Here is a 55,961-nt window from a genome sequence, read left to right as displayed (position 1 = left end):
CCTCGCGCCGCTCCATGCCGGCGAGCCGTCCGACCGCCAGCGGTACGTGCTGGTCGGAGCGTCGGTTCGCGCGGGGCATGAGGTCATTGTCGCAAACCGACCGACGCGGGAGGCCGCTGCCGGGCGCTGTCCCCGGCCCGCCTCACCGGCGGGGACCGGAGTAGTAGGCCTTGGTGGGGTCCATCCGGCCGAGCAGCTCGGGCACGGTGACCAGGACGTAGCCCTGGCGCTGCAGGGTCTTGACGATGCCCGGCAACGCCTGCGCGGTGCTCGGGTGGATGTCGTGCATCAGGACGATGGAGCCGCGGCGGGCGCCCGCGAGCGCGCGGCGGGTGGTCACCGCGGCGTTGCGGTTCTTCCAGTCCTCGGTGTCCACGTCCCACAGGACGAAGGGGAGGCCGGCGTGGGGGGTGCGCCGGTCGAAGGCGCCATAGGGCGGTCGGACCGCGACGGGGGCGGCCCCGGTCGCGGACCGGATGGCGTTCGTCGTGCGGGTGATCTCCTGGGTCACGGTCTGGGCGGGCAACCGGGTCAGCTGACGGTGGGTCCAGGTGTGGTTGCCGACGGCCATGCCGAGCTGACGCATGCGACGCATGGTCTGCGGCGCGGCCTTGACCGCGGGGCCCAAGGTGAAGAAGGTCGCCCGCGCCTTGTGGGCGGCCAGCGTGTCCAGGATCGCGGCGGTGTGCTTGCCCGGTCCGTCGTCGAAGGTGAGGGCGAGGCACCGGACCTTGCGGCAGTCGACCGGGGGCCTGGCTGCGGGGGCCTGCGCGGCCACGGGTCGGTCGGCGGCGGCGGATGCCGGGGTCGAGCGCACGACGGCGTCGCGGACCCGGTGACCGGCCGGTGACAGCAGGCGATCGCTCGTGGGCCGGTCGAGGGTGACGAGCACCTGTCGGGTCGTCCCGGTGCGACCCTGCGGCGCCGGGACGACGAGCTGCAGCCCGCCCTGGCGGGTGAAGCCGAGGTCGTCCAGGACCCGGTCCGTCCCACCGGTCCGCGCCGACGCGGTGCGGTGATCACGCCCCACCGCGTGGTGCACGGCAGCGGCCACCCGACTCCGAGCCTGGGGGGTAATCAGGTCGGGACCGCGCCATACCTCCCGCCCGTCCCGCGTGCCGTAGACCGTCGTGCTGTCGCGCTCGGTGTGGGTCCCGCTCGTCTGCTCGGTGCGCAGCCGGACGCCGAGGACGCCGCCGTGGTCCGCCACCACGGACCAGGTGGTGGTCAGCTCGGAGTCGGTCCGTTGCCTGGTGGGCGGGACCTGGGCGATCCGTCGCCGCACCTGGGTCTGCAGCTCCGTGTCGAGTGCCGTGGCGGCCGGGACGGACGGCCAGGCGGCGTGGATCCGCCGGGGTGCCCAGGAGGTCTCGGCGGCCACGTCGAGCGCAGGGATGGCCACGGCCCCCGGGTCCTCCTCCGGCCCGAGCGGCCGGGCGGAGGCGGCGACGGCGGGGGTCGCGGCGACGGGTGCCGGGTCCGGGGTGGGCGCGGCCCAGGAGGGGGCAGCGGGAAGCACACCGAGGGCGAGGGCGGGGAGGAGGGAACGGCGGATCTGGAGGGTCGTCGGGATCACGACCTCAGCCCAGCACGGTCCCCTCCACGCCTCCTGACCGGGTGGGTGGCGGACGGCCGGTCAGTAGGAGCGGAAGCCGCGCCTGGTCTTGCGACCGAGGTAGCCCGCCGTGACCATGTGCTCCAGCAGCGGCGCGGGGGCGAACCCGCGGTCGCGGAACTCGAGGTAGAGCTGCCTCTGGATGGCGTAGGACACGTCGAGCCCCACCACGTCGAGCAGCTCGAAGGGTCCCATGGGCAGCGCGCAGCCGTTCTTCATCGCGGTGTCGATGTCGTCGGCGGTGGCGTAGTGCGCCTCCAGCATCTTGACCGCGTCGTTGAGGTAGGGGAACAGCAGGGCGTTGACGATGAAGCCGGCCCGGTCGCCGCAGCGGACCGGCACCTTGCCGAGCCCGGCGCACAGGCGGACGACGGTCTCCTGGACGTCGGCCGCGGTGGAGACGGTGGAGACGACCTCGACGAGCCTCATGACCTGGGCGGGGTTGAAGAAGTGCATGCCGATCACGTCGGCGGGTCGCCGGGTGGCGGCCGCGACCTGGATCACCGGCAGGGAGCTGGTCGTGGTGGCCAGGACGGCGCCGTCCTTGCACACCTCGTCCAGGCGCCGGAACATGTCGGTCTTGACGTCGACGTCCTCGGCGATGGCCTCGACGACGAGGTCCGCGTCCGCGAGCGCCGAGACGTCGGTGGCACCGGTGACCAGGCCGAGCGCGGCGGCCTTGGCCTCCTCGGTGACCTTGCCCTTGCTGACGGCCCGGTCCAGGCTCGCGGTGATCGCAGCCGTGAGGCCGGTGATCTTGTCCTGGCCGCGACCCACGACGGTGACCGGGTAGCCCGCCTTGGCGAAGACCTCGACGATGCCGGAGGCCATGGTGCCGGTGCCGACGACGCCGACGGTCCGGACCTCGCGGGTCGGCGCCGTGCTCGCCTCGGGCGAGGGGGTCTGGGCGTCGGGGACGATCGTGCCGGAGCCGGGGGCCTGGTAGGTGTAGAAGCCGCGTCCGGTCTTGCGGCCGAGCAGGCCCGCGGTGACCATCTGCTTGAGGATCGGGCTGGGGGCGTGCAGCTTATCCCGGCCCTCGCGATACATGGTGTCCAGCACCTGGTATGCCGTGTCCAGACCGATCAGGTCGAGCAGCGCCAGCGGACCCATCGGGTAGCCGCAGCCGTGCTGCATCGCCGCGTCGAGGTCCTCCCGGGTCGCGTAGCGCGACTCGTACATGCTGATCGCGTGGTTGAGGTAGCCGAAGAGCAGGTAGTTGCCGATGAAGCCGGCCTTGTCCCCCACCACGACCGGGGTCTTGCCCAGACGCTCGGCGAGCTCGCGGGCCGCGGTGACGATGTCGGGGTCGGTGACGACCGTCGAGATGATCTCGACGAGCTTCTGGACGGGGGCGGGGTTGAAGAAGTGCAGGCCCACCACCCGCTCGGGGTGGCTGGTGGCCACGGAGAGCTCGGTGACGGACAGGCTGGAGGTGTTGGTCGCGAGGATGCACTCGGGGCGCACGACCTGGTCCAGGCGGCGGAAGAGCTCCCGCTTGATGTCCAGCACCTCCGGGACGGCCTCGACGACCAGGTCGCACCCGGCGACCGCCTCGAGCTCCGCCGCGAAGGTGATCCGCCCGAGCAGCGCCTGCTGCTCGTCGGCGGCCATCTTGCCGCGCTCCACCGCCCGACCGGTGGACCGCTCCACGTGACCCCGGCCGCGGGTGACGGCCGCCTCGTCCATGTCGACGGCGACGACCTGTAGCCCGTGCTTGGCACAGACCTCGACGATGCCGGCACCCATGGTGCCGAGCCCAACCACTCCGATGCTGTCCACGGTGCGCTCCATGCTGAGAGTCTTTGCGGTGTGCGGGAACGCCAGCAAGACTGTCGGACTGCGGGCTTGGTCACAAAACTACTGCTCGGTAGTGGTCTCCTGCGGGCGTGACCGTCGTGTGGTGACGATCACGCCGCCGGTCGCGGGCTAGGGTGCTCCGCGTGCGTCTCGTCATAGCCCGCTGCTCCGTCGACTACGAGGGCCGCCTCACCGCCCACCTCCCGCTCGCCACCCGCCTGCTCATGGTCAAGGGCGACGGCTCGGTGCTCATCCACTCCGACGGCGGGTCCTACAAGCCGCTCAACTGGATGTCTCCACCGTGCGTGCTGGCCGAGGTCGCTCCCGAGGAGGCGGAGACCGAGGAGGGGGCCGTGGCCGTCTGGGTCGTCCGCAACGCCAAGTCGGGCGACGCGCTCCGGATCGCGATCCACGAGATCCTCCACGACTCCGCCCACGACCTCGGGGTGGATCCGGGCCTGGTCAAGGACGGCGTCGAGGCCCACCTGCAGCGGCTGCTCGCCGAGCACATCCACACCCTCGGCGAGGGCTGGAGCATGGTGCGGCGGGAGTACATGACGGCGATCGGCCCCGTCGACATCCTGTGCCGCGACGAGACCGGCGCGCACGTGGCCGTCGAGATCAAGCGCCGGGGCGAGATCGACGGGGTCGAGCAGCTCACGCGCTATCTCGAGCTGCTCAACCGGGACCCGGCGCTGGCACCGGTCACGGGCATCTTCGCCGCCCAGCAGATCAAGCCGCAGGCCCGGACCCTCGCCACCGACCGCGGCATCCGCTGCGTCACCCTCGACTACGAGGAGCTCAAGGGCATCGACCGGTCGGAGTTCCTCCTCTTCTGAGGCGTATGCCGAGACCCGGGGGGTCACCCGCCCGTCGGCGCGCGACCCCGCCCTCGACGACGCGACCACCAGGACGCAGCGGGCCACCCTCCACGGTGTCGAGGGCGGCCCGCTGCGTCGCCTGACTAGGCGTCGAGAGGATCGAGCCCGCGGGCGGACCGGATCACCGCCACCACCTGGCCCATGATCTCGTCGAGGCCGAAGTCCTTGGGCGTGAACACCGCGGCCACCCCGAGCTCGGTGAGCCCGCGTGCGTCGGCCTCGGGGATGATGCCGCCCACCACGACCGGTACGTCCGTGACGCCCGCGGCGCGCAGCCCGTCCAGGACGTCGGGCACGAGCGCCATGTGCGAGCCGGACAGGATGGACAGCCCCACGACGTGGACGTCCTCGGCGACGGCGGCGGCCACGATCTGCTCGGGCGTGAGCCGGATGCCCTGGTAGACCACCTCGAAACCGGCGTCGCGCGCCCGGACGGCCACCTGCTCGGCGCCGTTGGAGTGCCCGTCGAGGCCGGGCTTGCCGACCAGGAAGCGCAGGTGGGTCCCGAGGTCCTCGCCGGTGCGGCGCACCGCGGCCCGCACCCGGTGGATCGGGGCGTCGCCGTCGGCGGCGGAGGGCAGGTCGAGCTCGCGGGGGGCCGACCCGCCGCTGGCCCCCGACACCCCGGTGTGGGCGCGGTACTCCCCGAAGACCTCGCGCAGCGCGTCCGTCCACTCCCCCGTCGTGACCCCGGCGCGGGCGCAGGCGAGGGAGGCGGGGACCAGGTTGGCCGTGCCGGCGGCGTCGGCGCGCAGCTGCGCCAGCGCGGCCTCGGCGGCCTCGCGGCGGGTCGCGTCGGCGTCCCGCTCCTCGCGCCAGCGGCGCACCGCGGCCACGGCCCGCTCCTCGACGTCGGGGTCGGCCACGTGGATCGCGGTGTCCAGGTCGGCGGTGAGCGGGCTGGGCTCGGTCGCCTGGAAGCAGTTGACCCCCACGACCTTGTCCACGCCCGCCTCGATCCGGCGCCGACGCGCCGCGTGGGCGTCCACGAGGGCCGACTTGAGATAGCCGGACTCCACGGCCTCCACCACCCCGCCCAGCTCCTCGACGCGGCGTATCTCGGCCTTGGCGTCCGCGACCAGCTGCTCGACCTTGGCCTCGATGACGGTCGAGCCCGAGAAGATGTCGTCGTACTCCAGCAGGTCGGACTCGAAGGCGAGGACCTGCTGGATGCGCAAGGACCACTGCTGGTCCCAGGGGCGCGGCAGGCCGAGGGCCTCGTTCCAGGCCGGCAGCTGGACGGCCCGGGCGCGGGCGTCCTTGGACAAGGTGACCGCCAGCATCTCCAGGACGATGCGCTGGACGTTGTTCTCCGGCTGCGCCTCGGTCAGGCCGAGCGAGTTGACCTGCACGCCGTAGCGGAAGCGACGCTGCTTGGCGTCCTGCACGCCATACCGCACGCGCGTGATCTCGTCCCACAGCTGGACGAAGGCGCGCATCTTGCACATCTCCTCGACGAAGCGCACCCCGGCGTTGACGAAGAAGGAGATCCGGCCGACGACCTCGCCGATCCGCTCGCGGGGCACCTGGCCCGCCTCGACCACGGCGTCGAGCACGGCCACGGCGGTGGAGAGGGAGTAGGCGAGCTCCTGCACCGGGGTCGCCCCGGCCTCCTGCAGGTGATAGCTGCAGATGTTGATGGGATTCCAGCGCGGGATCTCGGTGACGGTGTAGCTGATCATGTCGGTGATCAGGCGCAGCGAGGGACCGGGGCCGAAGACGTGGGTCCCGCGGCTGAGGTACTCCTTGATGATGTCGTTCTGCGTGGTCCCCGCGAGGCGGTGCCGGGCCTGGGCGACGTCCTCGCCGGCCGCCAGGGCCTGCTCCTCGGCCACGGTCTCGTAGAGCGCGAGCAGCCACATCGCCGTCGCGTTGATGGTCATCGAGGTGTTCATCTCCGCCAGCGGGATCTGGTCGAAGAGCGCCCGCATGTCGCCGACGTGGCTGACCGGCACGCCGACCTTGCCCACCTCGCCGCGCGAGAGCGCGTGGTCCGGGTCGTGCCCCGTCTGCGTCGGCAGGTCGAAGGCCACGGACAGCCCCGTCTGGCCCTTGGCGAGGTTGGTGCGGTAGAGCGCGTTGCTGGCCGCGGCGGAGCTGTGGCCGGCGTAGGTGCGCATCACCCAGGGACGGTCCTTGGGGCGCGGGGTCGTCAGGTCGGTCGGGTCAGCCGTCTGGTCAGCCATGATCGCAAACTACCGGCGGGTCCCTGGCCCCGCGACCGGTCCGTGGAAGTGACCACAGGTGACGCTCCACACACGCGGATCGGCGCTCAGGAGGAGGTCCGCCGCTGCAGCACCTTGCCCAGGCGCATCGCCGCGACGACCCGCTCGAACCGCGGCGAGGGGTCCACGACGACCAGGGTGCGCCCGGCCCGCTGGGCCCGGTGGTGCGCGCCGGCGATCAGGGCGAGCGCGGTGGCGTCGTAGAGCTCGGCCTGCGCGAGGTCGACGAGGAGCTCGCCCGTCCCCAGCACGATGGCGCGGTGGATCTCCTCGCGCAGCGCGTGGTCGGTGCTCGCGTCGAGCCGGCCCTGCACCCGCAGCTCCTGGCCGGGCGCGACGACCTCGACGGTGGTCGTCTGCTGGGTCCTCATCGAGCCTCCCGCCATGCTGCCGGGCTGCACCGCCACGGTCGTCGCTACTCGTGGGAACATTCGACCACGTCGGGTGAAGAATTTCCGGCATTGGGTCAGGTCTGCCCCGACTGGCTCCCCACGACGCGTGGGACCATGCGGACATGGTCAACCTCACGCGCATCTACACCCGCACCGGTGACGACGGCAGCACGCACCTGGGCGACTTCAGCAGGACGAGCAAGACCGACCCACGCCTGCAGGCCTATGCCGACACCAACGAGGCCAACGCCGCCCTCGGGGTCGCCGTCGCGGCCGGCGGCCTGCGCCAGGACGTCCGCGACACCCTCACCCGGGTGCAGAACGACCTCTTCGACGTCGGTGCCGACCTGTGCAACCCGCTGCGCGACCCCGCCGAGAAGCCGGACTTCCCCCCGCTGCGGGTCCAGGCCGCGTGGATCGACGAGCTCGAGGCCGACTGCGACCGCTACAACGAGGAGCTGGACAAGCTCCGCTCGTTCATCCTGCCGGGCGGGACGCCCGGCTCGGCCTACCTGCACCTGGCCTGCACCGTCGTGCGCCGTGCGGAGCGCAGCACCTGGGCAGCCATCCAGGTGTATGGCGACCAGCCGGCCGCCGGGGGCGCGGAGCGCGGCGAGGGGGGCATCAACGTCCTCACCGCGAAGTACCTCAACCGGCTCTCGGACCTGCTCTTCATCCTGGCCCGGGTGGCCAACGTGGACGCCGACGGGGACGTGCTGTGGCAGCCCGGCGGTGGGCGCGAGACCTCCGACTAGGCACCTGCCGGGGCCACGTCGCCGGACCGGTCAGCGGGAGGAGCGGGCCACGGAGACGCGGTGGACCCGGCGACACCCGTGGCCACGGTTCCGCGCGTGGGGGGCGCCACCAGCCCCTTCCGGACCGCCGACGCCGAGGCGCACCGCGCCGGCGAGGACGACCTCGTGCTGACGGGGGCCGGTCCACCACCGCGCACGGTGCGGGTCGCCGAGGAGGCCGGCTCCATCTGTCGGCGCGAGGCCACGTCCACCACGGACACCGACGCGACCGGGGGCTCCGGTCACCGTCCGCGCCACCGTGGTGGACCTGTGGCGCAGAACCCCGCCCTCGCGGCCGCGAGCCACGAGGACTGCTCGGCCTAGACCGCCCTCGGCGGCGGTCCCGGTGAGGTGGCCTCGTGCCAGGAGCGCATCGCCGTGGCGGTGGACAGGGGAACCACCAGCTCCACCTGCTGCCCGTCCGCGCACAGGTCGACCAGCACCGGCTCGTCCAGCGTGATGGACAGGTCGTCGAGTCCGTCGCGACGTGCCCCCTCCAACGACAGCGCCCGGCGCTGCAGTCGCAGCGCCGGGCGCAGGGTCGCTCCCGTGAGCGGGTAGACGAGGAGGGCATGGGTGTCGAACCGGCCGAGGCCGTAGCGCCACCGCCGCCGGCCCGTGCGGAACGCACAGACGAACATCGGCACTCCCCGGCGATCAGCTGCCGCCGCAGGACGTGCAGGCCCAGGCAGATCAGGACGAGGGCGACCAGGCTCCCGGCGACCACCTCGGTGATCGCCAGCCCGTCGTCCATCGCTCGCCTCGGCTCAGCGGCGGCTGTCGGTCGTGGGCTGGGAGACCTGCTCCGCGAGCAGGGTGACCTGGTCGTCCTGGACGGAGAGGAATCCGGAGTCCACCGTCCAGACCTGCCGACCCTCGCCGGAGGTGATGGCCACGGGACCGGCGACGACCACACCCAGCAGCGGCGCGTGCCCCGGAAGGATGCCGAGCTCCCCCTCGGTCGTGCGGGCGGTGACGGCCGATGCCTCGCCCTGCCAGACGGAGCGGTCCGCGGCGACGAGTTGGACCTGGAGTGGCACGGGTGGCTCCTCGGTGCTCGGGGGTGGTGCCTGCCATGCTACAAGCACGACTCGGCGCCGACGACCACCTGTGTCCCCCGCACCTCGCGTCGCAGGCGGGCTCCCCGAGGGAGAGCTTCGCCCCCTTCGTCCCCCTCCCCGACACACGCCCAGTCACCACCGATCACTCTCTGATGCGAGAGTCGGGGAATCGGGTGGGTTCTGCCATCGCTCAGCCCTCTGACCTGGGGCGCTCGGTAATCTTGACGTGGTTCGGACGACGGGTCGCGGGCGGTGGAGCAGGGTCGAGGAGCAGCGCGTCGACATACCGCCCGGGACGCACCGAGGCGGGGGCCTCGGGCCCGGACCGGCACCGCGTCGACAGCACGCGCCCCGATCTCCGACCGACGGAGCCGGGGGAGCATCGTTCGACCGACTCCTGGGGGGACACCGATGGCCACGACCGACCGCACCACCGCCGCACCGGAGCAGGACCACCGACCACCGCTCGTCTCGGTGGTGGTCCCGACCTTCCGCCGGCCCCACCTGCTCCGCGAGGCCCTGGCCTCCGCGACCGGGCAGACCCTGACCGACCTGGAGATCCTGGTCTGCGACAACGCCGCCGAGGACGCCACCCGCGAGGTGGTGGCGTCCTTCGCCGACGACCGCATCCACTACGTCCCGCGCCCCACCAACCTGGGGATGATCGGCAACGCCCTCGACGGCTTCCGGCGGGCCCGGGGCACCTACGTCGTCAAGCTGGACGACGACGACGCCCTCCTGCCCGACGCCCTGGAGCGACTGGTCGGGGCGCTCGAGCGTCGACCCGACGCCAACGTCGCCTTCGGCGAGATGATCCTCGTCGACCTCGCGGGCAGGGTCCTGCAGGAGCAGACCGCCCAGCTGCGCGTGGACACCGCCAGGGTCGGCCTGGCCGCGGGCTACCACACGCCCGCCAGCGAGCTGGCGATCCGAGGGTCGGTGTGCCTGGCCGCGAGCGTGCTGCGCCGCTCGGCGATCGACTGGGACGCCGTCCCCGCCTGGGCCGACACCGCCTACGACCTCCACCTCGTGCTGGAGTCCGTCCAGGACGGGGCGACCGCCTACTTCGACCCCGAGCCGGTGACCCACTACCGGATCCACGGGGCCAACGACTCGGTCAAGAACGTCATCCCCAACCTCGAGGCAGGTCAGCGGGTGCTGCGCGAGGCCCGCAGCAGCGGCCGCCACCCGAGCTCGCCGACCTACGACCTGGTCCTGTGCCGCGACCACGAGCGGCTGTCCCGGGAGTACCTCCTCGTGGGGGACCGGACCCAGGCCTGCCACCACGCCGTGCTGTCGCTGCAGGCCAAGCCCTCCGCCGCCGGGCTCCGGGCGCTGATGATGGCTGCCCCGCCCGTCCGGGTGGGGCAGCGGATCGCCGCCTCCAGGCGCTCGGCCTACGTCGCCGGACGCACCGTCTGAGCGGGCGGCACCAGCCCCGGTGGAGACGCCGTCGGGGCCGGTGACTCCTGCCCAACACGGAGCGAACACCTCGATCCGTGAGGCAAACTCTTCGTAAGGCCTGTTCGATCCAAGGAGCACCGTGACCGTCAAGAACCCCCCTGCCTCTCCGCTGCAGGCTCTCGCCCGCAACTGGTGGCTCGCCCTCGCGCTGCCGTTGCTCCTGGCCCTGGTGGGGTTCGTCGTGGGCGGCACCCGCCCGGTGGAGTACACCGCCGAGTCCCGGGTGGCGGTGGGCAGCGGCAGCCTGAGCGCCGGTGCGATCGCCGGCTTCCCGCTGGCCTCCCAGCAGCTGGCCGACAACTACGCCCGGTGGGTCAACAACCGCGGCGTGGAGTCGCAAGGCACGACCCAGAGCGACGTCGTCATCGCGGCGTCGCCGATCCCGGAGTCCAACGTCGTGCGGGTCGAGGCCAAGGGCCCCGACAAGGCCGAGGTCGTCGCGGCGGCCGACAAGACCGCCAAGGATCTCGTGGCCGCCGTCAACGGCAAGCGGGGCGACAGCGACCCCGAGGCGACGCTGAAGGAGCTGGACGCGGCGGCCGCCAAGTGGGGCCAGGCCAAGGCCGACTCGGACGCCGCCAACAGCGCCGTCCAGAGCGCCATCGGGGCCAAGAAGCCCCAGGAGGCGGTCGAGCGGCTCCAGAAGGTCTCCGGCGACGCGGCTGCCCGCTCCGCCGTGCTGCAGGCCCAGATGGACGCGCTCTCCGAGAAGTACCGCTCGCAGGTCTCCCAGGGCTCCACCGCAGCCGACCTGCGCGTCGTCGCCCCGGCCCAGATGTCCGCCTCCACCAAGGCGTCCAACCAGCAGCGCGGCGCCCTCGTCGGTCTCGCCCTCGGCCTCGGTCTCGCCCTCGCCGGCGCCATGCTCCTCGAGCGCCGTCGCCGCGGCTCGGTCCAGGTGGCCGCCCGCCCGACGCCCGAGAAGCGCGGGGTCGAGAGCCGCCCCTCCGGGCCCCGGACGGCCGAGGTCCGTCCCGTCGACGGCCGCGTCGAGGGCCACTCGCCCGAGGCGCGCCAGCACGACACCGGCAGCACCCGCACCGTCGATACCCGTCGCAGCGCCCGCCCGGTCTCCCTGGCGCGACGCCGCGGGGCCGGCTCGTCCCGTGACGACGCGGTCGCAGACGCCCCCTGGAGCGAGGACGAGTGACCGCCACCGCGGTCACCGCTCCGGAGGACACCGACGTCACCGTCCATGGCAAGGAGCGGATCCCGGCCTTCGTCTGGGTGATGCTGGCCTACCTCGCCACCAACATGTTCTCCGGCGTGTGGGGCGAGCTGGGCATCCCTGCCCCCCTGGACCGGGGGCTGCTGCTGCTGGCCCTGGTCCTGGTGATCCTGGACCCCTTCCGGGAGCGGCTGCGCTGGCGGTCGGTCTACTGGTGGATGATCGCCACGGTCCTGTGGACGATGTGGTCGGCGCTCACGGCGGACACCCTCACCACCCCGGAAGGGCTCTACGGTCTGCTCGACCGCATCGTGGTGCCCTTCGTGATGTTCCCGGTCGGGGCCCTGGTCTTCGCGACCCCGCGGCGACGGGACCTGGTCCTCAAGCTGCTGGTGCTCATCGGCCTCTACCTCGGCACCAACGCCGTCTTCACCATCCTCGGCCCGCACAGCCTGGTCTACCCGCGCTACATCATGACCTTCGTGGAGACCAACCCGCTGGTGGCCGGCGACAACCGCGCCGTCGGCCCCTTCCTCACCGCCGAGGCCAACGGCTTCACGCTCAACCTCTGCGTCTACGCGGCCGGGCTCGCGGTCTACCGGTTCCGCGGGTGGTGGCGTCGGCTCGCGGTGCTCGCCATACCCATCTGTCTCGCCGGGGTCATGCTGACGCTGACCCGGTCCGCGTGGCTGGCGTGCATCCTCGGGCTGGTGTCCGTCTGCCTGTTCGTCCCGCGACTGCGTCGTTGGCTCATCCCCTCCGCCATCACCGCCGCCGTGCTCCTGGGCGCGGCCATCCTCGCCATACCCGCCCTCAACGCGCTGGTGACCTCCCGCGCGACCACCTCGCGCTCGCTCTACGACCGGGCGAACACCTACGAGGCCGGGTGGCGGGCCCTCGAGCAGCACCCCTTCTGGGGCACCGGGTGGTCCACCTTCATCGATCACGGCGTGGAGTGGGTGCGGCAGTCGCCGGACTACCCGGTCACGACCGTCACCATCGAGATCCACAACGTCTTCATGTCCCGCGCGGTGGAGACCGGCTTCATCGGCGGCGCCCTGTGGATCGTCTGCTGCGCCGCCGGTCCCTTCGCCCGGCTCCTGCGGGGCCCGGACCGGCGGACCCCCGAGCTCTTCGGCTGGTGGTTGTTCAGCCTGATGAGCTTCTTCGCCTGGATCGTCCCCTCGATGACCAGCCCCAACCCCTTCCCCCTGCCCAACATCCTGACCTGGCTCATCGGCGGCATCGTCGCCCGCGAGGTCCTCGTCCGGCCCCGTGAGGCCCTGGCGCTGGACGACGCGGACGAGGGGCACCCCGACGAGCCGCACCTCGAGAGGAGCCCCTCGTGGGCCTGAAGGACATTCTCCGCCACGTGCGCAGCGACGTGCTTCCCAAGGAGCAGCTGCGGCGCCGCAACCCCCACGCCTCCGTGACCCACCGGGCGATCTTCCGAGGAGACGCGAGGCGCGTCGAGCTCGGTCCGAAGGTGTACGTCTCCGGGCCCACGATCCTCATCTGCGAGGACGGGGGCGGCCTCATCGGCTCCCGGATCGTCGTCGGCGAGGAGACCTACATCGGCGAGTTCAACAACCTCCGCGCCGCGGGCGCCCCGATCGTCATCGGCAAGAAGTGCCTGATCAGCCAGCACGTCACCATCGTGGGCTCCAACCACGGCACCGCCCCCGGGCAGACGGTCGTGGACCAGCCCTGGACCGGCGACGGCGTGACCATCGGCGACGGTGTCTGGATCGGGGCCGGCAGCGTGATCCTGCCGGGGGCGCGCATCGGGGACGGCGTGGTCATCGCGGCCAACTCGGTGGTCCGCGGCGAGATCCCCGCGGACTCGGTCGTCGCGGGCGCACCGGCCCGGGTGATCCGCGGGCGCTGAGCTCCCCCGTCACGGCAGACGGGCGTATGCCGCGAGGGCCGGCCCCGCCACGAGGCCGGCCCTCGCGGCATCGCTGTCGCGTCAGCCGACGGGCTTGCCGTAGTCGCGCTGGACGACCTGCATCCGCTGCCACGGGAAGCCCTTCAGCACGTCGTAGGGCATGGTGCTGCCGAGGATCTGCTTCCACGGGTCCTTGCCGGTGCGCGCCTGCTCACCCTGCCCGGACTGACCGATGACCGCGACGGCCCCGGAGGTGTCCACCACCAGGAAGCCGTAGCGCTGGGCGGCCTTGGCGATGGCCTTGCCCATCGGGGGCAGCGGCAGCGACTCCACGTCCACCGCCGGGTCGAGCCTCAGCCGGGCGCCCTCGGGGATGGCGTCCGGATGCTTGGAGACGCCGTCGCTGCGGTTCGCGGGGTACCACACCCGGCTGGAGTCCCCCGTCTCGATCAGGACGAGACCCACGGCGTGCTCGATGACCCCCTTGCGGGCCTCGTCCAGGGTGATCATCGTCCCGACGTGGGTCAGACCCGAGGCGGGGACGCCGAATCCCTGGTCGTAGTACCCCGGGGCCGTGGAGACCTTGTCGATGCGTCCGCCCCAGCAGGCACGCCAGCCGGACGTGCCGCCCTTCTTGACCGGCTCCATGATCCAGAACTCCCAGAGCTGGTCGGTGCTCCGGTCGTAGATGCTCATGGCCTTGTCGGTGCCGTTCGCGGGCTGGGCCCCGGCCGGGATCGGCACCTGCTTCCACATCCCGGGCCCGTCGTGGACCCCCCACGGGACCTCCTTCTTGGTCTGGCAGTCGTAGAACGCGACGTCCTGACGGGGGGTCTTGTCGTCGACGACGTAGTAGCTGGTGTTGTACTGATCGGTGTTGAAGCCCGCCACCCCGTTCCAGTTCGGCGTGATCTGACCGATGAGGTGCTTGATCATCGCCGGGGACCGCGGCTCCACGGGAGCCTTGGTGAGGTCCACCCGGTAGACGTTGTCGGGGGCGAAGAGCCGGCTCGGGGGGATGTCGGCAGCCCGGGGGGTGGCCAGCGGCGTCTGTGGTCCCTCGAGGGCCATCTGGGTGCGGGTCACCCGCGGGCTGGGCAGCGCGGACGTGGTGCCCGGCGCCGACGTGCCGCCCGTGGTGGTCGGTCTCGGCGGCGCCGACCCGTCGCTGCAGCTCGCGGCGCAGAGCAGGACGAGGACGAAGGCGGCGCTGCGCAGGGCTGCGGCGCGGTGGTGGGTGGGCACGTCGGGAGCTCCTGTTGGTTGTGCAGGCAGGGCGGTGCGGCTCGAAGCGGGCAGGACGGGTCACGCCGCGGCCAGGTCGTCCCCGCCACGCCGTTGCTTGACCATGGTGATGGCGGATCGGAACCCTACTGTCGCCCAGACGTAGGCCAGGACGGCGGGAACCGCCCCCAGCCCGCAGACGACGAGGCCGAGCCCGCCCTTGGGCAGGTAGCCCATCTCGATGATGCGGCTCACGCCATACACCCCCAGGTAGGAGATGGACGCGGCGAAGATCATCTCGAGCACGGGCACGTGGATCAGCGGCGGGCGCGGCGGCAGCGGCAGGTGACGACGCACCTGGTGCAGCAGGTAGAGCAGGGACACGAACTGGGCGGTCACGGTCGCCGCGACCGAGCCGAGCACCCCGAAGGGCACGATGACCGCCGCGGTGAGCGCGAGGTTCAGCGTCACGTTGACGAAGCCGTAGCGCATGTCGATCTCGGGGTGGCCGAGGGTGAGGACCCACAGGATCGTCGGCAGCGCCAGCAGCGGGAAGAAGTGACCCGCGAGCGCGAGCGCGGCCACCTGACCCGGCAGCGGCGACGGCATCCGGAGCCACTCCACCACGCCGAACAGGCACGCCGGCACCCCCACGGCCACCCAGCCCGACACCACCGTCACCCACAGCCTCTGGATCTTCTCGAACTTCGGCAGGGTGTCCTCGGCGCCGTTCTCCCCCACCCAGCGACCGAGGGTCGCCTGGATCGGGGTGCCGGCGTTGGTGGGCAGCATCCGCAGCTGCATGGCGAACTGCGAGCCGGTGCCGAAGATCGCGGCATACGGCGAGGCGAAGCGCTGCACGATGAGCATGTCGCCCTGCAGCCCGGCCATCTCCAGCACCGACGCGATCTGCGCCTTCCAGGCGTAGCCGAAGAACTCGCGCGTCTCGGCCCCGGTGAGGAACCGGAACCGGCGGAAGGTCAGGAAGCGCATGGCGCTCGGGACGATGAGCAGGGTGCTCATCACCTGCTGGACCATGAAGGTGTAGGCGACGCCGTAGAGCCCCAGGTCGAGGTGGATCGTCAGGAGCAGACCGGTGGCGTAGATCGCGTGACCGACCAGGCCGGTGATGCTCGGGACCGAGAACTTCTGCATGGCGAACAGCACGCAGGCGAACAGCTGGCGCACGAGCGCCACCCCGACCACGACCACCATCGTGCGGAACAGATAGGCCGTCTCCGGCATCAGCCGGTCGGAGGTCTTGAAGAAGGCCAGGATCGGGTGGGCGGCGTTCCACAGCCCGGCGAACACCACGACCGACACGACGGTGATGATCCCCAGCAGGGACACGAGCAGGCTGGTGATCCGGTCCCGCTCGTCCTTGCCGGCATACAGCGTGAAGTAGCGCTGGGCGCTCGCCCCGATGCCGCCGTCGAAGGTCGCCATGGCACCCACGAGGCTGTTGACGAGCAGGAACTTGCCGTAGGCCTCGAGCCCGAAGTAGCCCAGGACCACCGGCGTCAGGAGCAGGTTCAGCGCCAGGGGCGCCACCTGGGCCACGGTCTGCCAGCTCGCCCCGCGCAGGAGGGTCTTCGCCGCCGACGACGGGGGCGGCGGCTGATGGGCCGCGGCGGCCGGGTCGGGGTAGCCCTCGGGAGAGGCGTAGGCCTCCGGATCGGCACTCACGAGCGGCCCCTGGGACGACGGCTCCCGCTCGCGGGCAGGCGGCTCGGCGCGTTCCAGGGATGGGGGTACACGCGCCCATCGTACGGAACCGCGCTGGGACCACCATGTCGTTCGGCGGAAGTGCCGAGGTGAGGGGCGCGGTGAGGACCTGTCCCCTCCCGGCCGGGACGGCCGCATACCATGGTCGTCAGCAGGGGGCCGCGGACGGTGCCCTCCCCCGCCACGGAAGGGTTCCACGTGCTCGGACGGCAACCGCTCGTCTCCGTCGTCATCCCGGCCTACCAGGCGCAGGACGTCGTCGGAGCGGCCATCTCCAGCGCTCTCACGCAGAGCTACCCCGAGGTCGAGATCATCGTGGTGGTCGACGGCGCCACGGACCGCACCGAGGCCGTGGCCGCGGCCTACGCAGACCGGGTGCGCGTCATCACCCAGCCCAACCGCGGCGTCTCGGCCGCGCGCAACACCGCGATCCGCGCCGCCAGGGGCGAGCTGATCGCCCTGCTCGACGCCGACGACGTCTGGCTGCCGCCGTACCTCGAGACGGCGGTGCGCACCTGGCTGGCGGCCGGTGACCCGCGCTCCTTCGTCACCTGCGACGCGCACCTGCTGACACCTGCCGGCTTCGTCGAGGGCCGCGCGGTCCTGCCGTCCGGCACCCCGGGCGCGGCGCGCCAGCGGATGCAGATCCTGGAGAACAACTTCGTCTCCATCTTCTCGGTCTACCCCAAGGCTCTGTGGGACGAGCTCGGGGGCTACGACGAGTCGATGCCGGTGTGCGAGGACTACGACTTCTGGGCACAGGCGATCTTCCGCGGCTGGACCGCGCACTTCGTCACCGAGCGCCAGGCGTTCTACCGCCGCGGCGCGGGCAGCCTGTCCACCCAGCGGGAGCGGATGTATGCCGGGGAGCAGCAGGTGCTGCGCCACGTGGCCGACCGGCACGGCGACCGGCTGAGCCCGCCGGAGCGTGCCTTCCTCGACCTGCGCCTGTCCCAGGGGTCGGCCATGCAGCAGATCGACCTCGGCGAGGCCGCCCTGCGGGCCGGCGACCGCGCCACCGCCGCGGAGCGGTTCGCGCTCGCGGCCCGCCTGATGCCGAGCGCCCGCCGGATCCGCCTCAAGGCCGAGCTGGTCGGACGTATCCCCCTGGCGGCCCAGGCCTACGCCCGCCGCCTGGCCACCACCGACCTGGAGACCGGTCGCGCCGCCGAGGGCCAGAGCCGGTGACCTTCGACTCCGCCCGCCCCCGGGCGAGCGTGATCATCCCGGCGCACGACGAGGGCCGGGTCATCTCGGACTGCCTGCAGGCGCTGCGCACCGCGGCCGGCGAGATCCCCCTCGACGTGGTCGTCGCCGCCAACGGCTGCACCGACGACACCGTCGAGCGGGCCCGGGCCTTCCCCGGGGTGCGCGTCCTCGACCTCGCCACCCCCTCCAAGGTCGCCGCGCTCAACGCCGGGGACGAGGCCGCGCGGACCTTCCCCCGGATCTACCTCGACGCCGACATCGTCCTGTCCCGCGAGGCCCTGCGCGACATGATCAGCGCGCTCGACACCGACCGCGCGATCACCAGCGGCCCCACGGTGCAGTTCGCCACCACCGGCTCCAGCTGGCCCGTGCGGGCGTTCTACTCGGTCTTCGCCGAGCTGCCCTACGTGCAGAACAAGCTCGTGGGCCTCGGGGTCTACGGGCTCAACGCCGCCGGGCGGGCGAGGTTCGACCGCTTCCCGGACCTGACGAGCGACGACCTCTTCGTCCAGCGGCTGTTCTCCGCCGAGGAGCGGGTCGTCGTCCCGAGCACCTTCCTCGTCCAGGTCCCGCGCACGCTGACCAACCTGCTCAGGGTGCGGGTGCGCGTCGCCAAGGGCAACCGCCAGCTCGCCGAGCACGGGCCGGAGGCCGCCGAGGGCGACTTCACCCCGTCGACCGGCGGGACCGTGTCCGCGATCGTCCGGCTGGTGCGGCGCAGTCCTGCCGCCATACCGGCCGTGCTCGTCTATCTCGCCGTCACCGTGGTCGCCCGGTGGCGCGCCCGGCGTGCGTCCGCCACGCAGTGGGAGCGCGACACCTCGACCCGCTGAGCACCGAGCCAGCCCACGACGCGGCCCCGGCCGCGAGGAGGAACCCATGACCGCACCCCTGCGGGTGGCCTATCTCGTCAGCGCCTACCCAGCCCTGTCGCACGCCTTCATCGAGCGCGAGGTGCTGGCCCTGCGCGGCCTCGGCGCCCAGGTCGACACCTTCACCATCAACGAGACCCCGGCCGAGCAGCTGCACTCGCAGGCGATGCGCGCCGACGCGGCGACGACCACCCCGGTGAAGACCGCGTCCGCCCTGACCTGGGCCCGTGCCCACCTGGGCGTCCTGCGCCGCGACGCCGGCGCATGGGGCCGACTGCTCGGCACCGCGCTGCGCACCGGGGAGGCCACCCCCAAGGCACGCCTGTGGCAGGTGTTCTACCTCGGCGAGGCGGTCGTGCTCTACGACCTGATGCGGCGCCGCGGGCTGCGCCACGTCCACGCCCACTTCGCCAACGTGTCCGCCGACGTCGCCCGCCACGTGGTCACCCTCGGCCGGGACCTGGACGGTCCGGAGGCCGGGTGGCGCTGGTCCTTCACCATGCACGGGCCGACCGAGTTCGAGGCGGTCGACCGCTTCGACCTGCCGGCCAAGGTCCGGTCCGCGTCCGGCGTCTCGTGCATCTCCGACTTCTGCCGCAGCCAGCTGATGCGCATGGTGGAGCCCGGCGAGTGGGACAAGCTGGCCCTGGTCCGGATGACCGTCGACGCGGACCGCTACCGGCCGCCGGCCGACGGCCGCGCCGGCCGGGAGGGCGCTCCCCTGCGGGTGCTGTATGTCGGCCGCCTGGTCCCGGAGAAGGGCGGACCGGTCCTCCTCGACGCCGTCCGGCGCCTGCGCGACCGCGGCATCCCGGTCCAGGTGCGGATCATCGGCTCGGGTCCGCTGGAGGACTCGCTGCGGGAGCAGATCGCCCGGCAGGACCTGGGCGAGCTCGTCGAGCTGGCCGGGGCGGTCGGGCAGGACCACCTTCCCGAGCACTACCACTGGGCCGACGTGTTCTGCCTGCCGTCCTTCCAGGAAGGGCTGCCCGTGGTGCTGATGGAGGCGCTCGCCACCGAGCTGCCGGTCGTGACCACCCGGATCGCCGGCGTCACCGAGCTGGTGGCTGACCAGGAGATGGGCCGGGTCATCCCCGCGGGCCGGGGCGACGCGCTGGCCGATGCCCTGGCCGACGAGGCCGCCGACCCGCAGCGACGAGCCGCCCAGGGCCGAGCCGGGCGCGCCCGCGTCCTGGAGGAGTTCACCCCGCAGACGGCCGGTCCTGCCATGGCGGACTTCCTGCGGTCGGTGCGCTGACCCGGCTCACCCCGCGCCCTGTCGGGCGGGTCAGGGGCGGTAGCCCAGCACCGCCAGGATCGACTCCACGTAGTGCTCCGGCATGAACCGCGCCTTGACGTCCGCACGGGCCCGCCGCCCCATCTCGGCATACTCCGGAGCGTTGGCCGGGTCCATGACGTGGCGCAGGGCGGCTCGCAGGCTGTCGACGTCCCGGGAGACCACCACGCCGGTCACCCCCGGGGTGATGTAGTCGGTGACGCCCAGTCCCTCCGTCACGACGACCGGCTTGCCGAGGACCATCGCGTTCAGGTAGGTCTGCTGGCCGGCGCTGCGCACCGAGCTCTGCAGGGGCAGCACCATGGCGCGGCAGCCCGCCAGCAGGTCGACGAACTCCTCGTGGCTCGTGGGACCGACCTCCAGCTCGGGGCACGGCACCTCGGGCCGCCAGGTGGTGGCCACCCGCACCCGGATACCGGTCCCCCGCACGGCCTCCGCCAGCAGGTCGTAGTCCCGCAGCGAGTTCCCGCCGGCGAAGATGTAGTCCCCCGACGTGACCGGCCGGTCGAAGTCCTCGTAGAGCGTCATCGGGAAGGGGGTGAACACCACCCGTTCCTCGGGGATCCCCCACTGCTCGCTGAAGGTCGTGCGCTCGCCCTCCGACAGCACGGCGAACTTCATGTGCGGCCCGTCCAGCGCCCGGATGAGCACCCGGGCGACGGCGGGGATGACCGGCTCGAGCCAAGGGAACCTGGCCGTCAGCGACCGGCTGCGCGGCTCCCACGTGGCGTCGGTCATCAGGGTCCGCGGGGGGTGGGGGTGCCAGCGCAGGGCGAGGGCGAACACCAGGTCGCGGTACCACTCGCCCATGGTGACCGAGCCGCGCAGCACCAGCGCCTGGCGGTGGGGCGATCGGCGGAACAGGTCGACGAGCGACCGGGCGGGGTGCCCCAGCTCCGGGTGTGCGGCCTCCATGCGCTCCCCCCAGGCAGGTGTGTCGGGGTCTCCCACGGTCGACAGGATGGGGCGGCGCGGTGCCACGCAGGTCTCCTTCGAGATCGGTACGGCGGGTGGTGGGGCGGTCGCGACGATCGGCATCGGGGCCGTCACCTCGACGGTGACGGCCCCGATGCCATGGGTGGTGCGACTAGCTGATCAGAGAGACTTCTGGATCTCGTGCCACTGACGCTCGACGTCCTCGAGACCACCGCACATGAAGAAGGCCTGCTCGGCGACGTGGTCGTACTCGCCGTCGCAGATCCGGGTGAAGGCGTCGATGTTCTCGTCCAGCGGCACCGTCGAGCCCTCGAGGCCGGTGAACTGCTTGGCGACGTAGGTGTTCTGCGACAGGAAACGCTGGATGCGGCGAGCGCGGTTGACGAGGATCTTGTCCTCTTCGCTGAGCTCGTCCATGCCGAGGATGGCGATGATGTCCTGGAGCTCCTTGTTGCGCTGCAGGATCCCCTTGACGCGCACCGCGGTGTCGTAGTGAGCCTGGGAGATGTAGCGCGGGTCCAGGATGCGCGAGGTCGACGTCAGCGGGTCCACGGCCGGGTAGATGCCCATGGAGGCGATGTCGCGGGAGAGCTCCGTGGTCGCGTCCAGGTGGGCGAAGGTCGTGGCCGGGGCCGGGTCGGTGTAGTCGTCGGCGGGCACGTAGATCGCCTGCATCGAGGTGATCGAGTGACCACGCGTCGAGGTGATGCGCTCCTGCAGCACGCCCATCTCGTCGGCCAGGGTGGGCTGGTAGCCCACGGCCGAGGGCATCCGGCCGAGCAGCGTCGAGACCTCGGAACCGGCCTGCGTGAAACGGAAGATGTTGTCGATGAAGAGCAGCACGTCCTGCTTCTGGACGTCGCGGAAGTACTCCGCCATCGTCAGCGCGGACAGGGCCACGCGCAGACGCGTGCCCGGCGGCTCGTCCATCTGGCCGAAGACGAGCGCGGTCTGGCCGAGGACGCCCGCCTCCTCCATCTCGACCATGAGGTCGTTGCCCTCACGGGTGCGCTCGCCCACACCGGCGAACACCGACACGCCACCGTGGTCGCGGGCGACACGCGCGATCATCTCCTGGATGAGCACCGTCTTGCCCACCCCGGCGCCGCCGAACAGGCCGATCTTGCCGCCCTGCACGTACGGCGTCAGCAGGTCGATGACCTTGATGCCCGTCTGGAACATCTGGGTCTTGGACTCGAGCTGGTCGAAGGCCGGAGCGGTGCGGTGGATGCCCCAGCGCTCGTTGACCTCGAGACGCTCGCCCTCGCGGAGGTTGAGGCACTCACCGGTGGTGTTGAACACCTTGCCGAGGGTCGCGTCACCGACCGGCACCGTGATGGGGCCGCCCGTGTCGCGGACCGCAGCGCCACGGACCAGACCGTCGGTCGGCTGCAGCGAGATCGCGCGGACGAGGTTGTCGCCGATGTGCTGGGCGACCTCGAGGTTGAGGGTCTTGCTCTCGCCCCCGAGGACGACGTCGACCTTGAGGAGGTTGTAGATGTCGGGCATCGCGTCGACGGGGAACTCCACGTCGACGACCGGGCCGATCGAGCGGGAGACCCGGCCGACGCCGCCCTCGGCGGGGGCGCCCTGGTGGGCCTCGTTCATCGTGGCAGTCATGAGTCTCTCTACCTTTGCTGTTGGGCGGCTTACTTGGCGTCCGCGAGGGCGTTCGCGCCGCCCACGATTTCGCTGATCTCTTGGGTGATCTCGGCCTGACGTGCCTGGTTGGCCAGACGCGTGTAGGTCTTGATGAGCTCCTCGGCGTTGTCCGTGGCGGACTTCATGGCGCGCTGGCGAGCCGCGAGCTCGGAGGCCGAGGAACCGAGGAGACAGGTGTAGATCCGGCTGGTCACGTACTTCGGCAGCAGCGCGTCCAGCACCGTCTCCACGTCGGGCTCGAACTCGAACTGCGGCTGCAGGCCGTCGCGATCGGGCTCCACGAGGAAACCCTGGTCGACCTCGACCTTCTGGCCACGCTCCACGACCTCCAGCGGCAGGAGCCGCAGCGCCCGGGGCGTCTGGGTCACCATGGTGCGGAAGCGGGTGTAGACCACGTGGATCTCGTCCACGCCGTCCGGTCCCTCGGTCAGGAAGTCCCGCATGACCCGATCGCCGATGGCCTTGGCGTGCTCGTAGCGCGGCGCGTCGCTGAAGCCCTCCCAGGACTCGGCGAACCCGCGGTCGCGGAACGTGAACCAGGCGATGGCCTTGCGGCCGACCAGGTAGGGCACGACCTCCTTGCCCTCGCCCCGGAGCCGCTCCATCAGCTCGTTGGCGGTCTTGAGCGCCGACGCGGAGTACGCACCGGCCAGACCGCGGTCGCTGGTGATGATGACGACGCCCGCGCGCCGACCACCCTCGCGATTCTTGGTGAGGGGGTGCTCCTCCCCTGCATAGGTCGCGGCCGCCGACACGGCGCGGGTGAGCGCGTGCGTGTAGGGAGCCGAGCTCATGACCGCTTCACGCGCCTTGATCACCCGGGATGCCGCGATGAGCTCCATCGCCTTGGTGATCTTCTTGGTCGCGCTGACGGACCGGATGCGCTGGCGGTAGACCCGCATCTGCCCACCCATGTAGTTGCCGCCTCTCTGCTGTCTGTCGTGTCCGGGGTGTCACTGGCCGACGAGTACGGTGCCGGGGGCCTCGCCGGGGCAAGGCCCCCGGCACCGTGCTGCTCGTCAGGTCAGTGCTTCTCGATCTGCGCGCGGTCCATGTCGCCGTCCTCGATGGAGTCGAACTCCTCGGGGCCGGGGTGGACACCCGCGTGCTCGGTGCCCGGACGGAACTGCTGCTTGAAGGCGGTCATCGCGTCGTCCATGGCCGACTTGCTGTCGTCGTCGAGCTTCTTGGTCTCGCGGATGGCGTCCAGGATCCCGCCGCGCTCGCGCCGGACGAAGTCCAGGAACTCCCTCTCGAAGCGGCGCACGTCCTCGACCTCGACGTCGTCGAGCTTGCCGGAGGTGCCGGCCCAGACCACGAGGACCTGCTCCTCGACCGACATCGGCGAGGCCTGCGGCTGCTTGAGGAGCTCGACGAGTCGGGCACCGCGTGCGAGCTGCTGGCGGGAGGCGGGGTCCAGGTCGGAGGCGAACATCGCGAAGGCCTCCATGGCGCGGAACTGCGCCAGGTCCACCTTGAGGCGGCCCGAGACCTCCTTCATGGCCTTGATCTGTGCGGCACCACCGACGCGGGACACCGAGATGCCCACGTCGACGGCCGGGCGGACGTTGGCGTTGAACAGGTCGCCCTGGAGATAGATCTGACCGTCGGTGATGGAGATGACGTTGGTCGGGATGTAGGCCGAGACGTCACCGGCCTTGGTCTCGATGATCGGCAGGCCGGTCATCGAGCCGTGGCCCAGCTCGTCGGAGAGCTTGGCGCAACGCTCCAGCAGGCGTGAGTGCAGGTAGAACACGTCGCCGGGGTAGGCCTCGCGGCCCGGCGGGCGGCGCAGCAGCAGAGAGACGGCGCGGTAGGCCTCGGCCTGCTTGGACAGGTCGTCGAACACGATCAGGACGTGCTTGCCCTGGTACATCCAGTGCTGACCGATCGCGGACCCGGTGTAGGGCGCGAGGTACTTGAACCCGGCCGCGTTGGACGCGGGGGCCGCGACGATGGTGGTGTACTCCATCGCACCGGCCTCCTCGAGGGTGCCACGCACCGAGGCGATGGTGGAGCCCTTCTGGCCGATGGCGACGTAGACGCAGCGGACCTGCTTGTCCGGGTCTCCAGACTCCCAGTTGGCGCGCTGGTTGATGATCGTGTCGACGGCGACCGTGGTCTTGCCCGTCTGACGGTCACCGATGATCAGCTGACGCTGGCCGCGGCCGATCGGGATCATCGAGTCGATGGCCTTGATGCCGGTCTGCAGCGGCTCGTGCACGGACTTGCGGCTGACCACGTTGGGCGCCTGGAGCTCCAGCGCACGCCGGCCCTCGGCCGGGATCTCGCCGAGGCCGTCGATGGGCTGGCCGAGGGGGTTGACGACACGGCCCATGAAGGCGTCGCCCACAGGGACGGAGAGGACCTCCCCGGTGCGGCGGACCGTCTGGCCCTCCTCGATCCCGGAGAACTCGCCGAGGACGACGACGCCGATCTCGTGGACGTCGAGGTTGAGCGCCAGGCCGAGGGTGCCGTCCTCGAACTGCAGCAGCTCGTTGGTCATGGCCGAGGGCAGCCCCTCGACGTGGGCAATACCGTCACCGGCGTCGACGACACGACCGACCTCCTCGCGGCTGGCCGCACCAGGCTGGTACGACGCCACGAAGCTGTCCAGGGCGTCCCGGATCTCCTCCGGACGGATCGAAAGCTCCGTCATTGTGTGTCTCTTCTCCTCGTAGCGGTCGCGGGGACCGACTCGTAGTCAGGTGGTGCGTCGGACCCGCTCAGGCGCCGAAGTGGCGGCGCGCTGCGTCGAGCTTGGTGACGATGGTGCCGTCGACGACCTCGTCGCCGACCTGCACCCGGATGCCGCCCACGACCTCGGGGTCCAGGACGACCTTGAGCAGGACCGCGCGCCCGTACGTGCGCCCCAGGGCTGCGGTCAGCCGAGACTGCTGCTCCGCGGTGAGCGGGGCGGCCACGGTGACCACGGCGCTGAGCTGGTCACGGCGCTCGGCCGCGACGGCGAGGTACTCCTCGAGCGTCGACGAGAGCTTGCGGCCGCGTCCCGCGGTGACCGCCTGGTGGATCAGCCGGCCGGTCTCGGGATGCACCTTGCCGTAGAGCAGGCGCTCGATGAGCTGGGCCTTGCTCTCGACCGGGGCCTGCGGGTCGGCGAGCGCCTCGCGCAGGGCGGGCGTGCCCGCCACCGTGCGCTCGAAGCGGAACAGCTGCTCCTCGACGTCGTCCGCGCGACGACCGGCCACCGCCATGGCGACCTGGGTCTCCACGGCCAGCAGCTCGACGGCGTCGGACAGGTCGCGCTCGCTGGACCAGCGCTGGGCCGTCACGGCGGACAGCACGGCGATGGCGGCGGGCGTCACCTTGCCGTCGAACAGGCGGCGAGCCAGGACTCGCTTGCTCTCGGCGTCACGCGTCGGGTCGGCGAAAGCGCGGCGGAGGGTGGCGGACCCGTCCAGCACCGAGGTCACCGCGAAGAGGTCGTCGGAGAGCCGGGACCAGTCGGTCCCGGAGTCCAGGACCCCCTGCAGCGTCCGGCGGCTCTCGACGAGGGCTCCACGCGATGCCCCCTGCATCAGAAGGCTCCGTCCGTGGGCTGCCAGCGGGAGGCTCCGGAGGCGGCGGTCCCCTGGTCGGCGACGCCGTGCGCGGGCGTCTCCTGAGCAGGCGCGCCCTGGCCGACGGCCACGGGACGGATGTCTCCGGCCTCGAGCTCGGCGAGGAAGCGGTCGACGATGCCCTTCTGCCGAGTCTCCTCGTGCAGCGACTCACCGACGATGCGGCTGGCCAGGTCGGTCGAGATGCGCCCGACCTCGGAGCGCAGCGAGACGACCGCCTGCTGGCGCTCGGCCTCGATCTGCTTGTGCGCCGACTCGGTGATGCGGTTGGCCTCGGCCTGGGCCTCGGCACGCATCTCCGCGATGATCGCCGCGCCCTGCTCCTTGGCCTCCTCGCGGATGCGGGCGGCCTCCTCGCGGGCCTCGGCGAGCTGCGACTTGTACTCCGCCAGGGCAGCCTCGGCCTCCCGCTGGGCGGCCTCGGCGCGGTCCATGCCGCCCTCGATCGCCGCGGTGCGCTCGGCATAGGCCTTCTCGAGAGCAGGGACCACCTTCTTGGCCACCACGAGAGCCAGAATCAGGAACACCGCGAGGGTGAAGATCAGCTCGGCGGTGTGCGGCAGCAGCGGGTTGTGACCGCCCTCCGCGGCGGCCGGGGCCGCCAGGGTCATGAGCTGCACATTCTCTCCTTCGGTGTCAGGGGGTCGGCTCGATCACGCGATGAAGAGCCCGACGAAGGCGAGGATGGCGAGGGCCTCGGCGACGGCGAAGCCCAGGATGGCCTGGGGACGCATGAGTCCGGCGGCCTCGGGCTGACGCGCGATGCCGTTGAGCAGGGCGGCGAAGATGAGACCGATGGCGATGGCCGGGCCCAGCGTGGCGATGCCGTAGCCGATGAGGGACAGCGAGCCGGTGATCTCCAGGAAGTGGTGCATCTCAGGATTCTCTCTCTAGGGGTGACCCGGGGGGCGGCCCGCCCGGGAGGTGGGGGTTGTGCGGTTGTGGTCAGCAGGTCTGCGGGGAGAGCGATCGGTCAGTGCTCGTCGGCCACGGAGGCACCCAGGTAGGAGGCCGCCAGCATGACGAACACGTAGGCCTGGATGGCCTGGATCAGCAGCTCCAGGAGCTGCATCCCGAAGCCGAGGCCGAAGGCGCCGATGGATCCCGCCATGAGCACGGGCTTGCCGGACATCAGCATGTAGGCGCCGCCGAGCACGAACACACCCATCAGGATGTGCCCGGCCATCATGTTGCCGAACAGTCGCAGGGTGAGGGTGAGCGGGCGCGTGATGAAGAAGGTCATCAGCTCCACGACGAAGATGACCGGCACCACGAAGCCGGGGATGCCCTTGGGAACCATCGAGGAGAAGTAACCACCCAGGCCGTGCTTCTTGATGCCGGCGTAGTGGTAGGCGAGATAGACGATGGCGACCAGGGGCAGCACCACGCCGATGCGCGCGGTGGGCGGGAAGTTGGCGAAGGGCAGCGAACCGAACCAGTTGTTGACCAGGACGAAGAGGAACAGGGAGAACAGCAGCGGGGTGAAGCGCTTGAAGTCCCGGGTGCCGATCATGTCCCGGGCCACGCCGTTGCGCACGAAGTCGTAGACGCTCTCCAGGATCCACTGCCTCTTCGAGGGCACCACGGACACCCGCCGGGTCGCCCAGAGCAGCCAGGCCAGGATCAGCACGACCGAGATCAGGACCAGCAGCATCGGTCGGGTGAACCAGTCACCGACCAGCGGGACGTAGAACTCCTCCGGGGACGGCGGGGTGAAACCCTCGCCGCTCGCGGCCGGAAGGCTGCTGGTGGCAGGCCACGCGTGGACGATCACGGTGTCTCCTCGTTGAAACTGAGCTTGATGGGTCGGGAGGGTCGGGCTGGGCATCCCGGCAAGTCCATGGCAGTCAGGGCCTACCGTACCGGACCCAGACGATGTACAGGGACAGCGCCAGACCGAGCAGAATCCCGGCAGGAACCCCCACCGCAGAACCGAGCCACCGGTCCAGGCCGTAGCCCAGAAGGCCGAACGACGCAGGGCCGGCCAGGAGGTAGGCCGTGACGTCGGAAGCGGTCGACTGGGCGAGGGCGTCCTGGGTGCGACGGTCCCCGTCGACGCGCCCCTCGTGGTCCGCGCCGTCGGCGGGCCTGCCCTGACTGTCAGGGAGCATGACGACCTGGCTCCTCCCCCAGAACGGGGTGGCGGGAGCTCTGGGAGCCCAGCGCCGCGCCGGCCTGGAAGGCCACGGCCGCGGTCGCCGCTGCCGCCGCGAAAGGACGCACGTCGAGGCCACCCCAGCGGTCGAGACGCCAGGCCCCGACCAGCAGCAGCGCCACCATGGTGAGGTAGAGCAGGAGGCCCAGCGGGAGCACCAGCGCCCCGGCCCCACGCACCAGCATGGTCATGGTGAGCAGGCCGAGCGTGAGCGTGGTCAGGCAGAGCGTGCCACCGCCCAACGCCGACCAGGCCGCTCGCGGCCCGGACCACCACCAGGCGACTGCCGCGCACACGGGCACGGTGCAAGCCGCCACCAGTGCCGCGGTACGCACCATCACGGACATGACATCCGTGGCGGCGCGGTGAGGCACGTGGTCTCCTCCGGATCGGGGTGGTCGAGGAAGGGTTCTCGGCTGACCGGAGCGCCGGGTGGCGACGGTCTGCAGGCACGGCAGCATGCCGCACCCGTGCTTGTGAACGCTATCACAAGGTCTTCCGGCGGGGCGAGCCCGCTTTGCGGAAGGTGAGCCGGCTCGCGATCAGCAGGGCGCCGACGACGCCGACCAGCGGCGCCCAGCCGTCGAGCATGGCGACCGCCAGCATCCCCACGGACACGATGGCCGCCCACAGGTAGAGCAGCAGGACGGCCCGGGGGTGGGTGTGACCGGCCCGCAGCATCCGGTGGTGCAGGTGGTGGGCGTCCGGCCGCCAGGGCTGCACGCCCGCCCGGGTCCGGCGAACCACGGCGAGGACCATGTCGAGCAGCGGCAGCGAGAGGATCGCGAGCGGCAGCACCAGCGGCATCCAGCCCATGACCTGGTTCCCCCGGCCCGGACCGACACTCACCTGGGTGGGGTCCAGGGAGGTGAGCGAGATGGTCGCGGCGGACAGCAGCAGCCCCAGCAGCAGCGCCCCGCTGTCCCCCATGAACAGCCGCGCCGGGTGGAAGTTGTGCGGCAGGAAGCCCGCGCAGCACCCCGCCAGCGCCGCCGAGATCAGCGTCGCCGACGAGAACGCGTTCGGCGGGTTGTAGGACATCGAGACGACGTAGGAGTACGCGAAGAAGGTGAAGGCCGCGATCCCCACGATGCCGGCGGCCAGCCCGTCCAGCCCGTCGACGAAGTTCACGGCGTTCGTCGTCACCACCACGATCCCGATCGTGATGGCGAACATCACGGCGATCGGAAACACCGTCTGTCCCCCCAGGAAGGGGAAGGACTGCAGCTGCATGCCCTGGTAGGCCATGATCCCCGCGGCCAGGATCTGCCCCGCCAGCTTGGTGAGCCAGTCGAGCTCGCGGACGTCGTCCACGGCCCCCACCAGGCACACCAGGACCGCGCCCACCACGACGCCGGTGAGCCGGCCGTCGGTGAAGACGCTGTCCGTGGGCGGCTGCCCCTCGACATACCCGCCGAGGAAGGGCAGGCGCCAGGCCACGAGCACGGCGCCGAGGAAGCCGAGCAGGATCGCCACGCCACCCATCCGTGGGATGGGCACCACGTGGACGTCGCGGTCGCGGACCGCGGTGACCGCCCCGGCGCGGACGGCGAGCCAGCGTGCGAGAGGTGTCGTCAGGAAGGTGATCGCCGCGGCGACCACCATCACCAGGAGGTACTCACGCACGCCGGCTCGGCCTCCTCAGGGGTCAGCGCGGGTAGGCCGGGAAGCGGGTGACCAGCTCGTCCACCGCGGCCCGGACCTCGCGGGCCACCGGGTGCTCGCGGTCGCCGTCGGTCCGGGTGACCGCGCGGTGGATCAGCTCGGCGATGGTGTCCATCTCGGCCAGGCCCATGCCCTGGGTGGTCACGCAGGGGGTGCCCACGCGGATGCCCGAGGCGATGTTGGCCTTCTGCGGGTCGAAGGGGATGGCGTTCTTGTTGAGCACGATCCCGGCCGCGTCGCAGCGCAGCTCGGCGTCGGCGCCGGTGACCCCCACCGGCTGCAGGTCGAGCAGCGCCAGGTGGGTGTCGGTGCCGCCCGTCGTGGGCCGCAGGCCGTGCCCGGCCAGACCCTCGGTGAGGCGCTGGGCGTTGGCGATGACGTCCTTGGCGTACTGCTGGTAGTCCGCCGACATGCACTCCTTGAAGTTGACGGCCTTGGCCGCGATGGTGTGCATCTGCGGGCCGCCCTGCATCATCGGGAAGACCGCCTTGTCGAGCTTGGCGGCGTGCTCCTCCTTGCACACGAGGGCGCCCGAGCGAGGCCCGCGAAGCACCTTGTGCGTGGTGAAGGTCACCACGTCGGCATAGGGCACCGGCGAGGGGATCGCCTTGCCGGCGACCAGACCGATGAAGTGCGCGGCGTCCACCCAGAAGATCGCGCCGACCTCGTCCGCGATCTCGCGGAAGGCCCGGAAGTCGATCAGGCGCGGGATCGCCGAGCCGCCCGCGAGGATGACCTTGGGGCGACGCTCCCGGGCCAGGTCCCGGACCTGGTCGTAGTCGATGTCCTCGGTCTCCTTGTCGACCCCGTAGTGCGCCACGTCGAACCACTTGCCGGAGAAGGACACCTTGGCGCCGTGCGTCAGGTGGCCGCCGTGGGGCAGCGACATCGCGAGCACGGTGTCGCCGGGCCGGCAGAAGGCGCCGTAGACCGCCTGGTTGGCGCTCGCGCCCGAGTGCGGCTGCACGTTGGCGTGCTCGGCTCCGAAGAGCTCCTTGGCCCGGTCGATCGCGATCTGCTCGGCCTTGTCGACCTCGGCGCACCCGCCGTAGTAGCGACGCCCCGGGTAGCCCTCGGCGTACTTGTTGGACAGGGTCGAGCCCAGCGCCGTCAGCACCGCCGGGCTCGAGAGGTTCTCGCTCGCGATGAGCTGCAGGCCGCTGCGGATGCGGGTGAGCTCGGACTGCAGGACGCCCGCGATGTCCGGGTCGAAGGCCTCCAGCGCGGCGTAGTCGGAGCCGTAGAACGTGGTGTCGGACATCGGTGTCTCCCGAGTGGGTCGTGGGTGGTGCCGGGCCGGGCCGGGCCAGGCCAGCCTAGAGGGTCGGGTCCGCAGGTCGGACGGGGGTGGCCGGGACCTGGACGGTCGTGTCGCCCGAGGGGGCCGGCAAGGCGTCCGCCGCGACCGGGTCACCGACCTGCTCGACCGGCCCCTGGTCGCCCTCCATCCGCACCTCGCCCAGCGCCTCGCGCAGCTCCTCCTCGGTCACCGCGCCGTGCCGCAGGATCCGCGGACGGGACTGGGTGCAGTCCAGGATCGTCGAGGCCTCGCCGTCCTCGCAGGCCCCGCCGTCGAGGTAGACGGCGACCGACCCGCCGAGCATCCCCTCCGCCTCGGCGCACGACAGCGCGGCCGGCGAGCCCGTGGTGTTGGCGCTGGTCACGGCCATGGGCCCGACCTGGGTCAGCAGCGCGAGGGCGGTCTCGTCGCGCGGGATCCGCAACGCCACGGTGCCGTTGGTCTCGCCCAGGTCCCACATCAGCGAGGGCTGGGCGATCAGCACCAGCGTCAGCGCACCGGGCCAGAAGCGCTCCATCAGGTCGCGCGCATAGGCCGGCACGTCCACGGCGAGCCCGTCGACGGTGCGGGCGTGCGGCACCAGGACCGGCGGCGGCATGTCCAGGCCCCGGCCCTTGGCCGCGAGGACCGCGCGCACGGCCTCGGGGTTGAACGCGTCACCGCCCACGCCATACACCGTGTCGGTCGGGAGCACCACGACCTCGCCGCGACGCACCGCCTCGGCTGCCTCCGTCAGACCTGCCTCGAGGCCCTCGGGGCTCGTGCAGTCGTAGGTCTCGCTCATGGGGCGAGCCTAACCGGCGAGACCCTCGGTCCCTCCGGAGCGGCGTGCCGTCGTCACCCGGGGCCGTCCGGCGAGGTCGCGGTGGTCGCACACGTCCAGCCAGCCCCCGGCCCGCAGCGCCGCGGGCAGGGTCTCCCCCTGGCTGTCGGCGTGCTCCATGACCAGCAGGCCCCCGGGGCGCAGCAGCGCCGCGGCGGTCCGGGCCACGGCCAGGGGTATGGCGAGCCCTTCCGCGGAGCCTCCGTAGAGCGCCAGGTCCGGGTCGTGGTCACGCACCTCGGGATCCCGCGGCACCGCACCGAGGGGGATGTAGGGCGGGTTGCTGACCACGACGTCCACGCCACCGACCAGGTCCCGCAGGGGCGCGAGGTCCGAGGCCGTCCGCGGGTCGCCGGTGGCGTCGGCATGGATCACCGTCACGTCGAGGTCGAGGGTCGTGGCGTTGTGGCGGGCCCGGCGGGCGGCCCGCTCGGACAGCTCCACGGCGAGCACCCGCGTCGCCGGTCGCTCGTCCCGGACCGCGAGCGCGATCGCGCCGGAGCCGGTGCACAGGTCCACGACGGTGCGAGCCGGGTCGGCCGCGTCCGGGTCGGCCGACCCGAGAACGTCCAGCTCCCCCAGCACCAGCTCGACCGACAGCTCCGTCTCGGGGCGCGGCACGAAGGTCCCCGGACCCACCGACAGCTCCAGCCGTCGGAAGCCCGCCCGGCCGGTGAGGTGCTGCAACGGCACCCGGGCGACCCGGTGGTCCACCAGCTCGGCATACCGCTGCCGCTGCTCGTCGGTCAGGGCTGCCCCCAGCAGCATCCGGCGCTGCACCTCCCCGGGTCCGCACCCCAGCACGTGCGCCGCCAGGTGCGCCGCGTCGACGGCCGGCGAGGGCACGTCCGCCGCCGCCAACCGGGCCGTCGCCGCGCGCACGGCGCCGCGCAGGTCAGTCACCGGCGCCCGCGACCGCGGCGAGCCGGGCGGCCTCGTCCATCTCCACCGCGGACTGCACGACCGGCTGCAGGTCCCCGTCGAGGACCTGGTCGAGGTTGTAGGACTTGTAGCCGGTGCGGTGGTCGGCGATGCGGTTCTCCGGGAAGTTGTAGGTGCGGATCCGCTCGGAGCGGTCGACCGTGCGCACCTGGGACCGGCGGGTGTCGGACGCCACGGCGGCGGCCTCGTCGCGCGCCGCCTGCAGCAGCCGCGCCCGCAGCACGCGCAGCGCGGACTCCTTGTTCTGCAGCTGGGACTTCTCGTTCTGGCAGGAGACGACCGTGCCCGTGGGCAGGTGGGTGATCCGGACCGCGGAGTCGGTCGTGTTGACGCTCTGCCCGCCGGGTCCGGACGAGCGGTAGACGTCGATCTTGAGGTCGGCGTCGTGCAGCTCGACCTCCGTGACGTCCTCGACCTCGGGCATCACCAGCACGCCGGCGGCCGAGGTGTGGATCCGGCCCTGCGACTCGGTCACGGGCACCCGCTGGACCCGGTGCACGCCCCCCTCGTACTTCAGCAGCGCCCACGGCGCCTCCCCCGGCGCCACCTGCCCGCGCGCCTTGACCGCCACCGAGACGTCCTTGTAGCCGCCCAGGTCGGACTCGGTGGCGTCGATGATCTCGGTGCTCCAGCCCCGACGCTCGGCATAGCGCAGGTACATCCGCAGCAGGTCGCCCGCGAACAGCGCGGACTCCTCGCCGCCCTCGCCCGCCTTGACCTCCAGGATCACGTCGCGGTCGTCGTCGGGGTCGCGCGGGACGAGCAGCCGGCGCAGCCGCTCCTCGGCCGCGTCCCGGGTCTCGCGCAGGGCGGGCAGCTCCTCGGCGAAGGACACGTCCTCCCCGGCCATCTCCTCCGCGGCTCCGACGTCGTCGGTGGCCGCGCGCCAGGCGTGGAAGGCCGCCACCGTCGGGGCGATCGCGGCATACCTCTTGTTGAGCCGGCGCAGCGCGGCCTGGTCGGCGTGCACGGCGGGGTCGGCGAGCCGACGCTCCAGCTCGGCGTGCTCCTCGACGATGGCCCGGGCGGACTCGAGCATGGTTCTCCTGGGTGGTCGCAGGTATGGCGGGGGAACGCGAAGGGCCGGTCCTGCACCGCGTGTCAGCGGGAGGACCGGCCCAGGCGTGGGCGTTACTTCTGGCGCTTGCCGTAGCGCGCCTCGAAGCGGGCGACGCGACCACCGGTGTCGAGGATCTTCTGCTTGCCGGTGTAGAACGGGTGGCACTGCGAGCAGACGTCGGCGCTGATCTTGCCGGAGGTCGCGGTGCTGCGGGTGGTGAACGTGGCGCCGCAGGTGCAGGTGACCTGGGTCTCGACGTACTCCGGGTGGATGTCCTTCTTCATGGTGGTCTCCCTAGGTGGTGGGCCGTGCCGGGTCGAGCAGCCGAGGACTCGGGCGTCCTGCGGCCTCCCCCGCGGGCGGGGAGCTCGTGAACCGGCAACCTCTCCATTGTGCCAGAGGGTGGCACGTCGGTCCTAACGCTCCCCCGCCAGCGCGCATTCCGCCCGGGCGCCCGCCAGGTCCAGGGCGCCGGCGACCCCTCCGCGAGACGAGGAGGCCCCGGAGAGCTCGCTCCCCGGGGCCTCCTCGTCTCGTCCGGTCAGTCCTCGGAGCCCAGGCCGCCCGTCGGGGCGGTCTGCTGGACCTGCATCAGGAACTCCATGTTGCTCTTGGTCTTCTTGAGCCGGTCGAGGAGCAGCTCCAGACCTTGCTGGGAGTCCAGCGCCGACAGCACGCGGCGCAGCTTCCACATGATCTTGAGCTCCTCGCTGCTCATGAGGATCTCCTCACGACGCGTGCCCGAGGGGTTGACGTCGACGGCGGGGAAGATCCGGCGGTCGGCGAGCTGGCGGGACAGCCGCAGCTCCATGTTGCCGGTGCCCTTGAACTCCTCGAAGATCACCTCGTCCATCTTGGAGCCGGTCTCCACCAGCGCCGTCGCGAGGATGGTGAGCGAACCGCCGTGCTCGATGTTGCGGGCGGCGCCGAAGAAGCGCTTGGGCGGGTAGAGCGCGGACGAGTCCACACCACCGGACAGGATGCGCCCGCTCGCGGGGGCCGCGAGGTTGTAGGCACGCCCCAGGCGGGTGATCGAGTCGAGCAGCACGACCACGTCCTGGCCGAGCTCCACGAGCCGCTTGGCACGCTCGATGGCGAGCTCGGCGACGGTCGTGTGGTCGGACGCGGGTCGGTCGAAGGTCGAGGCGATGACCTCGCCCTTGACCGTGCGCTGCATGTCCGTGACCTCCTCGGGGCGCTCGTCGACGAGCACGACCATGAGGTGGGCCTCGGGGTTGTTGACCGTGATGGCGTTGGCGATGGCCTGCAGGATCAAGGTCTTTCCGGCCTTGGGCGGCGAGACGATCAGACCACGCTGACCCTTGCCGATCGGCGACACCAGGTCGATGATCCGGGTCGTCAGGACGTTGGGCTCGGTCTCCAGGCGCAGCCGGTCCTGCGGGTAGAGCGGGGTCAGCTTGCTGAACTCGACCCGCTCGCGCGCCTGCTCGGGCGTCTGGCCGTTGACCGCGTCGACGCGCACGAGCGCCGAGAAGCGACCCTGCTTGCCGTGCTGGTGCTGGCCGGCGCCGTCCTCGCCAGGGTCCTTGATGACGCCCTGGACGGCGTCGCCCTTGCGCAGGCCGTAGCGCTTGACCATCGGGAGCGTGACGTAGACGTCGCTCGGGCCGGGAAGGTAGCCGCTCGTGCGCAGGAAGGCATAGCTGTCGAGCACGTCGAGCACGCCGGCCACGGGGAGCAGCACGTCCTCGTCGGAGTAGCTCACGTCCTCGTTGCGGACGTCGCCGCCCTCGCGACCACGGCGCTTGCGGTCACGACCACGCTGGCGGCCGCGACGGCGGCCCCCCATCTCGTCGTCGAACCGGTTGTCGTGGCCGCGGTCGGAACGGTTGTCACCGCCCCGGTCGCCGCGCTGGCGCTGGTCGCGGTCGCCGCGGCCCTCACGGTCCCGGTCCCGGTCGCCGCGCTGGTCACGCTGGTCCTGCTCCGGACGCTGCTCGCGGTCACCGCGCTGGCCGCGGTCGCCGTCCGGGGACCCGGACTGACGCTGAGCCTGCTCGCGCAGCTCCGCCGCGAGGTCCTGGGTGCGGCGGTCGACGTCGGCGTCACCGCCGGTGCCCGCGGCACCGGCGGGCGCGGACGCCACCCGGCGACCCCGCCGAGTGCGGCGCTCGCCCTGGGAGCGCTCGGCACCGCGCTCGTCACGCGAGTCCTCGCGCTGCTCGCCCTGCGATCGGTCCGACGCCCGTGGCTCGGTGACCTCGGGGCGCTCGGCGGCCTCGGTCCGCGCGGTGCGGTCCGTGGCCGGGGACCGGTCGGACGGCTCACGGTCGGCGTCGCGCGCCGCCGCAGGTGCGGCCGTGGGCGCCACGGGCGCCGCCTCGGCTGCGGCGCGGCCGCCGCCCCGACGCTCCCGGATGGCGGCGACGAGGTCGCTCTTGCGCATCTTGGCAGTGCCGGAGATGCCCATCTCCGCGGCCACGGCCTGGAGCTCGGGCAGACGCATCGCCGAGAGTGCGGTCGTGCGTCGCTGGGCACCACCGGGGGCGGTGGTGTCGGTGTTGTCGGTCACGAAGGTTCCTTCCCCCTCGTCGTCTGCGGGGCATCCGCGCCGCCGCAGGAGCTAGCGCCGAGACGGTGGCTCGGCTCTGGTCCCGTCCAGGCCCCGCCGTCCATCGCCAGGGGCGAGGGATCCGCAGGAACCGATCCGAGCGCAAGGGGGCGCCTCGGTGGATGGGTGCATCTGGGGCAGATCATGTCGCCACCCGCTGGGCACCACTCGTCGACAGCAGGGTGTCGGCACGGGGATCGGCGTCACGTCTCCGGATCGACCGGCCGCGCCGGGGAAAGTCTCCCCCGGTCCGACCACAGGTCCGGTTCTGGTGCTCGATGCACGGTCAGGCTATCACCGGTGATGAAAAGGGGCGGGATCCGCGTGCACACGGTCCGGTCCCAGGCTGCTCCGAGCGGCTCCGTCAGGCAGGCAGGGGTATGGCGACGACCCCTGTCGTCGCCACCCCCGGCGCCAGGCGCAGCCACCCCTCGGGCAGCGACAACGACTGCAGGACAGCGAGATTCGTCGCCGTCGCCAGCACCAGCACGGTCGGCCCCGCCCCGGACACGACGGCGGCGAGACCGGCCGCGCGCAGCCGGTCGACCAGCGCCATCGTCTCGGGATAGGCGGCGCGTCGCTGCTCCTGGTGCAGCCGGTCCCGGGTCGCGGGCAGCAGCAGCTCCGGGCGTCGGGCGAGCGCCTCGACGAGCAGGGCGGCCCGGCCGGCGTTGGCCGCGGCGTCCCCGTGCGCGACCTGCGCGGGCAGAGCGGCTCGAGCGGTGGCCGTGGCTAGGGCCGTGTCCGGCACCAGCACGACGGGCACGACGTCGGGGTGCGCGTCGAGACGGACGGTCCGGACCGAGACGTCGGTGCGCGCGGGCGCGCCGGGCAGGTGGACGGCCCGGCCGCGCGAGACGTCCCCGGCGTCCTCGACCCAGGACAACGTCATGCCGCCGAAGACCGACGCGGAGGAGTTGTCCGGGTGCCCCTCCCGGGCCCCGGCCAGGTCGTTGACCAGGTCCAAGTCGAGCGGCCCGGCCAGGGCGGACGCCGCGGCGTAGCCCGCGACGGCGGCCGCCGCCGAGGAGCCGAGACCGCGCGAGTGCGGGACCACGTTGCGGCAGACGACCTTCAGACCGGCGGGCGGCTCGACGCCGAGCCGGTGCAGACCCTCGAGCAGGCAGGCCACGACCAGGTGCGAGGCGTCGCGCGGGACCTCCTCGGCTCCCTCCCCCACCACCTCGACGACGAGACGGTCACCGGTGACCTGGACCGCCACGGTGTCACGCAGCTCCAGGGCGAGCCCGAGGGTGTCGAAACCTGGCCCGAGGTTGGCCGAGCTGGCCGGCACCTCGACCCGCACCCCCGTCCCGGGAACCAGCCGGCGCGGCACCGCTCAGCCCTCGAGCCCGAGCGCCGCGGCCACCGAGACCGCGTCGACCGGCACGGACACGGGCGTGATCTCGTCGCCGGCGGCGGTCCGCAGCGCCCACTGCGGATCCTTGAGGCCGTGCCCCGTGACGGTGCAGACGATGCGGGCGCCGCGGGGAACCAGCCCGGCCTCGGCGCTGCGGAGCAGGCCCGCGACCGACGCCGCGGACCCGGGCTCCACGAAGACGCCCTCCCGCGAGGACAGGATCCGGTGCGCTTCCAGGATCTGCGCGTCGGTCACCGCGTCGATCAGCCCGCCGGAGTCGTCCCGCGCCTGCTCGGCCTGCTGCCAGGAGGCCGGGTTGCCGATCCGGATCGCCGTGGCCACCGTCTCGGGGTGGTCGATCGGGTGACCCTTGACGATCGGGGCGGCCCCCGCGGCCTGGAAGCCCCACATCCGCGGCAGCTGCGTGGCGACGGGCTCGAGTCCTGCCGTCTCCTCGGCATACTCGCGATAGCCGCGCCAGTAGGCCGTGATGTTGCCTGCGTTGCCGACGGGCAGGCAGTGGATGTCCGGGGCGTCGCCGAGCGCGTCGACGACCTCGAAGGCCGCGGTCTTCTGCCCCTCGATGCGGGCGGGGTTGACCGAGTTCACCAGCTCCACGGGATAGGCCTCGGCGAGCTTGCGGGCCACGGTCAGGCAGTCGTCGAAGTTGCCGTCGACCTGCAGCAGCGTGGCGCCGTGGGCGACGGCCTGGGAGAGCTTGCCCATCGCGATCTTGCCCTCGGGCACGAGGACCGCGCAGGTCATCCCGGCCTTGGTGGCGTAGGCCGCGGCGCTCGCGGAGGTGTTGCCGGTGGAGGCGCAGATGACCGCCCGGGCCACGGACCGCCTGGCCACGGACATCGCCGTGGTCATGCCGCGGTCCTTGAACGAGCCGGTGGGGTTGAGCCCCTCGTACTTGAGGTGGACCTCGGCGCCGACCAGCTCGGACAGGTGCTCCGCGGGGATCAGCGGGGTGCCGCCCTCCCGCAGGGTCACGGTGGGCGCACCGGCCAGCATCGGCAGCCGCTCGCGGTACTCCTCGATCACCCCACGCCACTGGTGGACCATGGTCACTCTCCCTCGACTCGCATCACGGACGACACCTCGCGCACCTGCGCCAGCCCCGCCAGGGCCTCGACCGTGGCCGCGAGCGCCGCGTCCGGCGCCGCGTGCGTCACCACGACGAGCTCGGCCCGCTCCTCCGCGCGGTGCTCGTCGTCGGCGCGGGCGGTCTGGCGGACGGTCTCGATGGACACCTGGTTGCGCGCGAACTCCGTGGCCACGGCGGCGAGCACGCCTGGCTCGTCGGCCACGTCCAGGCTGATGAAGTAGCGCGTCCGCGCCTCGCCCATGGGCAGGGTCGGCAGGTCGGCATAGGTCGACTCGCCCGGTCCGCGCCCGCCACCGACGCGGTGACGGGCGACGGCGACCACGTCGCCGAGGACGGCCGAGGCGGTCGGGTCGCCGCCTGCGCCGCGGCCGTAGAACATCAGCTCGCCGGCGGACCGCGCCTCGACGAAGACCGCGTTGAAGGCCTCGCGGACGCCCGCGAGCGGGTGGCTCAGCGGGATCATCGCCGGGTGCACCCGGACCGAGATGCCGGTCCGGTCGGTGCCGGTCGCCGGGTCGGCGTCGACCCGCTCGCAGATCGCGAGCAGCTTGACGACGCAGCCCATCGCCTCGGCCGCGGCGATGTCGGCCGCGCTCACCTCGGTGATGCCCTCGCGGTGGACGTCGCGGGCGCTCACCCGGGAGTGGAAGGCCAGCGACGCGAGGATGGCGGCCTTGGCGGCGGCGTCGAAGCCCTCGACGTCGGCGGTCGGGTCGGCTTCGGCGTAGCCCAGCGCCTGGGCGGCCTCGACGGCCTCCCCGAAGCCCTGGCCGGTGGTGTGCATCTTGTCGAGCACGTAGTTGGTGGTGCCGTTGACGATCCCGAGGACCTTGCGGACGTCGTCGCCCGCGAGGGACTCCCGCAGCGGGCGCAGCAGCGGTATGGCGCCCGCGACCGAGGCCTCGTGGTAGAGGTCCACCCCGGCCGCCTCGGCCGCGGCATACAGCTCCGGTCCCCGCTCGGCCAGCAGCGCCTTGTTGGCGGTGACCACGGACGCGCCGTGCTCGAAGGCGCGCAGGATCAGGCTGCGGGCCGGCTCGATGCCGCCGATGACCTCGACGACCACGTCGGCGCGGGTGACGAGCCCCTCGGCGTCGGTGGTGAGCAGCGCCGGGTCGACGCCCGCCTCGGAGCGGTCCCGGCCGAGCCGCCGCACGGCGACGCCGACCAGCTCGAGCGGGGTGCCCACGCGGGCGGCGAAGTCGTCGGCCTGCTCCTGCATCAGCCGGGCCACCGAGGACCCGACCACGCCGCACCCGAGCAGCGCCACGCGGATCGGCCGGTGCTTGTCGCTGTCGTCCACGCGTGCTGCTCCTCGTTCCCTGGTCGGCCGGACCGGGACCCACGTATGCCGACCCCCGGTCACCCTCAGTGTGGGTCGCCTTCCGGGGTCGCCCGCGGCCGTGTCCGGCATCCGGGACCCGTCCGTCTCGCCGGCCGCCTCCCGGTCACGCGATCCGGAGCACCCGGCGCTGGACGAGCAGGGTGATGGCCAGCACCGAGAAGGCGACGGCACCCGTCCCCAGGGTCACGACGCTGACCGCCCCGACGTCTGCCGTGGTGATGTCGAAGCCGTAGCCGACGACGGCGAAGGCGCAGGCCGCGATCCAGCCCATCACCGCAGCGGTCATGATGGGCAGGCCGAGGCTGATGAGGTGGACGCGATCAAGCTCCGCGGCCCGGATGCCGAGACGCAGCAGGGGCCGGTCCTCGAGCACGGCCAGCAGCGCGCGGTCTCCCATCTCGCGGCACAGGCCCAGGATCGTCACCGTCACCGCGGCCAGCCAGGCCAGGAGGACCCAGCCCGGGGGCGCTGCGCCGCGCGGGCCGTCGGGTGCCTGCACGTTGACGGCGGGCAGGCCCGCCATCCCGCGCCAGAGGACCGTGTCGTCCCCCGCGCGGGGTCCGGCGACGTGGATGGTGGATGCCTTCGGCTGGAGCGCGCCCACCGTGATCGTCTTGCCCAGCGAGTCCGTCACCCACCGGGCCAGGTCCGGGGAGACGGCAGACCCGGTGCACCCAGCGTCCAGGCCCACGCCGTGGGCGAAGAGATCGGCGTCGGCGCAGGAGGCCGCGGTGACGACCTGAGCGTCGTCCAGCCCCGCCAGGACTCCCAGACCGTGCGCGGACAGCCGTCGGCGCACCACCTCGGCGTCGCCGGGACGCTCTCCCCTCCAGTCGGCGACCCGGACCACGGGTCGGTCCAGCTGCGCCCGCTGCTCCGGCTCGAGCCGGAGGGCGGCCTGGTAGAGCGTCAGGCCGGCGCCGGCGACGAAGGTGAGGACGGCGACCATGAGCGCGGGACGAGCGAGGGCGTGGGCGCGGGTGCCCAGCCGGGCTCGGGCCAACCAGGCAGCGCTGCCCGGGCCGGGCCGCAGGATCGGCCCCATCAGGCCGACCAGCCGAGGCACGGCCGTGGGGACGCTGCTCAGGAAGAGCAGGGCACCGCTCACGAGCAGGACGACCCGGATCGGCGAGGTCCAGGGGGCCCAGCGGGCCAGGGCCATCAGGAGCGCCGACACCGCCACCATCACGACGGGCAGGGGGGCGAGCGTCCCGGTGCGGCTCGGCACCGTGCGTGCGGGCACGCGGACGCCTCCGGAGGCAGCCGCGGACGCCAGCGCCGTCAGGAGACCGACCGCGGCGACCACGACGACCGGCAGGTGCGCGGCGCCGGGCACCAGGGTGCTGGCGCTCCAGGGCCACCGGGTGACGTCCTGCAGGAGCCACCACCACAGGGCCCCCGCCGAGGTGACGCCGGGCAGGGCCAGGAGCAGCCCCTCCACGACGAGCACCCGACGGACCCGTCGGGCGGGCACCCCGAGACGGTGGAAGAGCTCGGCGCGGTCCTGCCGCACCGGGCTGACCGCCCGGGCGCCACTGACCACGAGATAGATCACGGGGGCGAGGACCAGCAGCGCCACGCCGATCGCGGCCTCGGGCAGGGAGGGGAGATCGCGGTCGTCGCCCTCGTTCGGTGCCCCCTCGGAGCCGAACCCGCGCAGCGCGAGGAGCGCGCCCCCTTGCCCCAGGGTCCGTCCCGCCTCGGGACGCGCGTAGGCGAAGCCCTCGGACCGTGACTTGAGCCCCGCATCACCGATCACCCCGCCCGCGCCAGCACCCGCGGAGGACGCCCTCATCCCCAGGCTCTCCGCGGTGATGCCCCGGGCCACGAGCCCGGGCGACAGGACGACCTCCCCGGGACCGGGGAGACGCGTGAGTCCCGGCGGCACGAGGTCGGGGTCCTGCTCGTGTCCCTGACGCGGCTCCAGCCAGAGCACCGGCATCTGCCGACCGTCCACCCACAGCAGGCGCGAGGAGGCTGCGAGGGGAGCGGTGCCGGGCTGGTCCGCCCACTGCATCGACCGGGCACCCTCCACCTGGTCTGCGCGGTGGGCGGCCGACATCACCCCGAGGGCGGGGAGCAGGCAGGAGACGCCGACGAAGGTCGTGAGGATCACCATCAGCTGCCGCCACCGGGCGGCAGGCGTGGTGGCGTAGGCCAGGTGCCACGCCATCCGCAGCGTGGTCATGCTGCCGGCTCACCGAGGTGGACGACCCGGTCGCAGCGACCTGCCACGGTCGGGTCGTGCGTGGCCACGAGGGCTCCTGCCCCGCGGGCCCGGACGTTGTCGACGAGCAGGTCGATGACGTGTTGGGCGTTGCCCTGGTCCAGGGAGGCGGTCGGCTCGTCCGCGACGACGAGCCGCATGTCCGGCTGGGCGAGAGAACGTGCCAGGGCGACCCGCTGGGCCTCGCCACCGGAGATCTCGTGGACCCGGCGTCCGGCAAGATGGGCGATGCGGACGGCGGCCAACGCCTCGGTAGCCCGCTCCAGGGCCTTGCGGCGGGATGCCCCGTCGAAGATGAGCACGAGCGCGACGTTCTCGACGACCGACAGCTCCGGGAGCAGCTCCGGGGCCTGGAAGACCATCCCCAGCTCGCGCCGCCGCACAGCCGCGCGCCCCGTGAGCGTCATGGCGGTGAAGTCGTGGCCAACGACTCGGACCCGGCCCGAGTCCGCAGACAGCAATCCGGCGCAGATGTCGAGCAGCGAGGACTTCCCGGTGCCGGACGGCCCCATGACCGCCACCGCCTCCCCGACCCCGACCTCGAGGACGACGCCTTCGAGAACGGGACTGCTGTGACGATACGAGAAGGTCACGTCGTGCAGGGCCAGCGGGGATGTCTCGCGCAAGGTGGCGGTCACGGGGGAAATAGTCCCTTTCAGGAGGAGATCCGAACAATCTGAGCGAGGACTACTTCGGCGTCTTCCAGGGGCCGTAGGCGTCAGCGCTGTACGGCACCAGCTCGACGCAGCGGTGACGATGGATCCACGACGTGCTGACGTCGAAATTGTTGTGCCCGCCCTTGGTGTTGATAGCGGTGCTCATGCCATTGGAGCCTGCTTGGTACCACTCACCGGCAACGTCGTGATCGTCAGCCTCACCATCGTGGATGCGGAGGCTGAGATGGTTCGAGTTGTTCCAGGTGTAGTCGTCACCCTGGGAACTCGTCAGGGATTCACCTGCTGAGGCTCCCGTCGGTGCCGAGATCATGAGGGCCACTGCCAGGCCGCCTATGGTCATGGCAAACGTGTGCATCCCAACCTCCTTGGGGAAGGGTCGGGCAGCGGCGCTGCCTGGACGACCCAGTAGCCAGAATCCCCCCCGGCCGCCGCCCTGATACCTCCATACGGGTGATGTTGCACGAATTCTCTCGTAGGATAGGCAAATTCACGACGACTCAGGCTTCGTCCACGTCCAGCGCGAGCAGGTCCTCCACGGTCTCCCGCCGCACGACCAGCCGGGCCCGGCCGTCGCGCACGGCGACGACCGGCGGGCGCGGGGTGTGGTTGTACTGGCTCGCCATGGCCCGGCAGTAGGCCCCCGTGCCGGGCACCGCGATCAGGTCACCGGGGCGCACGTCGGCGGGGAGGTACTCGTCGCGGACGATCACGTCGCCGCTCTCGCAGTGCCGCCCCACCACCCGGGAGACCGCGGGGTGGGCGTCGGAGCGGCGGTTCGCCAGGGTGCACGAGTAGTCCGCGCCGTACAGCGCCGTGCGGATGTTGTCGCTCATCCCGCCGTCGACGGCGACGTAGAGCCGGCTCGCGGCCCGGTCGACCTGCACCCGCTTGACGGTGCCGACCTCGTAGAGCGTGAACGTCGACGGGCCCGCGATCGCCCGGCCCGGCTCGATGGACACGCGCGGCGGCTCGACCCCGAGGCCGCGGCACTCGCGGGCCACGATCTCGGCCATCTGCGCGGCCAGGTCGGCGGGGGTCATCGGGTCGTGCGCGGTGGTGTAGGCGATGCCGAAGCCGCCGCCCAGGTCGATCTCCGGCAGGGCCAGGCCCAGCTCGTCGCGGACCCGGGCGTGCAGCCCCAGCACCCGACGGGCGCTCAGCTCGAAGCCGCTCGTCTCGAAGATCTGCGACCCGATGTGGCTGTGCAGCCCCAGGAGTCGCAGCCCGGGCCGCGCGACGATCCGCTCGCACGCCGCGAAGGCCTCCCCCGTCGACAACGAGAAGCCGAACTTCTGGTCCTCGTGCGCCGTCGCGATGAACTCGTGGGTGTGCGCCTCGACGCCCGCGGTGACCCGCACCATGACCCCGACCTCGACGCCGCGCTCGCGGGCGATCGCCGACACCCGGTCGATCTCGGTGTGGCTGTCGACGACGATCCGTCCGACGCCCACCTCGACCGCGCGTTCCAGCTCGGCCATGCTCTTGTTGTTGCCGTGCAGGCCGATCCGCGCCGCCGGCATACCGCCGCGCAGCGCCGTCTCCAGCTCGCCGCCGGAGCACACGTCCAGGTGCAGGCCCTCCTCGGCCATCCACCGGGCGACCGCCGTGCACAGGAAGGCCTTGCCGGCGTAGTAGACGTCCGCGCCGCCGCAGACCTCGGCGAAGGCCGCGTCGTAGGCCTCGCGGAAGTCGCGCGCCCGCGCCCGGAAGTCCGTCTCGTCGACGACATAGGCCGCCGTCCCGAACTCCGCCGCGATCGCGGTCACCGGCACGTCCGCCACGGTGAGCACGCCCTCGTCGTCCTTGCGGACCGTCCGGGCCCACAGCCCGGGCTCCAGCGCGTTGACGTCGGCCGGCCAGGGCAACCACTCGGGGGCGGCGGAGTATCCGGGGGCGTGCAGGGCACCGGCCTCGTGGGCGTGCATCGATCAGAACCTCTCGCTGGGTGGCAGTCCTGCGGCGCGCAGGGCGCTCGCCAGGGTCGCACGCGCGGCCGTGACCAGCCTGGGGTCGTGGCGGCGCAGGTCGGCGTCCTGCGTCCAGGTCACCACAGCCGAGCCGGTCGCGGCGATCCAGTCCACCAGGTGGTGCGGCCGGTGCTCGCCGCGCAGCCGAGCCGCGACCCGGTGGGCGTCCGCGAGCAGCACCAGCACCGGGTGCGGGATCGGAGCGTATGCCGGGAGCGAGGCGCCCTCGGCGACCGCGAGGAGCGGACGGCACAGACGGGCGTGGGCGAGCACCGCGACGTAGGCCGGGTCGTCCAGGCTGCGGCGTCGGGGTCCGGGCACGACCGGCGCGCACCCGCCCGCCTCGCACGCGTCCTGCGCCCAGGGGGGCGGCAGCCCGGTCGCCATGGCGCCGAGCAGGTCGTCGTCGACCGTGAGCGCCACCAGGCCGGGTGGCAGCACCTGTGCCGTGACCCCGGGACGCGCGTCGAGGGCGCTCGCGAGCCGCGTCGCCAGCTCCGCCGCCTGCGGACCGCCCCGGGCGACTCGCACGGCGGCCGAGGTCACCCAGTCCCCCGGTGCGGGGGGCCGGCAGCGCTCCAGCGGCGCCTCGGCAGGCAGACCGAGCTCGGTGAGCGCCGCCGCGAGCAGCGCGTCCGGACCGGTCACACCCGCCCCGACGCCGCGAGGATGCCGACCATGGCGAGCAGCTCGTCCGGCTCGAAGGGCTTGGCGATGAAGCCGTCCACCTCGGCCTGCTCGGCCTGCTGCCGGTGGTGCGACTGCACCGACGCGGTCACCATGACGATCGGGATGTCGGCCAGGGCCGGGTCGGCACGGATCATCCCGACCGTCCACCAACCGTCCCGGCGGGGCATGAGGGCGTCGACGGTGACCACGTCCGGCCGCGGCATCTCGGGGTCGCGCAGGATGGCGAGCGCCTCGATCCCGTCTCCCGCCTCGATGACGTCGTAACCCTCGAGCTCGAGGTTGAGGCGGATGAGGGTGCGGATCTGCTCGGCGTCGTCGCACACCAGGACGGTGGCGGTGGACTCACCTGCTGCGCGGGGCCATTCCATGTTTGGCAGCCTAGGCTGGTAGTGTCGGGCTCCGCACGTGCGACAGGGACCTCTCGCCCCGGTCGTCGTCGACCCTGGCCCCCATAGCTCAGGGGATAGAGCACCGCCCTCCGGAGGCGGGTGCGTAGGTTCGAATCCTACTGGGGGCGCCACCCAAAAGGGCCTCTGACCTGCGAGAACAGGTCAGAGGCCCTTTCTACGTGCAACCTGCGTGCGATCACACACCAGCCACGCACGAGAGGTGCCACCATGCCTACCACCCTGTCGGACCCTACGGACTACATCGTCGAGACCCTGGCGGCGACCGCCACGCGCTACGCCGAGTTGTCGCGCAAGCTCAACGACCCGATGAGCCCCGAGACCCGTGAAGCCGTCATGGCCCACTGGTCCGATGTGCAGCTGGCCACGCACCACCTCGCGGCCCTGCTTCTGACCCAGGAGCACGTCGATCTGCCAGGCGAGCTGACCCGCCGCTGAGCCCCGATGGGGTGGTGCATGCACCCCCTCACCGCACGACGCCCGCCCCCACCAGGGGACGGGCGTCGTGGCGTCACCCGGTGATCTGTTTGATGGGGATGGTGACGTGGTGGGGCGTGGCGCCGCGCATGTGGATCAGGGCCTCGCCGGCAGCGGTGTACCACTGGTCCCGCCACCGGATTCGCTGGGTCTGGGGGTCGAAGGTGACCGGGGGCGCGATGACCCGCAGCTCCTCGGACAGGACGAACTTGCCGTTGGCGTCCAGGGCGGTGGAGGTGTGGGTGACCTGGGCGGGCAGCATGACCGTGGCCTGCGGGTCGTCCCAGTCGATCGCGTCGTTCCCGAGGTCGTCCACGTACTTGCGGCCGGTGATGAGCTCGATGCGGTCTGCGAGCCTCATAGCGCCCGCTTCCGGTAGCGGTGGAGCACGGCGAGCTCGGGCAGCGTCCAGCCGTCGAGGACGGCTGGACGCTCGGAGTAGTCGCCGGCCGTGTAGGCCTGGGTGCGCTCGGGGTTGGCGACCAGGCGGGCCGTGGCAGAGGTGATGACGGCCGCGAGCGGGGGTGCCGGGTGTCCGGCGTCGTCGAAGCCCTGGTCCCGCGTGTAGGCCTGCACGAACGCGGTCACGACGGGCAGGTGCTCCCCGGCAAGGGCGACGACAGCGGGGTCGTCGCCCTTGCCCAGGAAGCGGGCGACCGTCTCGGGGGTCGGCGCGGTCATCGTCAGCGGGTGATCCCGGTCAGGGTGACGATCGCCTCAGGGTTGAGCGGGGCGGCGTCGTAGCGGGCCACGACACGGATGCCGACCTGGTCGTAGTCGGCGTACCGCTCGGTGAGGACCTTCACGCTCGGGGCCAGGTCGCGGGCGACGGCGATCTGGGAGAAGTCCACGAGAGCAGCGCGGCCGGTCGGGGTGCTGCCGGTGGTGTCCGGGACGCGCTTGGTGACGATGACGGGGGCGCCCCAGACACGGAACACGCCGTCGGCGGTGGGGTCGGCCTGCAGCAGGTAGCGGCCGGCAGTGTCCTTGATCTTGCGCAGGGCCACGAAGTCGCCAGGGGCCATCACCCACTTGAGCGCGGTCATGGCGACGTTGGCGGACAGAGCCTTGCCCCAGGCGTCGAGCAGGTGGTCGAGGGTCATCGCGCCACCGACCTTGACCTCCTGGGTACCGGCGTAGGCGAACAGGCCCTTTGGGGTCGTCACGCCGTCACCGGACGCGGACAGGAACTGGGCGTCGAGCTTGTCGGCCACGTCGCGCACGAGCCGGTCGCGGATCGCCTGGTCCAGGTTGATCACGGACTGGCGGGCGAGCTCGGCCGAGACGCGGGTGATGACCTTCACGCTCTTCAGGGTCGAGGGGAGCAGCTTCACCTCGTCGAAGTCGACGTCGCGCTCCGGGATCTGCTCGTTCTCCCCGGTCCAGCCGGGGTCGGTGATGGGGCCACCGTTCTTCGGCAGGCGCAGGGGGCCAGCGGTGTCGAAGATGCGCGGGCCGGCGGCGAGGAACACGGACTGGGCGCGCAGCGGCTCGACGAGGATCGCCTTGACGTCCTCGGCGGTGAGCTCGGGGGTGGCGACGCTGCCGGCGGCGGCGGTGGTGGTCTGGGTGGCAAGGGCCATGAGGGGTCTCCTGACGAGGGGAACGGGTGGGGTGCGTTCCGGCCGCCAGGGCCGCGAGCGTGGTTGAGCCGCCTGGACTCACTGCCCAGCATACCCCTGGGGGGTATGCTGGGAGGGCGTTGAGAGACGCGTGGTGTGCGGTTGGTCGCCGCAGCGCGATGCCCCGGCCCCGGGAGGGGTGCCGGGGCATCGTCGTGTCCGGACGCCAACGCTTCCCGGCGCCGGGAAAGTGGTCCCGGACATCCCTGGTCTTCCTGCTCTATGCGCAGGTCAGCACATGGTCACCACCCTGGTCACCGCCTGGTCGCAGGACCAGGGGTGCGACCAGGCTCTAGACCAGGGATCGGGCGCCCCGAGACAGGGGCGCCCGATCTGTGGTCTTTGTGGTCTTTGTGCAGGTCAGCGCGTGGTCAAGGCTGTGGTCAACGTGTGGTCAAGGGACCACATCACGTGGTCACGCGACCACGCCAGGGACCACGTCAGGGACCACGCTCGTCAGGTCCTCGTGGCGCGCTTCTCCTCGGTGATGAGCGAGTGCTCGTCGTTGGTGAAGTCCCCCTGACGCAGATGGGCGACGACCTCGCCGAGGGCGTAGGCGATGCCGGCCTGACGGGCGTCGTCCCGGTGGCTCTCGTCCAGGCGCCGGCACCACCCCTCGAGCCAGTTGGCCACGTCGAGGTGGTTGGCGTAGAGCTCGGGCTCGTGGCGCTGGATCTCGGCGATGCGGTCGGGGTCGTAGTCCGCGAGGCGGGTGGTGTCGAACGTGGGCATGTGCTTCTCCTTCACTGGGCGGCCCGGCGGAGGATGCCCGCCAGGTCGACTGCGGACGCGGGGGCGGTTGCTCCCTGCGCGATGGACCCCGTGGGCCGGCGGCTGGCGAGGTGGGGCTTACGGGCCAGGAGCTCGTCGACGGCGGCGGTGAGGGCGTCGGGATCGGTCAGGTGGTCCTCGCTGAATGCGAGGTCGGTGGGGTCGGCCAGGCGACCGGTAGCGGCGACGAGGGCGGTGTGCAGTCGCTCGGCCAGGGAGTCGCGATCCCTGGCGCGCACGCGGGCGTCTGCGGCCTCCTGGCGCAGCTTCTCGACGTAGGCGCGCGGGAAGGTCTCGGGGTCGTCCTGGTCGTCGTCGGTGTGGGTGGCGGTCACCTCGTCGGCGGCGCGCTCTGCGGCCACCTCGTCTGGGGTCGTGTCATCGGTCTCGATGGTGATGGTCTGGTCGGTCATGGTCAGGCTCCTCTCGTGGCGGGGATGGGGTGGCACCGGCACCCGGCGTGCCGGTGCATCGGTTGATTGGCGGGGTAGACGTAGCCGAGCGGGTCGAGGTGCCGCTTGGCCAGCCAGACGCAGAGCTCGCAGGCGCCGTCCTCGAGCTGGCGGCGGTAGCCGGTCACGTGCGGGGACCGCTTCACGGCCTCGTTGAAGGCCCCGCCGGCGGCGTCCAGGGGCTCGTTGCGGGCGAGGCGTTCCACGCGGCGCGCCACGGCGTCGTGCTGCTCGTCGGGGGTCGTGGCGGTGGCGTTGGGCTCGGGGTCGCCCAGGATCGTCGTGGCGGCTTTGGTGAGACGGTCGAGGTCACCGGCCGGGGCGGTCAGGCCCAGGACGGGCACGGGCCGCGCCATGTCGCTGGTGAGGGTGGCGGCCAGCGACAGGTCGGCGAGGGCGACAGCGTGGGCGTTGGCGCGCGCCACTGTCGCGGCTATGGCGCGTGTCGCGTCAGGTGTCGCGACACGGCCCGCCAGCCACGCCACGACGACCCTCAGGCACGTCGTGACCGCGCCATCGGCCAGGGCGACAAGGGCCCTCTGGTAGGGAGTCTCGCTGCTCATCGGGCCACGACACCGCCAAGATCGAGGCGCGACACGGCGTCAGCGGACATGTCGCGGCGGATCGCGTCAATGTCGCTGTCGGAGTAGCCCAGGCGTCGCAGCGCGGCCGACGCGGGCAGCAGACCCGCGCTGTACAGCTTCACAACGGCGTCCGCCTCCTGCGCCACGGAGCGGGTGGCGGGGTCGGCCCACGACACGGACGGCGCCACGGTGGCGGGGTCGACACCGTTCTCGACGGCCAGGACCAGCCGCGCCACGCGCTCCCACGCGCGCCCGAACACCTGCTGACGGGCCTCGGCACGAGCGGTCAGGCTGGCCTCGCTGGCGCGCAGGGCGTCAGCGCTGGATGGCTGGTTCGACAGCACACCGACGTAGTGGGCTGGCAGACCCGACACCGCCATGATCTGCGACGTGACGACGTTCACGGCGTCGGTGTAGGCGGAGAGATCCGCCGCCGGAAGGCTGCCGAACTTCGTGTCGGGCGACTCCGAGACCATCATCTTGATGCCCTCAGCGAACGGGTTCGCCGCGTTGCCGTCCGCGTCCTCTGCCAGCTCGACGCCGGTAGCCCAGCGCCGGGGCCGGGCGTAGTACTCGCTGCCGACGAGCATGTCGGCGAGGAGCTTGGAGAGGGCGTCGACCAGGGGCAGCAGGTCGGCCATCTCGGAGACCCCGCCGCCGAGCAGGCGGTCGGTGTTGTGCAGCGGCGTGACGGGCACGACTCCCAAGGGGTTGTCGATGCGCTCGACCACCCGGAAGCCGGCCGTGGCGCCCGCCTGCGGGGCGAAGTGGTGGCGGATCGTGTCGGCGGTGTACACCACAGCGTGGGTTCCCTGGGCGTCCTCCCAGCGCTTGATGGCGGCGGTCACCTCTCGGGTGGCGGGGTCGTGGATGGTGACGACCTGACGAGCAGATTCGACCGTGACCAGGGCCTTGCCGTCCTCGCCGGCCCACGTCGCGACGTAGGCGCTGCCGAGGGCCAGGGCCTCGCGGTGCGCGACCCCGGCGAGCTGGTCGAGGTCGTTGCGCCGCCACGCCTCCCACAGTTGCGTGGCGGGCTTGCCGTCGAGGGTGAAGCCGGTCACCCGCAGCCGCTCCGCGAGCGACGTCACGGCCAGACGCGGCAGGTTGGACGACATGGTGGTCAGCCGTTCCCCCAGGGCCTCGCGGGCCTCGGGCGCCAGGAACGCGAGGGGCTGGGTGCCGGCGTAGTAGCGGTCGAGCGCGGCGTACCGGGCCTGCGGGGCGTCCAGGGCCGTCAGGAGCGTCGTGAGCAGATCAGTGGGCATGAGGTGTCCTCCGGTCATCGGAACCCCGCGACGCGGCGTCGAGGGGGCTTGCGGGTGGCGCGCCAGGTGGCGCGGGAGTGGGCCATGACCAGGCACGCGGCGAGGTCGATCTTGCGGGCGTTGCGCTTGCGGTTGGGCTTGGCGAGGCGCACCCCTCGGGCGTCCTCGGTGATCACGGCGGCGGCGACGTGCGCGGCCAGGCGCGGGTCACCGGAGTGCGTCAGCTCCCCGTTGTTGGCGGCGTTCAGCAGGTCACCCGTCGCGGCCGTCAGCCGCGATGGCGAGTGGGGGAACTCCACGACGGGCAGGCCCTCGGCCTCCAGCGCCTGGAGCGTGCGCGTCCAGCGGAAGGGGTCCGCGATGATCTCCACCACCCGGTAGGTGCGGGCGGCGGCGCGGATGGTGTTCTCGACCTCGGCGATGGGCACCCGCCAGGCCTCGTCGCTCGTCGGTCGCTCCCACGTCGCCAGGACGTCGAAGTGCGGCCGGGTCGACACGGTGCCGAGCAGCAGCGCCGTCGTGTCGTCGCTGAACGATCCGTCGAGCGCCAGCACGACGTCGGTGCCCTCGTCGATGCCCTCGCCCGTGCTCAGTGCGTCCCACACGCCGGGCGCCAGGAACGCGCCGTCGGTGTCGGTCACGAACTGGCACAGCCGAGCGCGCCGGAACGTCGCCTCACGCACCTTCGGCGGCAGCAGCGCCGTCAGCGCGTCGCGGTGCAGGTAGTCGTCCAAGGCCGGGTTCGCCAGCTCCCAGCAGTGCTCGCAGTTGACCGGGTGGTGCTCGAACCCCGCGGCGCTGAACTCCCGCCACACCTGCGTCAGGTCGTCGGGGTGCTCAGCGGCATACACGCGCATGTCGGTCAGCACGCTGTTGTGCGGGTCCGGGCCGGGCGTCCCGATCCCGATCAACGTGGACTGGGCGCGCTTGCCCTGGGCCAGGGTTAATACCTCGAACACGTCGCGGTCCACGACGCCCAGCTCGTCCACTATCGCCAGGGACGGGTCCAGCCCCTCGATCGCCTTGGGCGAGGCGGGGAGGCACTGGAACTTCGCGCCCCGCTCAGGCACCGTCAGCCGGTCCTTGTAGACCTGCACGCGCGACGCGAGGTCGTCGTGTAGCTCGACCATGCGCGCGGCCGTGCCGAACACGATGCCGGCCTGCCGCTCGTCCACGGCCACGACATCGACCTCGGCGCCCTCGTCGCCCAGGATGAGGTCGTACAGGCCGAGCGCGGCCACCAGGGTCGACTTCCCCTGTCCACGCGGCATCATCCAGCCGGCGGTGCGAGGGCGAGGGTCAGCGTCCAGGACCGAGCCGACGAGCTCGACCTGCCAGGGCCGCAGCTTCATCGGGGACCGCGCCCCGGTGCCCTTCGGCGTGACGATGTAGCGCTGGCAGAACCGGGCGAACCGGGCCGCCCCCGTGGCTCGGGTGCGCAGCGGCAGGGGCGACGGGTCCACGGCTCCCTTCGGACCGGCCTTCACTGGTCACCCTCCGTGGCATTCAGTCGAACAGGCGTGCGAGTGTGATGGCCCCTGCGCCTGGGCGCCGGGGGAGGGGCGAGCGCTGAGCGACCCCCTCCCCCCAGGTCGTCACTCTCGGTCACGGGTCGGGCTCGTCCTCGCTTGCTGTTGCAGGACCGGCAGACCACGGCGACGTCCTCCAGGCGGATCGCCAGTCCGGCGGCCTTGCGCTCCCACGCTCGGGGCGAGTGGTCGGTGGTGAGGTCGGTGGTGGCTCCGCAGTCCTCGCACAGCGGCGAGAGGCGGCGGGCGCGGCGACTGAGCTTCACCCAGGCCCAGTCGTAGCCCCGCTCGTGGCCAGGGGCCTTGGGGTAGTGCTTGGGCCTGTGCTCCTCGCAGTGGCTCCCGGCGGTGGGCTCACCGCAGCGCAGGCACGGACGCATGGTCATGCGGTCACCTCGCGCTTTTCGTCGTGGGAGGCGAGGCGGTGTCGCCAGGAGGCTCCGTCCCGGTGGCGCGTGATGACGCCTGCGGCGATGAGGCAGCGGAGGGCGATCTGTGCGAGGTCTGCGTACATGCCGCCCTGTTCGCGGGCGGTGGCGATGAGCTCTCGACGGTTGAGGTCGGGCTGCTCGGCGACGACGCGAAGGTAGGTGTCGACTGCGGCGTCGATCTCTTGGTCGGTGACCCATACGGCCATGACGGGGTGCTCCTTGGGGTCTGTGGTTCGGCTGCGGTGACGCTCGGAGAAGGTGCGTAGATAGATCAAGACGTGGCCCTCTGACCTGCGGGTTTGAACGCTAAAGGGGAATCTGGTTCCTCATGAGGGGAATCTGGTTCCCCTTTACGAGCGCTTCTGCGTAGTAAGGGGGAATCTGGTTCCCCTTTAAGAGCGGGTGGCGTGGGTGTAGCGGTGGGCGTCGAAGGCCACGAGGTCGGCCGATAGGACGAGTTCCATCGACGTGCTGCCGGGCCCGTAGAGCCCCGCAGCGACGCCTCGGTCGATGGCCTTGCGCAGGGTGCTGCGCTCACCCACGTCCAGCAGCTCGGCCAGTTCTCCTCGCCCGAAGGTGGCTCGGCGCCGGCCATCGACCGAGGCACTCGCGACAAGCCACAGCCGTAGGTCGAGAGGGAGCGGTGCCACCTTCTGGCCCGCCTCGCGCTGCTGGGCGACCGTGGCCTGGTGGCGCTTGATGAACGGCCGTACCTTGCGGCGCAGCAGCTTGGAGAACAGCTCGACAGGCTCACTCACCCCGCCGCCTTTCTGGCCTTGGACTCGACGACGCGCCAGCCCTCGACCTCGGCTACGGCCATGACGTCGGGGAGGCGTGAGGCCCGCACGGTGCGGAACGGCTCCTTGCCGGCGGATAGGATGCGGGCGCTGAGCAGGAGCTCGTGTACGTCTCCCCCGGTCGGGCTGAACAGGGGTACGCGGCCGTTGAGCTCGCGGCAGATCACCAGGACGTCCGTCGCCACGGTGCACCTCCTGTCGCTGCTGCGATGAGGCGGCGTGCGCGGGCTTCGTCTACGGCGTCGCGAAGGCCGGCGAGGTAGCCGTCGTCATAGCCGACCTGGTAGACGTGGCGGTCGGCGTCGAGAGTGGGTGTGGGGGCGAGGGGCTTGCCGTCGAGGTAGGCAAGGGCCGCCCGAGCGACGTTGGTCGCCCAGGCGTACTCTGCGCTGGCCTGCGTGGTGGCCCCTGCCCGCTGGGTTGCGGGCGTCACGGGTCAGACCGTCGGGGTGGGGACGGGGACGAACAGGGCGTCTACGTCTTCGGGGCGGAGGCGAATCGTCTTGGCGCCGATGCGATACGCAGGCAGCTTGCCCTCGGAGATCAGACGGCGGACGGTCTTGTCGCTCACGCCCAACCGCTCTGCGGCTGCGGGAATCGACATGGGACGGGGCTTACTGGCGGTTGCCTTCTGGGGCATGATGGTGGCGCCTCTCTGTGACTGAGTAGGTAGGCGGCCCCGGTGGATTCTTTGGCGAGAGACACCGGGGTCGTCACTGTGTGTAACGTAAATTGCTAACAACGAGCCGCCTCCGTGCTTGGGAGGCGGCTAAGTCAGGTATGTGGTTGTAGTCCGGCGGGGCGCAGGCACTGCCCCATGTTGCCGAGTCACCACCAAACGTAGACTTGCTGCCTTGTTTTGGTCAACTACGTCCAGGCATCCCCCCTCCCATCCTGTCCGCGATCCACTTGTCGCGGCCCTGGGCGGCGTGCTGGTAGCGCAGGGCGGCCGTGGGCGTGGAGTGCCCCAGCCGCGCCATCAGCTCGGCCAGCGTGGCGCCCGCCTGGGCTGCCAGGACGGCTGAGGAGTGGCGGAGGTCGTGCAGCCGTAGGTCGGGCCGGCCGATTGACTCACGGGCGGCGTAGTACGACGTCATGAACGTCTTGTGCAGCATGTGGTCGTTGGTGCCGGGGCGCGGGAACAGCAGGGCATCGGGCTGGGGCTGGACGTGCTGCTCGAGGTGGGCTGCCAGGGCCGGGAGCATCACGGGCGGGACGTGCACGGTGCGCACGCCGGCCCGGCTCTTCGGGGTCCCCACGATGTCCTTCCCATCCACGCGGGTCACGGCGCGCTCGACCCGGATCGTGCCGGCGGCCAGGTCGACGTCACGACGCCGCAGCTCGGCCACCTCGCCCCACCGGAGCCCGCACCAGCCGCAGATCAGCACGAGGGCCTGCAGTCGGTCCGGCATCGCGGCGGCGAGCCGGGCGACGTCCTCGGGCGCAACCGGGCTGATCTCGCGGGCGCGGCTGGTCTGCCCTGCGCCGGTGATCTGGCACGGGTTGCTCGGGATCAGTCCGTCAGCGACGGCCTGGCCCATGACGGTGCGCAGGAGGCTGTAGGCATGCGCGCGTCGGGTGGGCGTCTTGGGGTCAAGCCCGCCGTACCAAGCCGTCACCGCGTCGGGGGTGATGGAGCGCAGCGGCAGGTCGCCGAGGGCCGGCAGGATCACATGGTCGAGGTGCCAGGTGTAGAGCCGCCGGGTGGTGGGCTTCAGGGGTTCGCCCCGGACGTGCCGTCGCTCGATGACGCCGGGGGCGTACTCGCGCAGCGTGGTCGTGCCCTTCGCGCGCTGGGCGCGGGCCTTGGGGGGTACCCATGCGTCGCCGTAGTTGTGGTGGCGGCTGACCAGGTGCTCCTCAAGCCCGAGCCATGCCTCGGCGTCACCCTTGGTCTGGAAGGTCGCCGGGGCGTTGTGCCGCGTCAGGTCCGGC

At 72.0% G+C, this 55,961-nt stretch carries 60 protein-coding genes and 1 tRNA gene (2 of these 61 running past the window's edge); 12 read left to right on the top strand and 49 right to left on the bottom strand.

Going from position 1 to position 55,961, the window contains the following annotated elements; all coding sequences use genetic code 11:
* The 3 genes from MM438_RS04820 to MM438_RS04810 form a co-directional block, all read right to left on the bottom strand.
* Positions 1–79: the beginning of a hypothetical protein gene (locus tag MM438_RS04820; RefSeq protein WP_241451390.1), read on the bottom strand. 218 nt of this gene lie to the left of the window's left edge; the window shows 79 of its 297 coding nt (coding positions 1–79); it begins with the start codon at positions 77–79; its stop codon lies beyond the left edge, outside the window.
* 63 nt (positions 80–142) lie between these two features.
* Positions 143–1,576 carry a polysaccharide deacetylase family protein gene (locus MM438_RS16670; protein WP_241451389.1) on the bottom strand — a complete coding sequence of 478 codons (1,434 nt, stop codon included), beginning with the start codon at positions 1,574–1,576 and terminating at the stop codon, positions 143–145.
* Positions 1,577–1,636: 60 nt separating this feature from the next.
* Positions 1,637–3,409 carry a 3-hydroxyacyl-CoA dehydrogenase family protein gene (locus tag MM438_RS04810; protein WP_241451388.1) on the bottom strand — a complete coding sequence of 591 codons (1,773 nt, stop codon included), beginning with the start codon at positions 3,407–3,409 and terminating at the stop codon, positions 1,637–1,639.
* 149 nt (positions 3,410–3,558) lie between these two features.
* On the opposite strand from MM438_RS04810, the gene nucS reads away from it, so the two are divergent.
* A complete protein-coding gene (gene nucS, locus MM438_RS04805) occupies positions 3,559–4,254 on the top strand; it encodes an endonuclease NucS (RefSeq protein ID WP_241451387.1) in 696 nt (231 codons plus the stop codon).
* A gap of 125 nt (positions 4,255–4,379) precedes the next feature.
* Here nucS and MM438_RS04800 read toward each other — a convergent pair whose 3' ends face one another.
* Together MM438_RS04800 and MM438_RS04795 are read right to left on the bottom strand one after the other, a co-directional pair.
* Entirely contained in the window at positions 4,380–6,416 is a 2,037-nt protein-coding gene (locus MM438_RS04800; protein WP_241453308.1) for a protein meaA, read from the bottom strand.
* Between the two features lie 152 nt (positions 6,417–6,568).
* Positions 6,569–6,892 (bottom strand): STAS domain-containing protein, encoded by a 324-nt coding sequence (locus MM438_RS04795; RefSeq protein ID WP_241451386.1) that lies wholly within the window; start codon positions 6,890–6,892, stop codon positions 6,569–6,571.
* Positions 6,893–7,035: 143 nt separating this feature from the next.
* Between MM438_RS04795 and MM438_RS04790 the strand changes: the two genes are divergently transcribed.
* A complete protein-coding gene (locus MM438_RS04790; RefSeq protein WP_241451385.1) occupies positions 7,036–7,668 on the top strand; it encodes a cob(I)yrinic acid a,c-diamide adenosyltransferase in 633 nt (210 codons plus the stop codon).
* A 96-nt stretch (positions 7,669–7,764) separates the two neighbouring features.
* The gene (locus MM438_RS04785; RefSeq protein WP_241451384.1) at positions 7,765–8,031 is read left to right on the top strand and encodes a hypothetical protein; all 267 of its coding nucleotides are present in this window, start codon (positions 7,765–7,767) and stop codon (positions 8,029–8,031) included.
* Here MM438_RS04785 and MM438_RS04780 read toward each other — a convergent pair.
* Both MM438_RS04780 and MM438_RS04775 read right to left on the bottom strand, forming a co-directional pair.
* The gene (locus MM438_RS04780; RefSeq protein WP_241451383.1) at positions 8,028–8,348 is read right to left on the bottom strand and encodes a DUF2550 family protein; all 321 of its coding nucleotides are present in this window, start codon (positions 8,346–8,348) and stop codon (positions 8,028–8,030) included. The two genes, MM438_RS04785 and MM438_RS04780, sit on opposite strands and share 4 nt — an antisense overlap.
* Positions 8,349–8,474: 126 nt before the next feature.
* Complete coding sequence (locus tag MM438_RS04775) at positions 8,475–8,747, bottom strand: F0F1 ATP synthase subunit epsilon (protein WP_241451382.1); 273 nt, start codon at positions 8,745–8,747, stop codon at positions 8,475–8,477.
* A 432-nt stretch (positions 8,748–9,179) separates the two neighbouring features.
* Between MM438_RS04775 and MM438_RS04770 the strand changes: the two genes are divergently transcribed.
* The 4 genes from MM438_RS04770 to MM438_RS04755 all read left to right on the top strand — a co-directional run bounded on the left by MM438_RS04770 (position 9,180) and on the right by MM438_RS04755 (position 13,288).
* The gene (locus tag MM438_RS04770) at positions 9,180–10,190 is read left to right on the top strand and encodes a glycosyltransferase family 2 protein (RefSeq protein ID WP_241451381.1); all 1,011 of its coding nucleotides are present in this window, start codon (positions 9,180–9,182) and stop codon (positions 10,188–10,190) included.
* Between the two features lie 121 nt (positions 10,191–10,311).
* On the top strand, positions 10,312–11,382 hold the full coding sequence (locus MM438_RS04765; protein ID WP_241451380.1) for a YveK family protein: 1,071 nt from the start codon (positions 10,312–10,314) through the stop codon (positions 11,380–11,382).
* Complete coding sequence (locus MM438_RS16665; RefSeq protein ID WP_241451379.1) at positions 11,379–12,755, top strand: O-antigen ligase family protein; 1,377 nt, start codon at positions 11,379–11,381, stop codon at positions 12,753–12,755. The genes MM438_RS04765 and MM438_RS16665 overlap by 4 nt, the downstream gene beginning before the upstream one ends.
* Complete coding sequence (locus tag MM438_RS04755; RefSeq protein WP_241451378.1) at positions 12,746–13,288, top strand: acyltransferase; 543 nt, start codon at positions 12,746–12,748, stop codon at positions 13,286–13,288. The genes MM438_RS16665 and MM438_RS04755 overlap by 10 nt, the downstream gene beginning before the upstream one ends.
* Before the next feature lie 81 nt (positions 13,289–13,369).
* On the opposite strand, the gene MM438_RS04750 is transcribed toward MM438_RS04755, so the two are convergent.
* Positions 13,370–14,533: a hypothetical protein gene (locus tag MM438_RS04750; protein ID WP_241451377.1), complete on the bottom strand. Its 1,164-nt coding sequence runs from the start codon at positions 14,531–14,533 to the stop codon at positions 13,370–13,372.
* Between the two features lie 60 nt (positions 14,534–14,593).
* Positions 14,594–16,198, bottom strand: a complete 1,605-nt coding sequence (locus MM438_RS04745; RefSeq protein ID WP_241451376.1) for a lipopolysaccharide biosynthesis protein — start codon at positions 16,196–16,198, stop codon at positions 14,594–14,596.
* 237 nt (positions 16,199–16,435) lie between these two features.
* On the opposite strand from MM438_RS04745, the gene MM438_RS16660 reads away from it, so the two are divergent.
* From MM438_RS16660 to MM438_RS04730, 3 genes are read left to right on the top strand one after another with little or no spacing between them, the layout of a single operon-like run.
* Positions 16,436–17,425 carry a glycosyltransferase family 2 protein gene (locus tag MM438_RS16660; RefSeq protein ID WP_241451375.1) on the top strand — a complete coding sequence of 330 codons (990 nt, stop codon included), beginning with the start codon at positions 16,436–16,438 and terminating at the stop codon, positions 17,423–17,425.
* A complete protein-coding gene (locus MM438_RS04735; RefSeq protein ID WP_241451374.1) occupies positions 17,422–18,279 on the top strand; it encodes a glycosyltransferase family 2 protein in 858 nt (285 codons plus the stop codon). Before MM438_RS16660 ends, MM438_RS04735 begins: the two co-directional genes overlap by 4 nt.
* A 46-nt stretch (positions 18,280–18,325) precedes the next feature.
* The gene (locus MM438_RS04730) at positions 18,326–19,576 is read left to right on the top strand and encodes a glycosyltransferase family 4 protein (RefSeq protein ID WP_241451373.1); all 1,251 of its coding nucleotides are present in this window, start codon (positions 18,326–18,328) and stop codon (positions 19,574–19,576) included.
* A gap of 30 nt (positions 19,577–19,606) precedes the next feature.
* Here the strand turns inward: MM438_RS04730 and MM438_RS16655 are convergent, their stop codons facing one another.
* The 26 genes from MM438_RS16655 to MM438_RS04600 all read right to left on the bottom strand — a co-directional run bounded on the left by MM438_RS16655 (position 19,607) and on the right by MM438_RS04600 (position 46,056).
* Complete coding sequence (locus tag MM438_RS16655) at positions 19,607–20,596, bottom strand: glycosyltransferase (protein WP_241451372.1); 990 nt, start codon at positions 20,594–20,596, stop codon at positions 19,607–19,609.
* Between the two features lie 114 nt (positions 20,597–20,710).
* A complete protein-coding gene (gene atpD / locus MM438_RS04720; protein WP_241451371.1) occupies positions 20,711–22,171 on the bottom strand; it encodes a F0F1 ATP synthase subunit beta in 1,461 nt (486 codons plus the stop codon).
* Between the two features lie 29 nt (positions 22,172–22,200).
* Positions 22,201–23,127, bottom strand: coding sequence for a F0F1 ATP synthase subunit gamma (locus MM438_RS04715; protein WP_241451370.1), 927 nt, complete (start codon positions 23,125–23,127; stop codon positions 22,201–22,203).
* A 110-nt stretch (positions 23,128–23,237) separates the two neighbouring features.
* Positions 23,238–24,872 carry a F0F1 ATP synthase subunit alpha gene (atpA, locus tag MM438_RS04710; protein WP_241451369.1) on the bottom strand — a complete coding sequence of 545 codons (1,635 nt, stop codon included), beginning with the start codon at positions 24,870–24,872 and terminating at the stop codon, positions 23,238–23,240.
* A 67-nt stretch (positions 24,873–24,939) separates the two neighbouring features.
* Positions 24,940–25,752: a F0F1 ATP synthase subunit delta gene (locus MM438_RS04705; RefSeq protein WP_241451368.1), complete on the bottom strand. Its 813-nt coding sequence runs from the start codon at positions 25,750–25,752 to the stop codon at positions 24,940–24,942.
* Complete coding sequence (locus tag MM438_RS04700; RefSeq protein ID WP_241453307.1) at positions 25,752–26,405, bottom strand: F0F1 ATP synthase subunit B; 654 nt, start codon at positions 26,403–26,405, stop codon at positions 25,752–25,754. Before MM438_RS04700 ends, MM438_RS04705 begins: the two co-directional genes overlap by 1 nt.
* A gap of 42 nt (positions 26,406–26,447) precedes the next feature.
* Positions 26,448–26,657 (bottom strand): ATP synthase subunit c family protein, encoded by a 210-nt coding sequence (locus tag MM438_RS04695; RefSeq protein ID WP_241453306.1) that lies wholly within the window; start codon positions 26,655–26,657, stop codon positions 26,448–26,450.
* Between the two features lie 110 nt (positions 26,658–26,767).
* Positions 26,768–27,568: a F0F1 ATP synthase subunit A gene (atpB, locus tag MM438_RS04690; protein ID WP_241451367.1), complete on the bottom strand. Its 801-nt coding sequence runs from the start codon at positions 27,566–27,568 to the stop codon at positions 26,768–26,770.
* Positions 27,569–27,641: 73 nt separating this feature from the next.
* The gene (locus tag MM438_RS04685) at positions 27,642–27,905 is read right to left on the bottom strand and encodes an AtpZ/AtpI family protein (RefSeq protein WP_241451366.1); all 264 of its coding nucleotides are present in this window, start codon (positions 27,903–27,905) and stop codon (positions 27,642–27,644) included.
* On the bottom strand, positions 27,895–28,323 hold the full coding sequence (locus MM438_RS04680; protein ID WP_241451365.1) for a hypothetical protein: 429 nt from the start codon (positions 28,321–28,323) through the stop codon (positions 27,895–27,897). Before MM438_RS04680 ends, MM438_RS04685 begins: the two co-directional genes overlap by 11 nt.
* A 112-nt stretch (positions 28,324–28,435) precedes the next feature.
* Entirely contained in the window at positions 28,436–29,575 is a 1,140-nt protein-coding gene (locus MM438_RS04675) for a glycosyltransferase family 4 protein (RefSeq protein WP_241451364.1), read from the bottom strand.
* Positions 29,576–29,597: 22 nt separating this feature from the next.
* Positions 29,598–30,875 (bottom strand): serine hydroxymethyltransferase, encoded by a 1,278-nt coding sequence (locus MM438_RS04670; RefSeq protein WP_241451363.1) that lies wholly within the window; start codon positions 30,873–30,875, stop codon positions 29,598–29,600.
* A 55-nt stretch (positions 30,876–30,930) separates the two neighbouring features.
* Positions 30,931–31,698 carry an L-threonylcarbamoyladenylate synthase gene (locus MM438_RS04665; RefSeq protein ID WP_241451362.1) on the bottom strand — a complete coding sequence of 256 codons (768 nt, stop codon included), beginning with the start codon at positions 31,696–31,698 and terminating at the stop codon, positions 30,931–30,933.
* A gap of 9 nt (positions 31,699–31,707) precedes the next feature.
* Positions 31,708–32,640, bottom strand: coding sequence for a peptide chain release factor N(5)-glutamine methyltransferase (gene prmC, locus MM438_RS04660; protein ID WP_241451361.1), 933 nt, complete (start codon positions 32,638–32,640; stop codon positions 31,708–31,710).
* A complete protein-coding gene (prfA, locus tag MM438_RS04655; RefSeq protein ID WP_241451360.1) occupies positions 32,633–33,718 on the bottom strand; it encodes a peptide chain release factor 1 in 1,086 nt (361 codons plus the stop codon). The genes prmC and prfA overlap by 8 nt, the downstream gene beginning before the upstream one ends.
* Positions 33,719–33,810: 92 nt before the next feature.
* The gene (rpmE, locus tag MM438_RS04650; protein ID WP_241451359.1) at positions 33,811–34,023 is read right to left on the bottom strand and encodes a 50S ribosomal protein L31; all 213 of its coding nucleotides are present in this window, start codon (positions 34,021–34,023) and stop codon (positions 33,811–33,813) included.
* Positions 34,024–34,280: 257 nt separating this feature from the next.
* Complete coding sequence (gene rho, locus MM438_RS04645; protein WP_338155501.1) at positions 34,281–36,272, bottom strand: transcription termination factor Rho; 1,992 nt, start codon at positions 36,270–36,272, stop codon at positions 34,281–34,283.
* A gap of 403 nt (positions 36,273–36,675) precedes the next feature.
* Positions 36,676–37,647, bottom strand: coding sequence for a homoserine kinase (thrB, locus tag MM438_RS04640; RefSeq protein ID WP_241451358.1), 972 nt, complete (start codon positions 37,645–37,647; stop codon positions 36,676–36,678).
* Positions 37,648–37,650: 3 nt separating this feature from the next.
* A complete protein-coding gene (thrC, locus tag MM438_RS04635) occupies positions 37,651–38,739 on the bottom strand; it encodes a threonine synthase (RefSeq protein ID WP_241451357.1) in 1,089 nt (362 codons plus the stop codon).
* A gap of 2 nt (positions 38,740–38,741) precedes the next feature.
* Positions 38,742–40,085, bottom strand: a complete 1,344-nt coding sequence (locus MM438_RS04630) for a homoserine dehydrogenase (RefSeq protein ID WP_241451356.1) — start codon at positions 40,083–40,085, stop codon at positions 38,742–38,744.
* A 145-nt stretch (positions 40,086–40,230) separates the two neighbouring features.
* Positions 40,231–42,315 (bottom strand): hypothetical protein, encoded by a 2,085-nt coding sequence (locus MM438_RS04625; RefSeq protein ID WP_241451355.1) that lies wholly within the window; start codon positions 42,313–42,315, stop codon positions 40,231–40,233.
* Positions 42,312–42,992 carry an ABC transporter ATP-binding protein gene (locus tag MM438_RS04620; protein ID WP_241451354.1) on the bottom strand — a complete coding sequence of 227 codons (681 nt, stop codon included), beginning with the start codon at positions 42,990–42,992 and terminating at the stop codon, positions 42,312–42,314. Before MM438_RS04620 ends, MM438_RS04625 begins: the two co-directional genes overlap by 4 nt.
* A gap of 49 nt (positions 42,993–43,041) precedes the next feature.
* On the bottom strand, positions 43,042–43,386 hold the full coding sequence (locus MM438_RS04615; RefSeq protein WP_241451353.1) for a hypothetical protein: 345 nt from the start codon (positions 43,384–43,386) through the stop codon (positions 43,042–43,044).
* 142 nt (positions 43,387–43,528) lie between these two features.
* On the bottom strand, positions 43,529–44,956 hold the full coding sequence (lysA, locus tag MM438_RS04610; protein ID WP_241451352.1) for a diaminopimelate decarboxylase: 1,428 nt from the start codon (positions 44,954–44,956) through the stop codon (positions 43,529–43,531).
* Positions 44,957–44,959: 3 nt separating this feature from the next.
* Positions 44,960–45,646 carry a hypothetical protein gene (locus MM438_RS04605; protein WP_241451351.1) on the bottom strand — a complete coding sequence of 229 codons (687 nt, stop codon included), beginning with the start codon at positions 45,644–45,646 and terminating at the stop codon, positions 44,960–44,962.
* The gene (locus MM438_RS04600) at positions 45,643–46,056 is read right to left on the bottom strand and encodes a response regulator (RefSeq protein ID WP_241451350.1); all 414 of its coding nucleotides are present in this window, start codon (positions 46,054–46,056) and stop codon (positions 45,643–45,645) included. Before MM438_RS04600 ends, MM438_RS04605 begins: the two co-directional genes overlap by 4 nt.
* Before the next feature lie 77 nt (positions 46,057–46,133).
* On the opposite strand from MM438_RS04600, the gene MM438_RS04595 reads away from it, so the two are divergent.
* Together MM438_RS04595 and MM438_RS04590 are read left to right on the top strand one after the other, a co-directional pair.
* Positions 46,134–46,208: transfer RNA gene (locus MM438_RS04595), tRNA-Arg, on the top strand.
* A gap of 97 nt (positions 46,209–46,305) precedes the next feature.
* A complete protein-coding gene (locus MM438_RS04590; protein ID WP_241451349.1) occupies positions 46,306–46,533 on the top strand; it encodes a hypothetical protein in 228 nt (75 codons plus the stop codon).
* 73 nt (positions 46,534–46,606) lie between these two features.
* On the opposite strand, the gene MM438_RS04585 is transcribed toward MM438_RS04590, so the two are convergent.
* The 14 genes from MM438_RS04585 to MM438_RS04520 all read right to left on the bottom strand — a co-directional run.
* On the bottom strand, positions 46,607–46,933 hold the full coding sequence (locus MM438_RS04585; protein ID WP_241450048.1) for a hypothetical protein: 327 nt from the start codon (positions 46,931–46,933) through the stop codon (positions 46,607–46,609).
* On the bottom strand, positions 46,930–47,253 hold the full coding sequence (locus MM438_RS04580; protein WP_241450050.1) for a hypothetical protein: 324 nt from the start codon (positions 47,251–47,253) through the stop codon (positions 46,930–46,932). Before MM438_RS04580 ends, MM438_RS04585 begins: the two co-directional genes overlap by 4 nt.
* A 2-nt stretch (positions 47,254–47,255) precedes the next feature.
* Entirely contained in the window at positions 47,256–48,155 is a 900-nt protein-coding gene (locus MM438_RS04575) for a phage major capsid protein (protein WP_241451348.1), read from the bottom strand.
* A 495-nt stretch (positions 48,156–48,650) separates the two neighbouring features.
* Positions 48,651–48,926 carry a hypothetical protein gene (locus tag MM438_RS04570; protein WP_241451347.1) on the bottom strand — a complete coding sequence of 92 codons (276 nt, stop codon included), beginning with the start codon at positions 48,924–48,926 and terminating at the stop codon, positions 48,651–48,653.
* Between the two features lie 11 nt (positions 48,927–48,937).
* On the bottom strand, positions 48,938–49,378 hold the full coding sequence (locus tag MM438_RS04565) for a hypothetical protein (RefSeq protein WP_241451346.1): 441 nt from the start codon (positions 49,376–49,378) through the stop codon (positions 48,938–48,940).
* A 2-nt stretch (positions 49,379–49,380) separates the two neighbouring features.
* Positions 49,381–49,842 (bottom strand): VG15 protein, encoded by a 462-nt coding sequence (locus tag MM438_RS04560; protein WP_241450057.1) that lies wholly within the window; start codon positions 49,840–49,842, stop codon positions 49,381–49,383.
* A 134-nt stretch (positions 49,843–49,976) separates the two neighbouring features.
* Positions 49,977–51,269 carry a phage portal protein gene (locus MM438_RS04555; RefSeq protein ID WP_241450058.1) on the bottom strand — a complete coding sequence of 431 codons (1,293 nt, stop codon included), beginning with the start codon at positions 51,267–51,269 and terminating at the stop codon, positions 49,977–49,979.
* Positions 51,270–51,283: 14 nt separating this feature from the next.
* Positions 51,284–52,732, bottom strand: a complete 1,449-nt coding sequence (locus MM438_RS04550; RefSeq protein ID WP_241450059.1) for a terminase large subunit domain-containing protein — start codon at positions 52,730–52,732, stop codon at positions 51,284–51,286.
* A gap of 448 nt (positions 52,733–53,180) precedes the next feature.
* A complete protein-coding gene (locus tag MM438_RS04545; protein ID WP_241451345.1) occupies positions 53,181–53,435 on the bottom strand; it encodes a hypothetical protein in 255 nt (84 codons plus the stop codon).
* A gap of 186 nt (positions 53,436–53,621) precedes the next feature.
* Positions 53,622–53,987 carry a hypothetical protein gene (locus MM438_RS04540; RefSeq protein WP_241451344.1) on the bottom strand — a complete coding sequence of 122 codons (366 nt, stop codon included), beginning with the start codon at positions 53,985–53,987 and terminating at the stop codon, positions 53,622–53,624.
* Entirely contained in the window at positions 53,984–54,211 is a 228-nt protein-coding gene (locus tag MM438_RS04535; protein WP_241451343.1) for a hypothetical protein, read from the bottom strand. The genes MM438_RS04540 and MM438_RS04535 overlap by 4 nt, the downstream gene beginning before the upstream one ends.
* Entirely contained in the window at positions 54,190–54,459 is a 270-nt protein-coding gene (locus MM438_RS04530) for a hypothetical protein (protein WP_241451342.1), read from the bottom strand. The genes MM438_RS04535 and MM438_RS04530 overlap by 22 nt, the downstream gene beginning before the upstream one ends.
* A gap of 3 nt (positions 54,460–54,462) precedes the next feature.
* Positions 54,463–54,630 (bottom strand): helix-turn-helix domain-containing protein, encoded by a 168-nt coding sequence (locus MM438_RS04525; protein ID WP_277627920.1) that lies wholly within the window; start codon positions 54,628–54,630, stop codon positions 54,463–54,465.
* A 259-nt stretch (positions 54,631–54,889) separates the two neighbouring features.
* Positions 54,890–55,961, bottom strand: partial view of a tyrosine-type recombinase/integrase gene (locus MM438_RS04520; RefSeq protein ID WP_241451340.1) — the 3' portion only. It continues 80 nt past the right edge of the window; the window shows 1,072 of its 1,152 coding nt (coding positions 81–1,152); its start codon lies off the right edge, out of view; it ends in the stop codon at positions 54,890–54,892.

The sequence above is a fragment of the Arsenicicoccus dermatophilus genome, assembly GCF_022568795.1.
Classification (GTDB): domain Bacteria; phylum Actinomycetota; class Actinomycetes; order Actinomycetales; family Dermatophilaceae; genus Arsenicicoccus; species Arsenicicoccus dermatophilus.
The sequence above is the reverse complement of the archived record's forward strand: the minus strand, read 5'-3'. Positions and strand labels throughout refer to the sequence as shown.

Excerpts from the sequence above, each read along its gene's own strand:
- MM438_RS04810 (WP_241451388.1), bottom strand. The coding sequence starts at position 3,409 with ATGGAGCGCACCGTGGACAGCATCGGAGTGGTTGGGCTCGGCACCATG.
- MM438_RS04800 (WP_241453308.1), bottom strand. The coding sequence starts at position 6,416 with ATGCGCACCTACGCCGGCCACAGCTCCGCCGCGGCCAGCAACGCGCTC.
- MM438_RS04795 (WP_241451386.1), bottom strand. The coding sequence starts at position 6,892 with ATGAGGACCCAGCAGACGACCACCGTCGAGGTCGTCGCGCCCGGCCAG.
- MM438_RS04790 (WP_241451385.1), top strand. The coding sequence starts at position 7,036 with ATGGTCAACCTCACGCGCATCTACACCCGCACCGGTGACGACGGCAGC.
- MM438_RS04780 (WP_241451383.1), bottom strand. The coding sequence starts at position 8,348 with ATGTTCGTCTGTGCGTTCCGCACGGGCCGGCGGCGGTGGCGCTACGGC.
- MM438_RS04770 (WP_241451381.1), top strand. The coding sequence starts at position 9,180 with ATGGCCACGACCGACCGCACCACCGCCGCACCGGAGCAGGACCACCGA.
- MM438_RS04730 (WP_241451373.1), top strand. The coding sequence starts at position 18,326 with ATGACCGCACCCCTGCGGGTGGCCTATCTCGTCAGCGCCTACCCAGCC.
- atpD (WP_241451371.1), bottom strand. The coding sequence starts at position 22,171 with ATGACTGCCACGATGAACGAGGCCCACCAGGGCGCCCCCGCCGAGGGC.
- MM438_RS04715 (WP_241451370.1), bottom strand. The coding sequence starts at position 23,127 with ATGGGTGGGCAGATGCGGGTCTACCGCCAGCGCATCCGGTCCGTCAGC.
- atpA (WP_241451369.1), bottom strand. The coding sequence starts at position 24,872 with ATGACGGAGCTTTCGATCCGTCCGGAGGAGATCCGGGACGCCCTGGAC.
- MM438_RS04705 (WP_241451368.1), bottom strand. The coding sequence starts at position 25,752 with ATGCAGGGGGCATCGCGTGGAGCCCTCGTCGAGAGCCGCCGGACGCTG.
- MM438_RS04700 (WP_241453307.1), bottom strand. The coding sequence starts at position 26,405 with ATGACCCTGGCGGCCCCGGCCGCCGCGGAGGGCGGTCACAACCCGCTG.
- MM438_RS04685 (WP_241451366.1), bottom strand. The coding sequence starts at position 27,905 with ATGCTCCCTGACAGTCAGGGCAGGCCCGCCGACGGCGCGGACCACGAG.
- MM438_RS04670 (WP_241451363.1), bottom strand. The coding sequence starts at position 30,875 with ATGTCCGACACCACGTTCTACGGCTCCGACTACGCCGCGCTGGAGGCC.
- MM438_RS04665 (WP_241451362.1), bottom strand. The coding sequence starts at position 31,698 with ATGAGCGAGACCTACGACTGCACGAGCCCCGAGGGCCTCGAGGCAGGT.
- prfA (WP_241451360.1), bottom strand. The coding sequence starts at position 33,718 with ATGCTCGAGTCCGCCCGGGCCATCGTCGAGGAGCACGCCGAGCTGGAG.
- rpmE (WP_241451359.1), bottom strand. The coding sequence starts at position 34,023 with ATGAAGAAGGACATCCACCCGGAGTACGTCGAGACCCAGGTCACCTGC.
- thrC (WP_241451357.1), bottom strand. The coding sequence starts at position 38,739 with ATGGTCCACCAGTGGCGTGGGGTGATCGAGGAGTACCGCGAGCGGCTG.
- MM438_RS04625 (WP_241451355.1), bottom strand. The coding sequence starts at position 42,315 with ATGACCACGCTGCGGATGGCGTGGCACCTGGCCTACGCCACCACGCCT.
- MM438_RS04615 (WP_241451353.1), bottom strand. The coding sequence starts at position 43,386 with ATGCACACGTTTGCCATGACCATAGGCGGCCTGGCAGTGGCCCTCATG.
- lysA (WP_241451352.1), bottom strand. The coding sequence starts at position 44,956 with ATGCACGCCCACGAGGCCGGTGCCCTGCACGCCCCCGGATACTCCGCC.
- MM438_RS04600 (WP_241451350.1), bottom strand. The coding sequence starts at position 46,056 with ATGGAATGGCCCCGCGCAGCAGGTGAGTCCACCGCCACCGTCCTGGTG.
- MM438_RS04590 (WP_241451349.1), top strand. The coding sequence starts at position 46,306 with ATGCCTACCACCCTGTCGGACCCTACGGACTACATCGTCGAGACCCTG.
- MM438_RS04585 (WP_241450048.1), bottom strand. The coding sequence starts at position 46,933 with ATGAGGCTCGCAGACCGCATCGAGCTCATCACCGGCCGCAAGTACGTG.
- MM438_RS04580 (WP_241450050.1), bottom strand. The coding sequence starts at position 47,253 with ATGACCGCGCCGACCCCCGAGACGGTCGCCCGCTTCCTGGGCAAGGGC.
- MM438_RS04575 (WP_241451348.1), bottom strand. The coding sequence starts at position 48,155 with ATGGCCCTTGCCACCCAGACCACCACCGCCGCCGCCGGCAGCGTCGCC.
- MM438_RS04570 (WP_241451347.1), bottom strand. The coding sequence starts at position 48,926 with ATGCCCACGTTCGACACCACCCGCCTCGCGGACTACGACCCCGACCGC.
- MM438_RS04565 (WP_241451346.1), bottom strand. The coding sequence starts at position 49,378 with ATGACCGACCAGACCATCACCATCGAGACCGATGACACGACCCCAGAC.
- MM438_RS04555 (WP_241450058.1), bottom strand. The coding sequence starts at position 51,269 with ATGCCCACTGATCTGCTCACGACGCTCCTGACGGCCCTGGACGCCCCG.
- MM438_RS04545 (WP_241451345.1), bottom strand. The coding sequence starts at position 53,435 with ATGGCCGTATGGGTCACCGACCAAGAGATCGACGCCGCAGTCGACACC.
- MM438_RS04525 (WP_277627920.1), bottom strand. The coding sequence starts at position 54,630 with ATGTCGATTCCCGCAGCCGCAGAGCGGTTGGGCGTGAGCGACAAGACC.